The sequence below is a fragment of the Streptomyces sp. NPDC053427 genome (assembly GCF_044544985.1).
GTDB lineage: Bacteria > Actinomycetota > Actinomycetes > Streptomycetales > Streptomycetaceae > Streptomyces.
This window is the reverse complement of the sequence record NZ_JBITYA010000007.1, coordinates 413,334-467,575: the sequence shown is the minus strand read 5'-3', so window position 1 is coordinate 467,575 and position 54,242 is coordinate 413,334. Positions and strand designations below refer to the sequence as shown.

Below are 54,242 nucleotides of genomic sequence, written 5' to 3'. Positions count from 1 at the left end.
CGGCGGGCAGATCGTCCGCGAAATCTTCGACGGCGCCCAGCCCATCGGCCCCATGTACGCCTTCGTCGGCATCAGCGGCATGGCCAAGATGTCCTCCTCCAAGGGCGGCGTCCCCACCCCGGGCGACGCGCTGAAGATCATGGAGGCGCCGCTGCTGCGCTGGCTCTACGCCCGCCGCAAGCCCAACCAGGCCTTCAAGATCGCCTTCGACCAGGAGATCCAGCGGCTCTACGACGAGTGGGACAAGCTGGCCTCCAAGGTCGCCGACGGCTCCGCGCAGCCCGCCGACGCCGCCGCCTACAAGCGCGCCGTCGGCGTTGCCGCCGGCGAGCTGCCCACCACGCCGCGCCCGCTCCCGTACCGCACCCTGGCGTCCGTCATGGACATCACCGCGGGCCACGACGAGCAGACGCTGCGGATCCTGAGCGAGCTGGACCCCGACAACCCGGTCCGCTCCCTGGACGAGGCCCGGCCGCGGCTCGACAAGGCCGAGTACTGGATCACCACCCAGGTCCCGGCCGAAGCGCGCACCGTCGTCCGCGACGAGCCCGACAAGGAGCTGCTGGGCTCGCTGGACGAGCAGGGGCGCACCTCGCTGCGGCTGCTGCTCGACGGCCTGGACGCGCACTGGTCGCTGGACGGTCTGACCACGCTGGTCTACGGCGTGCCGAAGATCCAGGCGGGCCTGGAGCCGGACGCCAAGCCCACGCCGGAGCTCAAGGTCGCCCAGCGTGCGTTCTTCGCACTGCTCTACAACCTGCTGGTCGGCCGGGACACCGGGCCGCGGCTGCCCACCCTGCTGCTGGCGGTCGGCGCGGACCGGGTGCGCAAGCTGCTCGGCGGCTGAGCGACCGCCGCTGAGTCGTAGGCGCCGGTCCGGGCGTGCGACTTCCGGACGAGGACGGGTTCGGCCCCGGGGACGAGGAGCCCCGCGGCCGGACCCGTCACGCTGGAGGCATGAGGGGAATCATCGGCTTCATCGCCATGCTCCAGGGGGCGGTGGGCTTCGTCGGCCAGGTGTTCTTCGACAAGAACTGGGGGATCATGGCCCGCTTTTTCGATCCGCCAGTGGCGGCCCACCTGGGGGTGTTCGCCGCCGGTGCGGCGCTCGCCGTATGGGGCGAACTGGACAAGAAGCGCAAGCAGAAGCGGCTGAAGGGCGGGGCGGCGTAGGGCCGCCGGCCCGCTGCGGGAGCCGTCCGGCTCTCCCCTGCCCCTGCCGCCCCCGTTACGGGAGGTATTCGGTCTCCATCTCCGACCGGAACCGCATCTGGAACTCCCGCACGAAACCGCGCAGATATCCCTCGGTCAGCGGGCCGCCGTTGCGCCCCGTGACCCCGTGGGAGTCCAGCAGATAGCGACCGAACTGCCGGGAGTCGGGGAACGTGTGCTTCTCGGCGACATAGGCCCGGAAGGCCAGGAAGTACGCCTCGTCGCGGGGGACGTCGTCGGGGAGGGTGGCGATCGGGGGGAGCGCTTCGGGGTTCGGCTCCGGCTCCGCTTCGAGGGCACCGGCGGGGCCCAGGGGGCGGCTGCGGCCGGGACCTACGGGGACCGTCAACGGGGGCGTGCCGGCGGGCTGTTCGGGGGCGGCGATCGCGTGGGCGGCCGCCTGGAGGTCCTCGGTGGCGGTCTCGCCGAAAACCTCGTCGACGGTCTCGCGCCGGGGCTCCCACGACGCGGTGTCTGCCTGCGCTGCGTCGTCCGTCCGCGCCGTGTCTGCCGGCGCCAGGACTGCCGGAGCGGTGTCCGTCGGCGCTGTGGCCGTCGGCACCGGGCGTTCCGCCACTCTCTGTGCCGGGACGCCGTACGGCTTCGCCTCGGGGCCCGGCACCGGATCCGTGCCCGCCGGCATCAGCACCGGCGGGGCTATCCCCGCGGCCGTCAGCCCGGCCGGCGCGGTCTTCGCCAGCGGCACCCCGTACCGCGCCAGCCGCAGCGGCATCAGCGACTCGACCGGCGCCCGACGCCGCCACGCCCGCCCGTAGCGGGCCCGCAGCCGCGCCTGGTAGACGAGGCGGTCCTGCTCGAGCTGGATGACCTGGTCGTAACTGCGCAGCTCCCACAGCTTCATCCGGCGCCACAGCCGGAACGTGGACGGGAAGGCGAGCAGCCAGCGGGTGAGCCGGACGCCCTCCATGTGCTTGTCGGCCGTGATGTCGGCGATCCGGCCGATGGCGTGCCGGGCGGCCTCCACGGCCACCACGAACAGCACCGGGATGACCGCATGCATGCCCACGCCCAGCGCGTCCGGCCAGGCGGCCGCGCCGTTGAACGCGATCGTCGCGGCCGTCAGCAGCCACGCCGTCTGGCGCAGCAGCGGGAACGGGATGCGGATCCAGGTCAGCAGGAGATCCAGCGCCAGCAGGACGACGATCCCCGCGTCGATGCCGATCGGGAAGACGGCCGAGAACGCCCCGAAGCCCTTCTTCTCGGCCAGCTCGCGTACCGCCGCGTAGGAACCGGTGAACCCGATGGCCGCGATCAGCGCCGCACCGGCGATGACCACGCCGATCAGGATGCGGTGCGTACGGGTCAACTGCGCCGTCTTCGTCGCGGACACCCGCGGTTCCTCCCCGGCCTCGGCGAAATGGCGCGCCTAGCGTGGCACACCCGGTCAAGCCGGGGCCGGGGAGGGCCCGGGGTCACGGTGATGCGGCGGTGTTGCGGCGCTGTGGTCAGCCGTTCGCCTTGATGGCGGCCTGCACGGCCTCCTTGGCGGCGGCCTGGGCCTTCTTGAGCAGGTCGGCGCCCTTGGGGGTGTCGGCGCCGGCCAGGCCCGAGCCGTTGTAGTTGACCGTGACGACGATGTTGGCGGTGCGGGCGATCACCGTCGTGTTCTTGAAGGAGTTGCCTTCCCTCCTCACGTCGTAGGTGATCGAGGTCGCCTCGTCGCCGGTTCCGGAGGTCTTGACGGCCTCCAGCTTCTTGGCGCCCGTGGTGGCCTTCGCGTCGGAGACCTGCTTGGCGTAGAAGTCCGCGGCGCGCTTCTCGCCGGAGCCGATCTTGGGGTTCGGGTCCGAGCTGTAGCGCTGGAATCCGACGTCCAGCCAGCGGAACTGGGTGCCGTCGACGCCCTGGTCGTCGGAGCTGTCCCACGAGCAGGTGCCGTGCGCGTTGTCGGTGATGCCGCCCTGCTTCCCGGCCTCGCTCTTCGTCTCGGGCACCAGCTTGTCGAGGGTGCCCTTGGAGAACGCCTCACACGGCTTCGGCAGCGCGGCGAACTTCGCGGCCGCAACGGTCGGCGACGGGCTGCTCGACTTGCTGGGCGCTTCGGAGGAATCGTCGGAGCTCTTGGTGTCCGAGCCGGAGCAGCCGGCGACGAGCATCACCGGGACTGCTGCGCAGGCGAGAAGGCTGGCGAGTCGCTTGGCTGAACGGTGCATGGTTCCTTCGCTGTTCGTCGTCGTGGCGGCCGCCCCACCGCGCGTACGGGGGTCGTGCGGACGTTCGCACGGGGGCGGGGCTAGACGGCACGGTACGCGGCGGAGCGGGATCGGTGGCCGATTCGTGTCGTTTGACTGAGCGGATGAATAGGGCGTTCCGCACTCGACGCGACCATTGCCTCAATTCACCCAATCGGGACTATTCACTCAGTCGGTCGGCGAGCTCTCCGGCCAGCGAACGGGCCTTGTCCTGCAGTTCCTGGCTCTCCGGCAGGTTGGCCTTGTCCGTCGACCACTGGTCGTATGTGATCGTCACGATGACGTTCGACGTGCGAAAGACCACAGTGATGTCGCGGTGCACACCGGAGTCCGCGGTGGCCAGTTTGTCGTTCAGGAACGCCGCGTCACCCAGGCCGGCCAGGACGCGCGGCGCGGTGGAGCTGCCGGGGTCCGTGCTCGCCTCGGCGGACGGCGAGGCCGGGCCGCCGGACGGCTTCCCCGTGCCGCCCTTGCCGCCCGTGCCGCCCTTGGCGTCCTTGCCGCCCTTGGCGGTCTTCGCCTCCGGCGTGCTCTTGGGGGTCGAGGGCGGCCGGGTGGGCGTCGCGGAGCCGTCGGACGGTATTTCGGCGGCCAGCTCCTTGCCGGCGTAGATCTCCTGGGCCCGGTCGTCGTCGCCGACGGCGGGGTCGTACGAGACCACCCGCACGATGTCGAGCGCCAAGTGACGGGTGCCCTCGGTCGTCTCGCGCTTCCATCGGCAGCCGACGCGGCGGTCGGTGTCATAGGTGACATCGGCCTGGCCCGCGTAGATCTTCTCCGCGTCCTCGCGGGAAAGCTGCTGGTCGTCGCCGGGCAGCAGGCCGCGTACGGTGCTGCGCGCGGGGAGCCGGCAGGCCTCCGGGAGGGTCTGGTAGCGGCCTGGCTCGACGGCCTGGCTCGACGTGGAGGTGTCGCCGCCCTTGTCGTCGGCGGCCCCGCCGTCGGTGGTGGAGCCGGCGGTGCAGCCGGTGAGGCCGACGGCGAGCGCCGCGGCGGTCACCAGTACGGCACCGGGGGCGAACGACTTCCGTAGCGACTTTCGCTGCGTGGCTCGCTGCGTGACCGGCTGCATGGCTCGCTGCACGGTTCGTTGCATCGTTCGCGGCTCCTTTCCTGTGGAGTCCTCCACGAAATGTGGTTGCCGCCGGGCGGCGGCCGATGGGCACAATGTCTACCGCACGTCTTGCCGCGAACGTCGGCCAACCGTCCAAGATCCGATGAGTTGTCCGCGTTTTGCGTTTTATCTGTTTTCGGGGGAAAGAAGAAGTTATGTCGTACACCGAGGTGCCCGGCGCACAGGTGCCGATCCGCATGTGGACGGACCCGGCCGCGGTCGAGGGCGTCGCGATGCAGCAGCTGCGCAATGTCGCCACCCTGCCGTGGATCAAGGGCCTGGCCGTGATGCCGGATGTGCATTACGGCAAGGGGGCCACCGTCGGCTCGGTGATCGCGATGCGGGGCGCGGTCTGCCCGGCGGCGGTCGGTGTCGACATCGGCTGCGGGATGAGCGCGGTGAAGACCTCGCTCACCGCCAACGATCTTCCCGGTGACCTCTCCCGCCTCCGCTCCAAGATCGAGCAGGCGATCCCGGTCGGGCGCGGGATGCACGGCACCCCCGTCGACCCGGGGCGGATGCACGGCTTCCCGACGGCGGGGTGGGGCGACTTCTGGGCGCGGTTCGACGGAGTCGCCGAGGCGGTCAAGTTCCGTTATGAGCGCGCCACGAAGCAGATGGGTTCGCTCGGAAGTGGCAACCACTTTCACGAGATCTGTCTCGACGCGGACGAGTCCGTGTGGATCATGCTGCACTCCGGATCGCGCAACATCGGCAAGGAACTGGCCGAGTACCACATGGGCGTGGCCCAGAAGCTGCCGCAGAACCAGGGGCTGGTCGACCGCGACCTCGCCGTCTTCATCGCCGACACCCCGCAGATGGCGGCGTACCGGAACGATCTGTTCTGGGCGCAGGAGTACGCCAAGCACAACCGCGACATCATGATGGCCCTGACCCAGGACGTGATCCGCCGTGAGTTCAAGAAGGCGAAGGTCACCTTCGACGAGGTCATCTCCTGTCAGCAGGAAGATGCCGAGGGCGGGATGCAGACCGTCGAGTACCGGCCCGGCGTGATCAGCTGCCACCACAACTACGTCAGTGAAGAGCGCTACGACGGGATGGACCTGCTGGTCACTCGCAAGGGAGCGATCAGCGCCCGAGGCGGGGAGTGGGGGATCATCCCCGGCTCGATGGGTACCGAGTCGTACATCGTCCGCGGTCTGGGCAACCCGAAGTCCTTCAACTCCGCCTCCCACGGGGCCGGCCGGAAGATGAGCCGGAACGCCGCCAAGAAGCGGTTCTCCACGCGGGACCTGGAGGACCAGACCCGGGGCGTCGAGTGCCGTAAGGACACGGGCGTGGTGGACGAGATCCCCGGCGCGTACAAGCCGATCGGCAAGGTGATCGAGCAGCAGCGGGACCTGGTCCAGGTGGTCGCCAAGCTCAAGCAGGTCATCTGCGTGAAGGGCTGAGGACGGCGCCGCCGGTTCTGCCGGTCTTGGTGTCCTGCCTGTCCGGGCGGTCCTGCCGGTCTTGGCGGTCCTGCCGGTTCCGGGGCGTGCGCGCCGCGGGACCGGCTTGCGGTGAGCGCCGGGCCCACTCGTGCGGAGCGTCGTGCGGGGCCCGCGGGTCCGGGCCGTCCCGGACCCGCGAGCCCGGCGCGCGTCGGTCGTCTCCCGCGGCTTCGGGGCCGTCCATGGCCCCGAGCGGCACGCCGAGCTAGCCCGCCACCCGCCGTGGCCTCCGCTTCCCCTGCCGCTGGATCACGTACTCGGCCGCGATCAGGTTGAGGACAAGGGCGGTCCAGGCCGTCCCGCTGGCGATGTCGTGTGAGGCGGCCAGTTGGTCGCCGCCGTAGCCGACCGGGTCGGAGAGCCGGGCGGCCACGAGGTGTTCGAGCAGGGGCTGGATGAGGCGGGAGGTGATGGCGACGAGGGTGAGGGCGAAGTTGCGGATCATCCAGACGCGGTGGTCGGCGTAGCGGCGCCGGAGGGCGGCGCGGTAGCCGGCGAGCGCGGTGCCGATCCAGAGGATGTCGAGGACGGCCAGGGAGAGCTGGTTGCTCAGGCCCGTGGGCGCGAAGTAGACGACGGGGATGCCGACGAGAGCGGACGGGAAGACGCCGGCGAAGAAGTAGCCGCGGCCGGTCCAGCGGTGCACGGCCGGATGGCGGCGGCGCAGCCAGGGCCAGAACTGGGCGATGCCGGTGAGCACCGCGAGGGCGGCGGTGAAGATGTGCGCCAGGAGCAGTGCGTAGTGGAGCTCGCTGCGTGGGGGGACGCGGCTGGTGCCCAGGTCCGGGGGAATGTAGGCGCTCAGGGCGCGGGCGGTGACGAGGACGATCACCGCGGCCAGGGGGATCAGCCACCAGGCGGCGCGGCGGCGTCGGGGGCGGGGCACGGTCGGGCCGGGCGGTCTGGCGCGGGTGGTGGCGGGGTCGTCCGAATGCGTCGCGGAGGTCATGCGTCCACTGTCGCGACGGCGGCGCCGCGGGACACGGGGCCGGGACACCCGGTTGGGGGTGTACCCAGGCCCCGTACGCGAGGGGGCGGCCTCAGGCGGGGAGCGGGGCGGGCGGCGGGCGAGGGGCCCGCCGGCCGCGGGCCGCGGGCCGGTGCGCCGTGCCGGTGTGGCCTCACATGGTGCGGTGGACCTTGGAGTTGGAGGCCTGGGCGCGCGGGCGGACGACCAGGAGGTCGATGTTGACGTGCGCGGGGCGGGTGATCGCCCAGGTGATGGTGTCGGCGACATCGTCCGCGCTCAGCGGCTCGGCCACGCCCTCGTAGACCTTGGCGGCCTTGGCGGTGTCGCCGCGGAAGCGGGTGGTGGCGAACTCTTCGGTCTTGACCATGCCGGGGGCGACCTCGATGACCCGTACGGGCTCGCCGCACAGCTCCAGGCGGAGGGTCTCGGCGATGACATGCGCGCCGTGCTTGGCGGCGACATAGCCCCCGCCGCCCTCGTAGGTGGCGAGGCCGGCGGTGGAGGACAGCACGACGACCGTGCCGTCCCCCGATGCCGTGAGGGCGGGCAGCAGGGCCTGGGACATATGGAGCACGCCGAGCACATTGACCTCGTACATCGCGCGCCAGTCGGCCGGGTCACCCGTGGCGACGGGCTCCGCGCCGTAGGCGCCGCCGGCGTTGTTGACCAGGACGTCACAGCGGTCGAGGGAGGCCGCGAAGGCATCGACGGCGGAACGGTCGGTGACATCGAGGGCGTATGCCTCGGCGTGCGGCAGCTCGGCGGCGAGCTCCTCGATGCGGTCCTTGCGGCGGGCCGTGAGGACGACGCGGTACCCGGCCGAGGCCAGCTGCCGTGCGGTGGCGGCGCCGATGCCGCTGCTCGCTCCGGTGATGACGGCGGTACGGGCACCCGCGGCGGCACCCGGGGTGCGGCCCTCGGCGGTGCGGGCGTCGTTGCGGGCTTCGGCGGTCATGCGCTCTCCTCGTGGCCGGGATGGAGGCCGGGCGGGGGCCGGGGTGTGGCCCGGGTGACCGTGCCCCGCATTCCTCAAGAGCTTGGGGCGGGGGCCGGGCGGCGGACGGTGGTTGATCAGGCGGTACCTGGCCAGGATATGCAGGCGCGGGTCAGCGGCCCCGTGGGGCGTACATGATCACACCCATGCCGGCCAGGCAGATCAGCGCGCCGATGACGTCCCAGCGGTCGGGGCGGTAGCCGTCCGCGACCATGCCCCAGGCCAGCGAACCGGCGACGAAGACCCCGCCGTACGCGGCCAGAATGCGGCCGAACTCGGCATTCGGCTGGAGGGTCGCCACAAAGCCGTACAGGCCCAGGGAGATCACCCCCGCGCCGATCCAGATCCAGCCCTTGTGTTCCCGGACCCCCTGCCAGACCAGCCAGGCGCCGCCGATCTCGAAGAGCGCGGCGACGACGAACAGGGCGAGGGAACGGGAGATCAGCATGACGGCCAGGGTAGGGAGCGGCACGCCGCGGTAGCGGGCGGGCGTCATCGGGAACGCCGATGGCGGTGCCCTGTGAGAGCTTCGAGGGCATGCTCATCGAACGTGCCTACGTGGACCTGCCGGAAGGCGAGGGAACGGCCGACGACGGCTGGCCCTGGACCGTGCCCTGTGTGCGGCAGCTGGTCGAGGAGGGGCTGACCTTCCGGGCCCCGGTGACCTTCCTCGTGGGGGAGAACGGCTCGGGGAAGTCGACCTTGGCGGAGGCGCTGGCGGAGGCCTTCGGGCTGGATTCTTACGGTGGCGCGGCGGGCTACAAGTACGCCGGTCCGCGAGCGCCGTCGGAGCTGGGCGCACTGCTGCGGTTCGATCCCACGCACGCCGGCCGACGGATGCTCCGGGGTCCGCGCACCCGACGCCGCGGCTTCTTTCTCCGGGCCGAGACCGCGCTCGATGCGCTGAGCCGCGCGCGGCTGACGCAGGACCCGGACGAGATGAGCCACGGCGAGGGCTTCCTGCTGGCCTTCCGGGAGAAGTTCGCGCAGCCGGGGCTGTATGTGATGGACGAGCCGGAGGCGGCACTGTCGTTCTCCTCCTGTCTTCAACTGGTCGGCTTGATGGACGAGTTGGCCGCCATGGGCGCGCAGGTCGTCTGTGCCACGCACTCGCCGGTACTGACGGCGCTGCCCGGCGCCGAGATCATCGAGGTCGGTGAGCACGGACTCCGGGCCGCCGAGTGGGCGGAGCTGGGCCTCGTCGATCACTGGCGCCGATATCTGACCGATCCCGGGGCCTATCTGCGGCATGTGCTCACCTGACCTCGCGCTCCGCGGTCATGAGGCGACGGCGACGTGGTCGGCCGGACCGGCCGGGCCCGCCCCGGCGGGGGCTATCGCCGCGCCCGTCCAGTGGACGAGAGCGGTACGGAGCGCGGTGGTGCGCTCGGCCGGTGCGGTGGCATCGGTGGCCCAGGCGACATAGCCATCGGGGCGGACGAGCAGGGCGGTGCGGCGGTCGCTCTCCCAGGAAGCCGTGGCGATGCGGTCGGCGGCCGGGCGGAGGGAACCGGTCTCGTCGGCGGGGGCGATGAGGACGAACTTCCCTTGCCGGAGGAGTTCGTACAGGCGGCTGCCGTCGGCCAGGCGGATGTCGGGGGCGCGGCGGCCGGCGAGGGGGTGGGCACCGCGGGCGGCCGGATAGGCGACGTCGATGGCGGAGACGGCGCCGATCGCGCGGCGGGACAGCGGGCTCATGCGGTTGATGAGCCGGGCGGCGAGCCCCCGGGCGGCGCGGCCCGGCGTCGAGCGCAGCAGCGCGAGCCGGATGATGGCGCCGCTGCTGCGGAGCACCTGCTTGCCCACCGGGTGCCGTTCGGCCTGATAGCTGTCCAGCAGGCTGTCGGGGGAGTGGCCCTTGAGCACCGCCGCCAGCTTCCAGCTGAGGTTGGCCGCGTCCTGGAGCCCGACGTTCATGCCCTGGCCGCCGGCGGGGGAGTGGACATGTGCGGCATCGCCCGCGAGGAAGACGCGGCCGACGCGGTACGCGGGGGCCTGGCGTTCGTCGCTGTGGAAGCGGGAGATCCAGCGGGCGTCGTGCATGCCGTAGTCCGTGCCGAGGGCGAGCCTGGCGACCTCCCGGACCTCGTCGAAATCGGCCGGGGCGTCGTCGTCGGCCTGGGCGTGGCGGTTCCAGCCGATGACGCGGTACCAGCCGTCGCCGAACGAGCCGATCAGGGCGAAGGCATCGCGGCCGGCGTTGACGGTGAAGGGGGAGGGGGGCTCCTGGGCCAGTCGGACATCGGCGAGAACCACGGAGCGGATGACGGACTTGCCGGGGAAGGGCAGGCCGACGGCTTCACGGACCGCGCTGCGGGCGCCGTCGGTGCCGACGACATAGGCGGAGCGGGCGCTGCCGGTGCCCCCGGGCCGACGGAGGCGCACCGTCACGCCCTCCGCGTCCTGCTCGACGCCCAGCACCTCGGACTCGTACCGGAAGGTGACGCCGGCCTGCCGGGCCCGCCGCTCCAGCAGGCGCTCGACCTCGTACTGGGGGGTGATCAGTACGAAGGGGAAGCGGGACGGGAGCCGGGACGGGGCGAGGGCGACCTTGCCGAACAGGGTGAGGGAGCCGAGCCGGTGGCCGCCGGCGATGAGCTCGTCGGCCAGGCCGCGGGCATCCAGCTGCTCCAGCGAACGGGCATGCACCGCGAGGGCGCGGGTGAGATTGCTGAGGGTCGCGGGGCGGCGCTCCAGAAGCGTGACGCGCAGCCCGGCCTCGGCGAGGTCGCCGGCGAGGAGCAGGCCGGTCGGGCCGGCGCCGACGACGATGACGTCGCTGTGCGGGGTCTCGGGGGGCGTCGTCGGATCGGTGGTGCTGGGCTCGTGGTTCGTCGCCGTCATGGCCGCCTCCAGTGCCAACAGTGCCAACGTTGCCAACATGTGTTGGTCAACGCTTGTTGGCAACAACGGTAGGACGCCCGGGAGTAGCATGTCAACACTTGTTGGCCTACATTTGTTGGCATGGCCGACAGCAGACCCCCCACCAGCCCTTCCCGCGCCCCCGACGTGGACCTCGACGCACCCCCCGTCGCCGCCGAGGCCCCCCACGCCGGCGCCCATCCCCGCCCCCGCCGCTCCGCAGCCACCCGCGCCGCGATCCTCGCCGCCGCCCGGGACCGCTTCGCCGCAGACGGCTACGAACGCGCCACGATCCGCGCCATCGCACGGGACGCGGGCATCGATCCGTCGATGGTGATGCGCTACTACGGCAACAAGGAGGGCCTCTTCGCGGCCGCCTCGGAGATCGACCTGCGCGCCCCCGACCTCACCCAGGTGCCGCCCGACGAGGTCGGCGCCCGGCTCGTCCGCCACTTCATCGAGCGCTGGGAGGGCGACGAGACGCTGACCGGCATGATGCGCGTCGGCGTCACCAACGCCGCGGGCGCGGAACGGATGCGCGGGATCTTCGCCGAGCAGATCGGGCCGGTGCTCGACGCCGTCTGCCCGGTGCCCGAGGAGTCGGCCACCCGCGCCGCGCTGATCGCCTCGCAGATCCTGGGCATGGCGCTGTGCCGCTATGTCCTGCACGTGCCGCCCGCCGTCGCCCTCACCCACGACGAACTCGTCGCCTGGCTGGCCCCCACCGTCCAGCGCTATCTGACGGCCGAACGGCCCTGAGGACCCGCCCCGCGGCTCAGCGCCCGTACGCCGTCGGGGACACCCCCACGGTCGCCGTGACATCGCGGATCAGATGCGCCTGATCGCTGTAGCCCAACTCGGCGGCGACCGCTGCCCAGTCGGCCGCGGCCCCGGAGGCGGCACGCTCCAGGGCCTCATGGACGCGATGGCGCAGCAGCACCCACTTGGGGCTGACCCCGACGTACCCGGCGAACAGCCGCTGCAGCGCCCGTACGGACATCCCCTCGTCCCGCGCGAAGTCCGCGACCCGCCGGATCGTACGGTCCCGGCGGATCCGGTCGGCCAGGCGCATGGCGAGCCCGGTCTGCTCCAGGACCCGCGGCCCGCCCCGTAGCAGCGGGGCCAGAAAAGCGTCGAGCGCCGCCACCCGGGCGTCCTCGTCGTCCGGCTCCAGCACACCGGGCGCGGCGGCCGCACCGGAACCGGAACGCTCCGCACCGCCGAACACCACATCGAGCGGCAGTCGCCGCCCCGTCCAGTCCGTGACCGACCGCCCCGGCGCGAACGGCCGGAAGCCACCTGGCCGGAACTGCACCCCGCACACCCGCCCCCGCCCCACCAGCTTCTGCGAGAACAGCTCCAGCCCGACACCCGCGACCTCGCCGAAGCCCGGCCGGTCCGCGTACCGCTGGAAGACGATGTTCACGGACGGGTGCGGGACGACATGTGTGGCGTACGGCTCGGCCAGATCCCAGTCGATCAGCCAGTAGTGCTCGACGTACGGGCGCAGCGGCACGGCGGGGACGCGGCGGCGGAACTGCACCCGGGTGAGGAGTTCCCGGGCATCGACGATGCCCCGGGTATCGCGCCGTGGAGCGGTCATGCCAACGAGCCTACGGCGCGTCATGACGCGCACGAAGGCTTCCGACTGTCGCGTTTTTTCAAGCCACCGGCGAGGGGGGCTCGTAGCGTCGGGCACATGACGGAAGAACCCCTCGGCGAACCTCTCAGCCATGCCCTCGGCGAACCCCTCGGCGAACCCCTCGGCGAACTGCTCGACGCGGCCGCCGCAGCCGCGCTCCCCGTGCTGCGCGGCGTGCGCGACGACCAGCTGGACCGGCGGACGCCGTGCGCCGAATACGACGTACGGGCCCTGCTCAACCACCTCTTCCAGGTGATCGTCGAGTTCCAGGCGCTGGCCGCCAAGAAGGACGCGGACTTCAGCCGTACGCCCGACCGGATCGCCGAGTACGGCGCGCAGTGGCCGGACCGGCTCTCCGAGGAGACGGCGCGGCTGGTCGAGGCCTGGGCGGCGCCGGGCGCGGAGGAAGGGCTGAGCGGGGGGATGCAGCTGCCGGCCCGGATCGTCGGCGGGATGGTGCTGCTGGACCTGACGGTGCACGCATGGGACGTGGCGCGGGCGACGGGCCAGACCTACGCGCCGGCCGCGGGGTGCCTGGCCGAGCTGCGCTCGCTGGTCGCCCAGATGTCCCCGACGGCCCGGAAGATGAACGTCTTCGCCGCACCGGTCCCCGTACCGCCGGGCGCGTCCGACATCGAGGGGCTGCTGGCGGAGACGGGCCGCGATCCCCACTGGACGGCGGGCTGACCGGCCCTCACGAGGCAGGGGGCGGGCCTGAGGGGGGAGCCGACCGGCCCGGAGCGGACGCCGCCCGCTCCGCCACCCGCCCCAGATGCCCGTCGAACACCCGCCGCGCCTCCGGGGTCAGCGTCCGCAGGGCCACCATCGCCGTCACGATCACATCGCACAGCTCGCTCTGTACGTCGTCCCAGGTGTGGGTATGGCCCTTGCGCGGGTTCTGGCCGGTGGCCCCGATGACGGCCTGCGCGACCTCGCCCGACTCCTCCGAGAGTTTGAGGATCCGCAGCAGCCGCACCTGTTCGGGCGGCAGCACGCACTCCCGGTCCAGCCAGCGCACCAGCTCCTCGACGGTCTCCCACACGGCCGTCCCCGCCAACGCACCGTCGGCTCCCGACCCGGTAGCGGATCCCGCCTCGGACACGGTCACGGCGTCGGTCACGACATCGGGCACGGCGTCAGGCATGCCGTCGGGCGTGACTTCTGACACGGCATCAGGCATGGCATCAGGCATGGCCCAATTGTGCCCGCGCCCCGCCCGCCCCCTGCCTAGGGTGTGGGGCAAAACCAGGAGTACGGGAGGCCGTAATGCACCAGCCGACGCCCGAGGCCCTGATCGACTTCTACGGACTGGTCCCGCTGCCCCGTGAGGGCGGGCGGTTCCGGCGTACCTGGGCCGGGCCCGAGCGGGCGGACGGGCGTCCGGAGGGGTCGGCGATCGTCATGCTGCTGACCGCGGAGCCCGGTGACTTCTCCGCGCTGCACCGGTTGCCGACGGACGAGATCTGGCACTTCTACCGGGGCGATCCGCTCACCCTGTTGCTGCTGCACACGGACGGCACCGCCCGTACGGTCGTCCTCGGCCCGGACATCCTGGGCGGGCAGCACGTCCAGTTCACCGTTCCGGCCGGTACGTGGATGGCCGCCGCGGTCGCCGACGGCGGTTCCTGGGCGCTCTTCGGCTGCACCATGGCGCCGGGCTTCACCTTCGAGGACTACGAGCACGGGGACGCCGCCGAACTGACGGCGCGGTTCCCCCAGGAGGCGGCGCGGATCGCGGCGCTGAGCCGGCCATGACAGGGGAGACGCCCCCCTGTGGGGCCCACAACGCGGTCGGGGGGTCGGCTACTCCCGAGGGGGCCGACGGTTCCGGAAGTACACCCGAACGTGTGAGCGACACGCCCGGCCACCAGGACGGACGCGGTCGGCCAGGCGAGCCCCGGCGCTCCCCGGCCGCCGGAACGCGGCCGAGCCTGCCCGACCTCACCGGCCAAGTCGCCCTGGTCACCGGCGCGGGCGGCACCCTCGGCCGCGGGATCGCGCTGCGGTTCGCCGCGGCCGGCGCCGCCGTGGTGGCGCACTACCGTACGGCTGCCGATGCCGCCCAGGACCTGGTCCGGCGGATCGAGGCGGACGGCGGGAGCGCCCTGGCACTGGCCGCCGATCTGGCCGTCGAAGAGGAGTGCCACCGGCTCGTGTCGGAGGCGGCCGCATGGCGCGGGCGGCTGACCGCGCTGGTGAACAACGCGGGGGTGCAGCCGACGCAGGAGCTGGCGGGCATGTCGCTCGCCGACTGGCGGGCGGTGGCGGACCCGAACGTCCACAGCGTCTTCGCCTGCACACAGGCCGCGGTGGACGTGATGCGGGCGGGCGACGGGGGATCGGTGACCCATATCGCCTCCATCGAGGCGGCCCGGCCGGCGCCGCTGCACGCCCACTACAGCGCGGCCAAGGCGGCGGTGGTGATGCACGCACGGTCCGCGGCGCTCGAGTACGGGGCGTACGGCATCCGCGTCAACAGCGTCTCACCAGGGCTGATCGCACGTCCCGGCCTGGAGGACGACTGGCCGGAGGGAGTGCACCGCTGGCAACGGGCGGCGCCCGCCGGACGGTTGGGGCGGCCCGAGGACGTCGGCGATGCCTGTGTCTTCCTCGCCTCGCCGATGGCCTCCTGGATCACCGGTCACGATCTCGTCGTGGACGGCGGGGTCTCGGCCCGCCCTACGTGGTGACGCGCCCACGACGGTGCCGCGGCGCCGTCGCACCACCGCCCGACAGGCATCTGCGACGGCATTGCACCTGGTCATGAGCCTTATCTCGGCAGTGGCTGCAAGGGAGTTGCGGTGCCACGATGAAGTGTATGGAGGGACGCTCGCACCACCACCACCACCACCACGATCACCCTCACCGGCCCGGCAGGGCTCGCTGGACGGCGGCATCGGCCGTGTCAGCCGTACGCCACCGGGCCGCGCACCTGCTGAAGCCGCACGGCCACGAGGCGGCGGACAAGCTCGACCCCGCGATGGAGGCCTCCGGCGAAGGGATGCGCACGCTGTGGATCTCGCTGGCCGTCCTGGGGCTGACCACGGCGGTGCAGGCCGCGGTCGTCGTCCGGTCGGGGTCGGTGGCGCTGCTGGGCGACACCGTTCACAACGCCGCCGACGCGCTGACCGCCGTTCCACTGGGCATCGCGTTCGTGCTGGGCCGGCGCGCGGCCGATCGCCGCTACACCTACGGATACGGGCGGGCCGAGGATCTGGCCGGTATCGCCATCGTGCTGACGGTCGCCGCGTCGGCGGTGGTCGCCGCCTGGGAGGCCGTCGACCGGTTGCTGCACCCCAGGGACGTCTCCCACCTCGGGGCGGTGGCGCTGGCCGCGGTGGTCGGGTGCGTCGGCAACGAGTGGGTGGCCCGCTACCGGATCCGTACCGGCCGGAAGATCGGCTCGGCGGCGCTGGTCGCCGACGGACTGCACGCTCGGGCCGACGGATTCACCTCGCTCGCGGTGCTGCTGGGGGCGGGCGGCGCGGCGCTCGGTTGGCGCGCGGCCGACCCGGTGGTCGGCCTGCTGATCACCGCCGCCATCGCGCTGGTGCTGCGGGACACGGGCCGGGAGGTCTGCCGGCGGCTGATGGACGCCGTCGATCCGGAGCTGGTCGAGCGGGCCGAGTCCGCGCTGCGCGGCGTGCCGGGGGTGCGGGACATCGGGCCGGTGCGGATGCGGTGGATCGGGCACACGCTCCGGGCCGAGGCGGACATCGTGGTCGACCCGCGGCTGCCGGTGCTGGCGGCGCACGAGCTGGCGGTGGCGGCCGAGCACGCCCTGATCCATGCCGTACCGCGGCTGACCGGGGCCACCGTCCACACGGACCCCGCCCCCGCCCTCCTCGACGGCGCCGCCGCCGATCCGCATGCCGCGCTGGCGCATCATCACCCTCACCGCCACGATCGGCGTCAGCAGCACGCAGCCGTCTGACGCTTCACGGCGATCACCCGGCGCGTCGCCGGGTATCCGAGGTGCGCACGGCGCGGGAGGGGCCGCCGGACGGCCCCCGCCGAGGCCTCGGCGGGGTGGTCAGGGCCACACCAGGCAGTACGCCTGATGCCCCGCCTCGTGCAGCCGGTGGCTGAAGTCCTGCCACTCGTGCAGGAGCTGGTAGACGGTGTAGGCGTCGCGCGGGCCGCCGCGGTCGGGGACGGTGGACCAGATGAAGGCGGCCGCGCCGACCGATTCCTCGCCGACGCCGCGCAGCGGGTCGACGACCGTCATGGGGAGTTTGACGACGGCGTAGTCGGGGTGGAGGACCACCAGCTCGAGCGGGGGAACCTTATGGAGGGGTATGCCCTCTATACCGGTGAGGACCATGGCGGCCATCGTCTCCGGCTTGATCTTGGTGAACATGCCGCCCATGCCGAGCTCGTCGCCGCCGAGTTCCTCGGGGCGCATGGAGATCGGGACCCGGGCCGCCGTCGCGCCGTTCGGCGCACCGAAGTATTTGTACGTCACCCCCATGCGGCCGCCCCTGTTGTCCCCGCCCGTGATGCCCTCGACGTCCTCACGCCGGTGACGGCCGCGCTGGGCGCGCTCGGGACCCCGGTCATCGGTCCCCTCACCCAGTTCGCCACCGCGATGCATATCTCCACCCGACCACTCGCAGCTCCAGCCGCGCAACCCGATCATCGTCCCAGAGACCTCCCCCGTCACCGGCGCATGAAACGCCCGGCCACGCGCCCCGGTGTGCCTCTGAGACCATTGCTTGCGTGACTTACTCGTACGTCGCCCCAGTTTTGCAGACGCACGGGGGCTGACGCCCGGTCGAGAGCGAGAGGAATCAAAAAGGGACCGAGATGGAACCGCGCGGCGCCCCAAGAGGTCCGCGAGGGGATTCCGCACCGTTGTCAGCCGGGCCGTGTCCGTGTGCCACCGCCCTCCCTCCGTTTACGCAGGTCAGGATCACAGTGTCTTTTCCGTATGAAGCCCCTGTTTCGCAGTCGCTGTTCGACCGGGCGTCCGTGGTGACCCCGGGCGGCGTCAATTCCCCGGTGCGGGCGTTCCGGGCCGTGGGCGGTACGCCCCGGTTCATGGTGTCTGGTACGGGTCCGTACCTCACCGACGCCGATGGCCGGGAGTATGTCGATCTGGTGTGTTCGTGGGGGCCGATGATCCTCGGCCACTCGCACCCCGAGGTGATCGCCGCCGTCCAGGAGGCGGTCGCCCGCGGTACGTCGTTCGGCACGCCCGGCGCCGGTGAGGTCGAGCTGGCCGAGGAGATCGTGGCCCGCGTCGAGCCGGTCGAGCAGGTGCGGCTGGTCTCGTCGGGCACCGAGGCGACGATGTCGGCGATCCGGCTGGCGCGCGGGTTCACCGGACGGGCGAAGGTGGTCAAGTTCGCGGGCTGCTACCACGGGCATGTCGACGCGCTGCTCGCCGCGGCCGGTTCGGGCGTGGCGACCTTCGGTCTGCCCGACACGCCGGGGGTGACCGGCGCGCAGGCCGGCGACACCATCGTGCTGCCCTACAACGACCTCGAGGCGGTCCGGGCCGCGTTCGCCGCGCACGAGGGCGAGATCGCGTGCGTCATCACGGAGGCGTCGCCGGGGAACATGGGCGTGGTGCCGCCGCTGCCCGGCTTCAACAAGGGCCTCAAGGACCTCTGCTCCGCCAACGGCGCGCTCTACATCTCCGACGAGGTCATGACCGGCTTCCGGGTCAGCAAGGCCGGCTGGTACGGCATCGACGGCGTCCGTCCGGACCTGATGACCTTCGGGAAGGTCATGGGCGGCGGCTTCCCGGCCGCGGCCTTCGGCGGTCGCGCCGACGTCATGGCGCACCTCGCCCCTGCCGGACCGGTCTATCAGGCGGGCACCCTGTCGGGGAACCCGATCGCCACCGCCGCGGGCGTCACTCAGCTGCGGCTGCTGGACGACGCGGCGTACGAGAAGGTCGACGCGGTCTCGGCCGAGCTGCGGGCGCTGGTCGGCGAGGCGCTGACCAAGGCGGGCGTGGCGCACCGGCTCCAGGTGGCGGGCAACATGTTCTCGGTCTTCTTCACCGACCAGGACGTGCGGGATTACGAGACGGCGAAGACGCAGGAGTCGTTCCGCTTCACCGCCTTCTTCCACTCGATGCTGGAGCAGGGCGTCTACCTCCCGCCGTCCGCCTTCGAATCGTGGTTCGTCTCCACCGCGCACGATGCGGCGGCCGTCGAGCGGATCGCCGCCGCGCTGCCGGCCGCGGCGCAGGCCGCCGCCGAGGCGACCGCGTGAGCGCGACGGACCGGACGACGGCGGACCGGAAGAAGGGCGACGGCGACATGAGCGGCGACGACATCACCGTGGTGCATGTGATGCGGCACGGTGAGGTGCACAACCCGGAGGGCGTTCTCTACGGGCGCCGCCCCGGCTATCACCTCTCCGACCTGGGCCGGAAGATGGCCGACCGGGTCGCGGAGCATCTGGCGGAGCGGGACATCACCCATGTCGTCGCCTCCCCGCTGGAGCGCGCGCAGGAGACCGCGCTGCCGATCGCGGGCGCGCACGGACTGGATCTGGCCACCGACGAGCGGCTGATCGAGGCGGGCAATGTCTTCGAAGGGAAGACCTTCGGGGTCGGCGACGGCGCGCTGAAGAAGCCGGGGAACTGGAAGTACCTGACGAATCCGTTCCGGCCGTCGTGGGGCGAGCCGTACATCGAGCAGGTCGTACGGATGATGGCGGCGCTCGGCGCGGCGCGGGACGCCGCACGCGGGCACGAGGCGGTGGCGGTCAGCCATCAGCTGCCGATCTGGATCGTGCGCAGCTTCGCCGAGCGGCGGCGGCTGTGGCACGACCCGCGGAAGCGGCAGTGCACGCTCGCCTCGCTGACGTCGTTCACCTTCCACGGCGACAAGATCATCTCGGTCGGCTACAGCGAGCCGGCACGCGACCTGGTTCCCTCCCATCTTCTGGCGGGCGCCAAACCCGTCAAGGGAAATTCCAAGGCTTTCGGGGCCTGATGCTGCCTCAATTGGCGGAATGTCAAACGCCAGGAAAACAAGAGATTTGAGCGCATAAACCGGAACCCCACCGTTCGACATGCCCTCTGCGCGGTTGTCCGTTTATATGGATATCGAGTACGGCGAGTACGGATGGGGTCACGGTATGCGTGCGATCAGTCGGCGGGACCTGCTGGGTATGGGAGTTGGCGCGGCGGCGGCCTTCGGCATAGCAGGCTGCTCCTCGTCCGGTTCGGGCGAGGAGGCGGACAAGCAGCGGGTGCAGAACTCGGTGCAGGCCCGTTCGAAACTCATCGGCGACGGCTCGACGGCCAATTCCGGCGCGCAGCCCCATCAGCCCGGAAAACCCGAACGGCTGGAGCCCGGTCAGACCCCGCCGCAGTTCGTGGTGTTCTCCTGGGACGGCGCGGGAGAGGTCGGCAACGGCCTCTTCCCGCGCTTTCTCAAGCTCGCCAAGGACCACGGCGCGGCCATGACGTTCTTCCTCTCCGGCCTCTATCTCCTCCCGGAATCCCAGCGCCATCGCTACGAACCGCCGAACAACCGCCGCGGCGCCTCCGACATCGGGTATCTCGCCGACGACCACATCAAGGCGACGCTGAGATACGTGCGCGAGGCCTGGCTGGACGGCCATGAGGTCGGCACCCACTTCAACGGCCACTTCTGCTCCGGCTCGGGCAGCGTCAGGAACTGGACGCCGCAGCAATGGCAGTCCGAGATAGACCAGGCGATGGAATTCGTCACCAAGTGGCGTACGCATACGGGGTTCACGGACATAGAACCGCTGCCGTTCGACTACCGCAAGGAATTGGTCGGCGGCCGCACCCCCTGTCTGCTCGGCCAGGGAAACCTGCTGCCGACCGTCAAGGAGCTCGGCTGGCGCTATGACGCCAGCTCGCCCGGCGGTCTCCAGATGTGGCCCAGGAAGAAGTCCGATATCTGGGACTTCCCGCTCCAGCAGGTTCCCTTCCCGGGTCACTCCTTCGAGGTCCTCTCGATGGACTACAACATCCTCGCCAATCAGTCGCGGAACTCCACCAAGGCGCCGCCGGCCAATTACCCCGGATGGCGGCAGCAGGCCACCGGGGCTTATATCTCCGGATTCGAGCGGGCCTACGAGACCAACCGCGCGCCGTTCTTCATCGGCAACCACTTCGAGCAGTGGAACGGCGGCATCTACATGGACGCCGTCGAGGAAGCGCTCAAGCACATCGCCGACGACAAGAACCGGGATGTGCATCTCGTCTCCTTCCGGCAGTTCACCGACTGGATCGACGCCCAGGACCCGGAGGTGCTGGCCAAGCTCCAGCGGATGGGCGTGGGCGAGCGGCCGGCCGGCGGCTGGAACGCGTACCTCTCGGCGGCCTGAGACACCGGGCGCGCCCCGGTTCCGTACGTCCTGACATGCCCCTTTGGGTCGGGCGGTGCCGTGTGAGGGGGGTGCGGAAGATCCGGAATCGGCCCATGCGAAACTTTTCACATGAGTGCCTGCCGTCCACGCCGCACCAGTCGCCGCCGTCTTGCCCTGTTCGCCGCGGGGGCCGCGGCGGCCTCGCTGACGCTGAGCGCCTGTGGTGACGGCGCCGCCTCCGGAGGCTCCGCCCAGACCAAGTTCGTCCAGGGCAAGGGCGGAATCGCCACCGTGCCGAAGGCCGACCGGCAGCCGGCGCCCGACCTGTCCGCCCCGACCACCACCGGCACGAAGAAGCTGGACGTCGGCGATTACAAGGGCAAGGTCGTCGTCCTCAACGTCTGGGGGTCGTATTGCGGCCCCTGCATCGCCGAGGCGCCCAATTTCGCCAAGGTCGCGCAGGAGACCAAGGCCAAGGGCGTCCAGTTCATCGGGGTCAACACCCGCGACGAGAAGGCGCAGGCCGTCAACTTCGAAGAACAGCACAAGGTGCCCTACCCGAGCCTGTTCGACCCCACGGGCAAGCTGCTGCTCCGCTTCCCCAAGGGCAGCCTCAACCCACAGGCCATCCCCTCGACGATCGCCATCGACCGGCACGGGCGGATCGCGGCCCGGTCGCTCGGACCGCTCACCGCGAGCGATCTGCGCACGATGATCGACCCGCTGATCGCCGAGAAGTGATCGCGTGATCGCGCTCGCCGCCTACGCCGCGGAGAACCAGACCGTCGTGTCCGGCGCCCTGCTCGCCGCCGTACCCGTCGCGCTGCTCGCCGGACTCGTCTCCTTCTTCTCCCCCTGCGTGCTGCCGCTGGTCCCCGGCTACATGTCGTACGTGACCGGCGTCACCGGCACCGACCTCGGAGAGGCCAAGCGCGGCCGGATGCTGGCCGGCGCCTCGCTCTTCGTCCTCGGCTTCACCGCCGTCTTCGTCTCCGGCGGCGCCCTCTTCGGATACTTCGGGCAGAGCCTCCAGGGCTACAAGGAAACCGTCTCGCGCGTCCTCGGCGTGCTGATGATCCTCCTCGGGCTGGCGTTCGCGGGCATCCTCAAGCGCTTCGGCCAGCGCGAGCTGCGCTTCCACAAGAAGCCCGCCATGGGGCTGGCCGGCGCGCCGCTGCTCGGGGCGCTCTTCGGCATCGGCTGGACGCCCTGCATGGGCCCCACCTTCGCCGCCGTCAGCACCCTCTCGCTCGACGGGGCCAGCGCCGGCCGGGGCGCCCTGCTCACCGTGGCCTACTGTCTGGGCCTGGGCCTGCCGTTCATCGCCGTGGCGCTGGCCTTCCGCCGGGTGCTCGGCGCGTTCGGCTGGGTCAAGCGGCACTACCAATGGGTGATGCGGATCGGCGGCGGCATGATGGTCGCGCTCGGCATTCTCCTCGTCACCGGCGTATGGGACGGCCTGATGCAGGAACTGCAGAGCTGGACGCAAAGCTTCAATGTTGGGATCTGATTGATGGCCACGAAGACCGGCCCCCGCGAGCCGGACACCGGCGCACCGGCCGCCCCCGATACGAGCGGCGACCTCGGCGCCGCCGGATCCCAGCTCTCCACCGCCCCCAAGGAAGACATCAGCTTCCCCTCGCTCGGCCCCGTCGGCTGGGCCCGCTGGTTCTGGCGGCAGCTGACCTCCATGCGGGTGGCGCTGCTGCTGCTCTTCCTGCTCTCCATCGGCGCCATCCCCGGGTCGCTGATCCCGCAGACCAGCATCGACCCGGTCAAGGTCGAGCAGTTCAGGACCGAGCACGACACCCTCGGCGCGATCTACGACAAGCTGGGGATGTTCCACGTCTACAGCTCGGTGTGGTTCTCGGCGATCTATCTGCTGCTGTTCATCTCGCTGATCGGCTGCATCGTGCCGCGCACCTGGCAGTTCGTCGGCCAGCTCCGCGGCCTCCCGCCGGCCGCCCCCCGGCGGCTGACCCGGCTGCCCGCGTACACCACCTGGCGCACGGACGCCGAGCCCGAGGCGGTCCTCGAGGCCGCGCAGCGGATGCTGAAGAAGCGCCGGTTCCGCGCGCACCGGACCGGCACCGCGGTCGCCGCCGAGAAGGGCTATCTGCGGGAGGTCGGCAACCTCGTCTTCCACGTCGCGCTGATCGTGATGCTGGTGGCGTTCGCCGTGGGCAGCCTGTGGAAGTCCGAGGGCGGCAAGCTGGTCACCGAGGGCGACGGCTTCGCCAACAGCCTCGTCCAGTACGACGACTTCACGTCCGGCCCGTTCTTCGACACCGACACCATGGAGCCCTTCGGCTTCACGCTGAAGAAGTTCGAGGCGACCTACGAGCGGACCGGGCCGCAGAAGGGCACCCCTCGCGTCTTCCGTGCCGACGTCACGTACTTCACCGGTGCGGACGGCAAGGAGCACAGGACCGCGATCGAGGTGAACACCCCGCTCGACATCGCGGGCAACAAGGTCTACCTGCTCTCGCACGGCTACTCGCCGGTGGTCACCGTCAAGGACGGCCGCGGCAAGGTCGTCTACCACGGCGCGGTGCCCTTCCTGCCGCAGGACCCGAAGAACTTCACCTCGACCGGTGTGGTCAAGGTGCCGGGCGCGCAGACCAAGGACGGCAAGCGCAATCAGCTGGGGTTCAACGGGCTGTTCGTGCCGACCTTCGGCGGCAAGAACTCCGGGTCGATGTTCTCGCAGTTCCCCGCGCTGGACTTCCCCGTGCTGGCGGTGAACGCCTGGCACGGCGATCTGGGCGTCGACTCCGGTCTGCCGCAGAACGTCTACCAGCTCGACACCAAGCGGATGAAGCAGTACAAGGACGCCAAGGGCAACATCTTCAAGAAGATGCTGATGCCCAAGGACCGGCTGACGCGCCAGGCGCAGCAGCACACCGGCATCAAGGGCGGCCTGACGAAGAAGGACGTCGAGGCCGACAGCACGATGCAGCTGCCCGACGGCCAGGGCTCGCTCACCTTCGAGGGCGTCAAGAGCTGGGCCAGCTTCAAGATCACCCACCAGTCCGGCAACGACCTCGCGCTGATCGGCGCGGTGTGCGCCCTGGTGGGCCTGGCCGGGTCGCTGTTCATCCAGCGCCGCCGGGTGTGGATCCGGGCCGAGCAGGGGGCCGACGGGGTCACCGTCGTCGAGATGGCGAGCCTGGGCCGTAGCGAGTCGCCCCGGCTGCCGGACGAACTCGCCGACCTCGCCGTGACGCTCGGACCCGACGCCCCGCTCGCCCCGGACGCCGAGCCGGAGCCCGGTACGGAACCCACGGCCGAGGCCGCCGACCAAGACCCGACGGAGCCCACCGACTCTGCCGATCCTGCTGACCCCTCCGAAGGAGCGCGCGCGTGAATCTCGCTGCCGCAGCCAACGAGACACTGGCTCACAACAGCAATCTGCTGGTGTATTCGGCGATGGCCGTCTACACCCTGGCCTTCCTCGCGCACATGGCCGAGTGGGTGTTCGGCAGCCGCAGCAAGGTCGGCCGCACCGCCGCCGCGCTCACCACCGAGGCCAAGGCGGCGGCGCGTGTCTCCGTCACGGCGGCCCAGAAGGGCGGGGGCACCGCCGTACTGGAGCGGCCGAAGATCATCACCAAGGCCGCGGCCGGCAGCCGTGACGTCCCCGACGGCCCCGGCGCCCACGGCGGCACCGAAAAGGGCGACCTCTACGGCCGGATCGCGATCTCGCTGACCGTCCTGGCCTGGGCGCTGCACCTGGGCGGCGTCGTCACCCGCGCCCTGTCCGTGGAGCGTGCCCCCTGGGGCAACATGTACGAGTTCTCCACGACGCTCGCGGCCGTCGCGGTGGGCTTCTACCTGCTCCTCCTCGTACTGAAGAAGAACGTCCGCTGGGTCGGCCTGCCGCTGGTCACCACCGTCCTGCTCGACCTCGGGCTCGCCGTCTCGGTGCTCTACACGGCCAGCGACCAGCTGGTGCCCGCGCTGCACTCGTACTGGCTGTGGATCCACGTCAGCTGCGCGATCATCTCCGGCGCGGCGCTCTACCTCGGCGCGATCGCCACGCTGCTCTTCCTCTTCCGCGACCCCTACGAGGCCAAGCTCGCCGACCCGTCGGGCAAGCAGCCCGGCGCGTTCGCCACCTCCGTGCTGGAGCGGCTGCCCTCGGCTGCCTCGCTGGACAAGTTCGCCTACCGCATCAACGCCACCGTCTTCCCGCTGTGGACGTTCACCATCATCGCGGGCGCCATCTGGGCCGAGGCCGCCTGGGGCCGCTACTGGGGCTGGGACCCCAAGGAGGTCTGGGCCTTCATCACCTGGGTCGCCTACGCGTGCTACCTGCACGCCCGCGCCACGGCCGGCTGGAAGGGCCGCAAGGCCGCCGTGGTGGGCCTGATCGGGTTCGCCTGCTACCTGTTCAACTACTTCGGCGTGAACATCTTCGTGACCGGCCTGCACTCCTACGCCGGAGTCTGAGCGGCCCGACCGGGTCACACCCGCGGTGCCGTACGGGGCCGGGCTCGCCATGAGCCCGGCCCCGTACGGCACCGTCGTCCGTGCGGCCTCCCTCAGCGCCGCCTGCGCCGCCCGCGCTCCTGGTGGGGCAGATGCTGGCCCGCCCCCGGCAGCGTCGGCTTCGGCAGATGTGCCACCTCCCACTGCGCGTCGGCCAGCTGGTCGGCGGTGTCGTCCGGCAGCCGCGGCGGGCGGTGCGCCGCCTGCCGGAAGCCGAACGCGGAGGTCAGATCGCCGAATGCCGAGCGCCGCCAGTCGCTGATGTTGGGCTCCTCGATGCCGGTGAAGCGCTCCAGGAACTGCAGCACCGAGGTGTGGTCGAAGGCATCGCCCGCGGCCCAGCCGCCGACCGTCCAGGGGGAGACGATCAGGCACGGGACGCGGAAGCCGCCGCCGATCGGCAGGCCCTGGACGAACTCGTCCTTCGTCCCGGCGGGCGGCACCGGCGGCGGCACATGGTCGAAGAGGCCGTCGTTCTCGTCGTAGTTCAGGATGAAGACGGTCTTGCGCCACACCTTCGGGTTCGACGCGATGGCCTCGATCTTCTTCGCCACGTAGTCGGCGCCGGCGGCCGGCAGATAGTCCGGGTGCTCGGACTGGGCGCTGGTGGGGATCAGCCACGAGACGGCCGGCAGCCGGTCGTTGCGGGCGTCGTCCTCGAAGGTCCCGGCCGGCTGCGGCCGCACCCCGCGCTCGTACAGCGACTCGCCCGGCTTGGCGTCCCGGAACGTCTGGAACTGCTCCAGCAGATTGCAGCCGTAGTCGTCCTCCTCCTGGTACACCTTCCAGCTGATGCCGGCGGCCTCCAGCCGCTCCGCGTACGTCGTCCAGCGGTACGGCTTGGGCGCGGTGTTGTTGAGGACCGGGCCGCCCCGGGTGCCGCCGGGGTCGAGGGTGCCGGTCATCCAGTAGAGGCGGTTGGGCCAGGTGGGGCCGAGGACCGAGCAGAAGTAGTTGTCGCAGAGGGTGAACGCCTCGGCGAGGGCGAACTGGAAGGGGATGTCGTCGCGGGTGTGGTAGCCCATCACGTACGGACCGTTGATCCCGTCGGCCTTGCGGTGCGCGGGCAGCCAGCGGTCCATCCTGCCGCCGTTCCACGCCTCGTGCTGGACGGACCAGGCGTGGCTGGTGGACGGGATGGCCTGCGCGCTGGAGGTGTGCGTATCGAGGTGGAACGGCAGCAGATAGCCGTCCGGGTTCTCCGCGTCCGGCTGGTGGAAGACGGACCGGCCGCCGGGCAGGGACAGGGCGTCCGGGTCGGCGAAGCCGCGGACGCCGCGCAGGGTGCCGAAGTAGTGGTCGAACGAACGGTTCTCCTGCATGAGCATGACGACGTGCTCGATGTCCTGGAGTGAGCCGTGACGTGGGGGTCCGGCGGCGACGGCCTTTTGGACACTGGGCGGCAGCAGCGACAGCGCGGCTCCGCCGCCGATCGCGCCGGCGGCGGAGCCGAGGAGTCTGCGTCGGGTCATGTCGGGCATATGTGCCACTCTCCCTGAGTCGCGTGCGGCCTCGGTGGGCCGACCCGACTGTGGCGGTGGCCCGGTTTCCCGGGCAGGGGGAGGTGGCTGAACGCTGTATCAATTGGCCGTGAACAGCCGCGAGTTGGCGTGTTGCCGCTACGTCTCGTACGCCACACGAAGCAGCCCGCAGCGGACCGTTCGTGGCGCAAACTACGCGTTTATGACGCCGTGTCAGGACACGCGGGTCAGGCCCGGAGTTCCCCCAGGTGCCGGGTAGGGGCGCTCCTCGGGCAGCAGCGCGGCGGCCGCCGCGCTCTCGCCGGCGCGCATCAGCGCATGGATCTCATGGGCCAGCGGCGTGACATCCGTGATCGCCACCGTCCACTCGTCCGCGTACCGCCGCGAGGCCTCACCGCTCAGCCCGAGCTGCAGCGACCGGTACGGCAGCGCCGTCAGGTGCAGATCGCGCTCCGGGTCCCACTGCACCCGGGCCGGCGAGGCCTTCAACCGGCGCTTCCAGGCCGCCCGGTCGCCGTGCTCATCGGCGTCGTGGTGCGACAGGCAGGCGTTGCCCAGCGCCCAGTCGAAGCCGGCCCGGTCGATCTCGACGGCCAGCACGGTCTCCTGGCCGTCCTTGGCGCCCCAGCCGCAGCGGTACATCATCCACAGGAACGACGGCTTGATCCACGTCATCCGCTCGCGCTTCCAGGCCGCGGGGAACCGGCCGTCCCGGGCGGCCGGGACGCCGAGCGCCGGGGAGTACGCCTGATAGACGGTGACGGTCCGTTCGGTGTGCAGCGCCCGGATCCGGCGCAGGGGTTCGGGTGCAGGGGGTGCGGTGCTCATCGCGGCTCATCCTGGCGGACGGCCCGCCCGCGGGCCACCGAATTCCGTCGCGGCCCCGGCCGCCTACTCGTCCCCGATGTCCTCGTGCCACAGCGCCGGGTGCGCCCCGATGAACTCCCGCATCATCGCCGCGCACTCCGGGTCGTCCAGCAGCACGATCCGCACGCCGTGCCGCGCCAGCCAGTCGTGCCCGCCGTGGAAGGTACGGGCCTCGCCGATCACCACCCGGGAGATCCCGAACTGGCGGACCAGGCCGCTGCAGTACCAGCAGGGGGAGAGGGTGGTGACCATCGTCGTGCCGCGGTAGCTGCGCTGCCGCCCCGCCGCGCGGAAGGCCGCGGTCTCGGCGTGCATCGACGGGTCGTCGTCCTGGACGCGGCGGTTGCGGCCCCGCCCGAGCAGCGCCCCGTCCGGGCCGTACAGCGCCGCCCCGATCGGAATCCCGCCCTCGGCCAGCCCGGCCCGCGCCTCGGCCACCGCCGTCGCCAGCATCGCGCGGGCCTGTTCCTGGATGTGGTCGGGGTGCCCGTAGGGGTCGCTGGGGCCATCGGGGTTCCCGTGCCGCCGGATCGCGTCGCGGTCGGCGGCCCAGTCCTGGGTACGGCGCTGATCGGATGCCTCGTCCATGAGGTCACCGTACGCCGCGCGGGCCCCAGGGGCGCTTCTGCCGGATCTCCGCGGCGTCGCGTCAGAAGCGCCCTAACCTTTGGCGGCCGGCGGAGTGTCCTCCGGCCCGTTCTTCGCCTCGCCCTCCTTGCGCCGCAGCTCCTCCTCGCGGCGGCGCAGATCGGCCTCCCAGTCCTTGAGCAGCGCCTCGTCCTTCTTGTTCTCTTCCTTCAGGGACCTGAGGAACTCGGGGTTGTCGTCCGGCGCGATCCACTTCGCACTGCTGTGATTGCGGTGCCACTCCGAAGGCGTGCTGCCGCCGCCGGTCCCCGGCTGCCGCTGCTTGCCCGCCACCAGCCAGGCGATCGGGCCGATCAGCACCTCGCCGAAGAGCAGGATGACGATCACCCACACCACCTTGGGCAGGCCGCGCACCTTCGACTCGGGGGTGTTGAGGCAGTCGATGAAGGCGTAGATCCACAGCGCCAGGACCAGAAGGAACGGCAGATATCTGAGCACGGCGAACATGGTGGAACGGCCCCCTACGCGCGACGGCGGGCCCTTCGGCGGGGCCCGGTGACCCGTACAGGGTAGGGCGTGCCGGATACTGGAGCGCATGGCTTACGACGATCTTCGCTCCCTGCTGCGGGCCCTGGAGCGCGAGGGCGACCTCAAGCGCATCAAGGCCGAGGTCGACCCGTATCTGGAAGTCGGCGAGATCGTGGACCGGGTGCAGAAGGCCGGCGGCCCGGCGCTGCTCTTCGAGAACGTCAAGGGCTCGTCGATGCCGCTGGCCATGAATGTCTACGGCACGGACCGCCGTCTGCTGAAGGCGCTCGGCCTGAAGTCGTACGGCGACATCAGCGACAAGATCGGCGGACTGCTCAAGCCGGAGCTGCCGCAGGGCTTCGTCGGGGTGCGGGAGGCGTTCGGCAAGCTCGCCGGGATGACGCATGTCCCGCCGAAGAAGGTCAAGGGCGAGAGCGCGCCGGTCCAGGAGGTCGTGCTCCAGGGCGACGAGGTCGACCTCGACCGGCTCCCGGCCCTGTTCACCTGGCCCGAGGACGGCGGCTCCTTCTTCAACCTGGGCCTGACGCACACCAAGCACCCGGAGACGGGCGTGCGCAATCTGGGCCTCTACCGCCTCCAGCGCCACGACAAGCGCACCATCGGCATGCACTGGCAGATCCACAAGGACAGCCGCAACCACTACCAGGTCGCCGCCAAGCGCGGCGAGAAGCTGCCGGTCGCGATCGCCTTCGGCTGCCCGCCGGCCGTCACGTACGCCTCGACCGCGCCGCTGCCCGGCGACATCGACGAGTACCTCTTTGCGGGCTTCGTCCAGGGCAAGCGGATCGAGATGGTCGACTGCAAGACCGTCCCGCTCCAGGTCCCGGCGAACGCCGAGGTCGTCATCGAGGGCTGGCTGGAGCCCGGCGAGATGCTGCCCGAGGGCCCGTTCGGCGACCACACCGGCTTCTACACGCCGCAGGAGCCGTTCCCCGCGCTGAAGATCGACTGTGTGACGATGCGGAAGCGGCCGCTCCTCCAGTCGATCGTGGTGGGGCGCCCGCCGACCGAGGACGGCCCGCTGGGCCGCGCGACGGAGCGTTTCTTCCTCCCCCTGCTCAAGATCATCGTCCCGGACATCGTGGACTACCACCTCCCCGAGTCCGGCGGCTTCCACAACTGCGCGATCGTCGCGATCGACAAGAAGTACCCCAAGCACGCGCAGAAGGTCATGCACGCCATCTGGGGCGCGCACATGATGTCGCTGACCAAGCTGATCGTGGTGGTGGACGCCGACTGCGACGTCCACAACCTGCACGAGGTCTCCTGGCGGGCGCTCGGCAACACGGACTACGCCCGCGACCTGACCGTCGTCGAGGGCCCCGTCGACCATCTCGACCACGCCTCCTACCAGCAGTTCTGGGGCGGCAAGGCGGGCATCGACGCGACGAAGAAGTGGCCCGAGGAGGGCTATACGCGCGACGGGGGGTGGCCGAACATGGTCGAGTCCGACCCGCCGACCGCCGCCCTGGTCGACCGCCGCTGGAAGGAGTACGGACTGTGACCGCCTCCGCCGCCGCAGCGGTCCCGCAGCCCGGCCGCACCAAGGCTTTCCTCCGCCTGGTGATGATCGAGCACTCGGTCTTCGCGCTGCCCTTCGCCTATATCGCCTCGCTGACCGCGATGTTCCAGTGGGACAGGACCATCCACTGGGGCAAGCTGCTGCTGGTCACCGTCGCCATGGTCGGACTGCGTACCTTCGCGATGGCCTGCAACCGCATCATCGACCGCGAGATCGACGCCCGGAACCCGCGCACTGCGCACCGCGAACTGGTCACCGGCGCGGTCACGGTGAAGTCCGCCTGGACCGGTGCGCTGATCGCCGTGGTGATCTTCCTGGGCGCGGCCGCGCTGCTCAACCCGCTGTGCCTGGCCCTCGCCCCCATCGCCGTGATCCCGATGGTGGTCTATCCCTACGGCAAGCGCTTCACCGACTTCCCGCACGCGATCCTGGGCCTCGCCCAGGCGATGGGGCCGGTCGGCGCCTGGATCGCGATCAGCGGCACCTGGTCGTGGGACGCGGTCGTCCTCGGCCTCGCGGTCGGCGTCTGGATCGGCGGCTTCGACCTGATCTTCGGCTGCCAGGACGTCCAGGCCGACCGGGCGCACGGCGTGAAGTCCGTGCCGGCCCGCTTCGGCATCCCGGCGGCGCTGCACGGCGCCCGCGCCAGTCACGCCGTCACCACGGCCCTGCTGGTCTGGTACGCGCTGGCCACCGGCGCCGGGATCTTCTTCTGGGCCGGCCTGGTGATCGTGGTCGCGGCCTTCCTCTACGAGCACACCCTCGTCCGCCCGCACGACCTGTCCCGGCTCAACCGGGCCTTCTTCACCGTCAACGGCTTCATCGGCATGGCGCTGTTCGTCTGCGCGCTGCTGGATCTGCTGGTGCGGGGCCTGACGGTCTGACGGGCCGACGGCCGTCGGGAGCCCGACGGCCGTCCGGGGATCAGACCTTGGCCATCGGCCAGGCGATCAGCCGCGGGTAGGTCCACAGCTCGCCGCTGTTCGCCTTGACCGTGCCGATGATGGCGCAGACCATGCCGGCCACGGCGTACGCGGCCATGATGCCCATCACGGTCAGCACCGGGATCGCCAGGCCGGGCCCGTCGCGGTGCGCCTCGTCGGCGGCCGCCGCGAAGATGAAGGCGCTGCCGAAGTACAGCAGCACGCCGAGGGTCGCCACGATCGCCTGGGTGAAGCCGAAGTTCATTGCCTGGGTGGCGTGGTGGCGGACGTACGGGTTGTGCTGGTGGCGGGCGCTGTTGCGGATCGACAGCGGGGCGACCCAGCCGAGGAAGCCGCCCAGGCCGCAGCAGACCCCCGAGCCCACGGTGACGGTCAGCAGCGCGCCGAGGTGGGCCCACATCGCGGGGCTCGTCGAGGGCGCGGGCGGCTGGGGGGCGTAACCGGGGACGGGCTGCTGATAGCCGGGGCCGCTCGGGTAGCCGTAACCCGGCTGCTGGCCGTACGGCTGCTGCGGTCCGCCGGCCTGCGGCCCGTAACCGGACTGGTAGTAGTCGGACATGTTCTGCTCACCCCGTGGTTGCTGCGATTGCCGCCCGTCGCTGCCGTGGCGTCAACTGGCCCCGGCGGCGCGCGCGGTCCCGTCGGTCCGAGACTACGGGACGGGTCGGACGGGCGCTCCGGCGGTCAGGGACCGGGGGCGCTCGCGCAGGACAAAGGCCGCAACCACCCCGCCTATCAGCCCGAACAGATGCCCCTGCCAGCTGATCTGGCTGTCCGTCGGCAGCACGCCCCAGACGATGGAGCCGTACACCGCGCCGACCAGCACCCCGATGCCGATGTCGAGGAGCTTGCGCTCGATGAAGCCGCGCAGCAGGAGATAGCCGAAGAGCCCGAAGATGACGCCGGAGGCGCCCGCGGTGTTGCTGCCGGGCGCGGCGGTCAGCCAGACGCCGATGCCGCTGGTGAGGATCACCAGCAGGACGACGGCCAGGAAGCGGCGTATCCCCGTACGCAGCGCCGCGACGAAGCCGAGCAGCAGCAGCGGCAGGGTGTTGGCCGCCAGATGGCCGAAGCCGAAGTGGAGGAAGGCGGCGGGCACCACATCGACCAGCTCGGCGGGGTCGCGCGGCTGGATGCCGAAGGAGTCCAGGGCGTTCCCGGTGACGAGGTCGACGCCCTCGAGCACCCAGAGCAGGGCGACCCAGCCCAGCATCAGGCAGATCGCGGGCTTCGCGCGTGCTGTCATCGTTCCGGCCGTCCTTTCCCGTCCCGGGGCCCGTTCCCCGGCCGCGTCCCCGGCGGGCGCCCCTCGGCGGGGCCGCGCGACGGGCGCACAGGTAAGAACGGCCGTGACGGGGTCGGTGGTTCCGCCGGATAGGCTCGATGGTGTGGAGCCGCCGCACAACAACATCAGCAAGCAGGATCCCGGCCGCCGCCGTCCGTGGGTCGTGGGGATCTCCGGCGCGTCCGGAACGCCGTATGCCGCATCCGTGCTGCGCGGGCTGCTCGCCGCGGGGGAGGCGGTGGATCTCGTCGTCAGCCGGGCGTCGCGGCTGACGCTGCTGGACGAGACCGGCATCGCCTTCCGGGACGCGCATTGGCGCACCGACCTGCGGGAATGGCTGGCGCTCGGGGCGGACGGCAAGCCGGAGACGTTCCCGGTGACCGAGCAGACGCTGGCGGATGTGCGGTACTGGCCGGCCGGTGATCTGGCGGCCGGCCCGTCCTCCGGTTCGTATCCCGTCAAGGGGATGCTGATCGTCCCGGCGAGCACGGCCTGTGTCGCCGGGGTGGCGCTCGGACTCTCGAAGGATCTGCTCCAGCGGGTGGCGAGCGTGACGCTCAAGGAGCGGCGCCGGCTGGTGGTCACGGTGCGGGAGACTCCGCTGAACGGACCTACGCTGAAGCATCTGGTGGCGCTGGACGAGGCGGGCGCCGTGGTGCTGCCCGCCTCTCCGGCGTTCTATGCGGGGGCGACGCACATCCAGGATCTGGTGGACTTCGTCGCGGGCCGGGTGCTCGATGCGGCAGAGGTGCCGCACGGGCTGTACCGGCGCTGGGAGGGGGAGCTGCGGGGAGGCTCCAAGGAGGAGGCCCCGGACCCGTCCTAGCTGTGTCTAGCGCTTCTTGGCTGCGGCGGCGCGGCCGAAGAGTCGCCGGGCCCGGGGGGCCGCTTCCTTGTGGGCACGTGAACGATTGGCCTGGTCCTGCAGCTCGCGCATGCGGGCGTAGGCCATCTCGATCGAGTACACGGTGACAACTCCTGTGAAGATCGTCGTTGATCGTCGGAAGATTCGAATGAATCACAGGGCGTGAGGCCCTGTATGCCTTAGATTCTACATGCAGAACCCGAAAATGCGTAAAGATTGGAAGGCTTGAGGGCATGGACGCGGTGGATAGGCAGCTCATCCAGGCACTTCGCGAGAACGGCAGGGCCTCGTACGCCGAGCTCGGCCGGCTCGTGGGCCTCTCCGGGCCCAGCGTCACGGACCGGATCAACCGTCTCGAAGCGGCCGGCGTGATCACCGGCTACCGCGCCACGGTCGATGCCGCCTCCCTCGGGCTCGGTGTCACCGCACTGGTCGGCATCTCCCTGTCGGACGCCGCCGACCACGAGGACGTGGCACGCCGGCTCAAGGACCTCGCCGAGATCGAGGACTGCTGGTTCATCGCCGGCGACGACTCGTACATGCTCAAGGTGCGGGTGGGCGATGTGGACGGCCTGGAGCGCACCATCCGGCGGCTGTCCGGCACCCGGGGCGTCTCCCGTACGCGGACCACGATCGTGCTCTCCACCAAGTGGGAGAACCGCGTCGGCGAACTGCCCGAAGAGGCCGAGTAGGCGCGCGGACCGGGGTACGCGAGCGCGGGCGGACGGGGCGCGCCAAGGGGCCTCCGTCCGCCCGGAAAACGGGGGAGTAGGCTCGTCGGAGCCGAATTTTCGGCACCGAAAGGGCACCGAAGCGGCACGGATACGGCAGAGATACTGGGAGGCGACGGATGGCTGCATCTATGGATGCGGGCCTCAAGCGCGAGCTGGAGGCGAAGGTCCACGCCGGAGAGCGGCTGACCCGCGAGGACGGTATCGCCCTCTACGAGTCCGACGACCTGGCATGGCTGGGCGGCCTCGCCCACGAGGTGCGGACGCGCAAGAACGGCGACGTCGTGCACTTCAACGTCAACCGTCACCTCAACATGACGAACGTGTGCACCGCGTCGTGCGCCTACTGCTCCTTCCAGCGCAAGCCGGGCGAGAAGGACGCGTACACGATGCGCATCGAGGAGGCCGTCCGCCTCGCCAAGGCGATGGAGGGCGAGAACCTCACCGAGCTGCACATCGTCAACGGTCTGCACCCGACGCTGCCCTGGCGCTACTACCCGCGCTCCCTCAAGGCCCTCAAGGAAGCCCTCCCGCAGGTCTCCCTCAAGGCCTTCACCGCCACCGAGATCCACCACTTCGAGACGATTTCCGGCCTGACCGCCTCCGAGATCCTCGACGAGCTGATCGAGGCGGGCCTGGAGTCGCTGACCGGCGGCGGCGCCGAGATCTTCGACTGGGAGGTCCGGCAGCACATCGTCGACCACCGCACCCACTGGGAAGACTGGTCGCGCATCCACCGCCTCGCCCACGAGAAGGGCCTCAAGACCCCCTCGACCATGCTCTACGGGCACATCGAGGAACCCCGCCACCGCGTCGACCACGTCCTGCGCCTGCGTGAGCTCCAGGACGAGACCGGCGGTTTCCAGGTCTTCATCCCGCTGCGCTACCAGCACGACTTCGTCGACATGCAGGACGGCAAGGTCCGCAACAAGCTCCAGGCCCGTACGACCATGGCCAGCGGCGCCGAGGCCCTCAAGACCTTCGCGGTCTCCCGCCTCCTGTTCGACAACGTCCAGCACGTCAAGTGCTTCTGGGTGATGCACGGTCTGCAGACCACCCAGCTCGCGCTCCAGCACGGCGCGGACGACATGGACGGCTCGGTCGTCGAGTACAAGATCACGCACGACGCGGACAACTACGGCACGCCGAACAAGCTCACCCGCGACGACCTGCTCGACCTGATCCGCGACGCCGGCTTCCGCCCCGTCGAGCGCAACACCCGCTACGAGGCCATCCGCGAGTACCCGGGCCCGGACCCGGACCGTCGCGAGGCCCCCCAGGCGATGCGCATCTGACCTGGTCACGGCCGGTTGTCAGAGGCGGAGGTTAGGGTCCAGGTCATGAGCGTTCGCTTCGACCTGGACCCGGCCGTCACTCCCGAACTCCGCGACGGGATCTGCGCGTTGTGGGCCGATGTCACCAACGCCGGCGGCGCCGTCGGCTTCGTGCCGCCGGTGACCCGCGAGGACATCCGCCCGGACCTGCTGAGGCATCTGACGGCCATGGCCGAGGGCCGCGAACGCCTCGTCGTCGGCCGCGATGCCGAGGGCCGCGTCCTGGCCACGGCCTTCCTCACCCTCAACACCCACCGCCTGATGCGGCACTGGCTCTGGGTCTACACCGTCATGGTCCACCCCACCCTCCAGGGCCGGGGCGCGGGCCGCGCCCTGATGGCCGCGGTGGCCGACGCCGCCCGCACGGTCGACGGCGTCCGGGGCATACGCCTCACCTGCCGCGGCGGTACGGGCATCTCCCGCTTCTACGGCTCATGCGGCTACAAGGAAGTGGGCCGGGTGCCGGGCGCGATCAAGGTGGCGGAGGGGGATTTCCGGGATGACGTCACGATGTGGCTTGAGCTGGCATGAGGTTCGAGCCGGCTTGAGCGGGGAGCGGGAGGGGGAGCGGGAGCGGGGAGAGGGGCCGGCGGTTGCGGGCGGCGGCGAGCGCTGCGCGTGAGGGCGGCGGGGGCGCGGGGGCGCGGAAGATCGCCTCGGCCGCTGTGCTTCACTGGCAGGAGACCCTTTCGGTTGCCGTTGAGAAGAAGGTCCCGTCCGTGAGTAGCCCCCAGTTCGCCACGCTCCGCTACACCGCCCTTCGCATCGGCCTCTTCGTCGCCTCGTTCGCCGTGGTGTGGGTGCTGGCCTACTTCCGGATCATTCCGCTCGGCGTCGGCAGCTCCAACTTCGTCTGGCTGCTGCTGCTGGCCATCGTGATCTCCGCGCCGCTCAGCTTTGTGCTGCTGCGTAAGCAGCGGGACGCCATGTCCGAGCAGATCGTCTCCAAGGTCGACCGCCAGCGCGAGCGCCTCGCGGCCAACCGCAGCCAGGAAGACGGCGTGTAAGACGCCTCACACGAAGCCCTGCGCGGCAGGTGCCGGGCGGTTGGGAACCCTCCAACTGCCCGGCGCCTGCCGCTTTTTGTTTCCTTCCGGCCGTGTGCCGCGCGCCGCCTCGTCGTCTCCCCGTCCCAAAGATTTTCTTTGGGTTCCTCAAAGTTCAAGTGTTAACGTGTTTTTCATGAAGACAGCAGCCGCGCCCCCGTTCCCCATGAGCGTTCCGCTCGTGGCGCGCCTGCACGTCGATCTTTGCCGCTGTATGTCCGCGGCCTGTTGCCGCCGCTGACCACCACGTCATCCAGCGGCCGGAGATCCACGTACGGACCTCCTGGCGCTTTCTGCACGCCGTCCCCGAAGCCTTTCCCGCCCTCATCGGAGTGTGTCCGTTGTCCTCGTCCCCGTCTGCCCCGGCAGCACCCAAGTCCTCCCGAATACCCAAGATCCCCTTCTGGGTCCAGATCCTGGCCGGTCTCGCCCTCGGCGTGCTGCTCGGCTGGGTCGCCAAGAGCGGTGACGTCGGCTGGCTCACGTCCACGCTGCAGCACATCGGCGATCTCTTCGTCCAGCTGCTCAAGCTGGCCGTCGCCCCGCTCGTCTTCTTCGCGATCCTGGTGTCGATCACCAACCTGCGGCAGGTCAACAACGCCGCCCGGCTCGCCACCCGCACCCTGCTGTGGTTCATGGCCACCTCGCTGATCGCCGTGGCGATCGGCCTGGCCATCGGCCTGCTCACCAACCCCGGCGCGGGCACCGGCCTGACCCCCAAGGACGGCAAGCTCCCCGAGCACGCCGGCTCCTGGATCGACTTCCTGACGGGCATCGTTCCCACCGACATCATCACGCCGTTCACCGAGCTGAACGTCCTGCAGATCGTCTTCATGGCGGCCGTCGCCGGTATCGCGGCCCTCCAGCTCGGCGAGAAGGCCGAGCCGGTCCTGAACATCAGCCGCTCGGTCCTCGAACTGCTCCAGAAGGCCCTGTGGTGGGTCATCCGCCTCGCCCCGATCGGCACCGTCGGCCTCATCGGCAACGCCATCGCCACCTACGGCTGGAACCTGATCGGCAAGTACGCGACCTTCACCGTCGACATCTACATCGGCTGCGCGCTCGTTCTCTTCGGCGTCTACCCGCTGCTGCTCTCGACCGTCGCCAAGGTCAACCCGCTCCAGTTCTTCCGCGGCGCCTGGCCCGCCATCCAGCTGGCCTTCGTCTCCCGCTCCTCGGTCGGCACCATGCCGGTCACCCAGAAGGTCACCGAGCGCCTCGGCGTCCCGCGCGAGTACGCCTCCTTCGCGGTGCCGTTCGGCTCGACGACCAAGATGGACGGCTGCGCCTCCATCTACCCGGCGATCGCCGCGATCTTCATCGCCCAGATCTTCGACGTCCAGCTGAGCATCGGCGACTACATCCTCATCGCCTTCGTCTCCGTCATCGGCTCCGCCGCCACCGCCGGCCTCACCGGCGCGACGGTCATGCTGACGCTGACCCTCTCCACGCTGGGCCTGCCCCTGGAGGGTGTCGGCCTGCTGATGGCCATCGACCCGATCCTCGACATGATGCGTACGGCGACCAACGTCGCCGGCCAGTCGGTCATCCCGATCCTGGTCTCCGCCAAGGAGAAGATCCTGGACCGCGAGGCCTTCGCCACCGCGACCAGCATCCGCATCGGCGAGGCCGAGGCCAAGGCCGAGACCGGCGCCGACGCCGGTGCGGCCACCGAGGCGGAGGCCGCGCCGGTGCCCGCCACGGCGGCCGCCGCGAGCTGACGCCCGCCGAGAACGCGACGGCGCCCCCGCAGCCAGTACGTCCGGTACTGATGGCTGCGGGGGCGCCGTCGTATCGGCGCGTGCCGGGTGCTTGCCGGTCGGCGTCAGAACTGCCCGTCGTCGGCGCTTTCCGCCAGGGCGGCCATGCGGGCCTTGTACTCGGCCTGCGGGATCTGCCCGAGGGCCGCGAGGCGTTCCAGTTCGGTGGCTTCGGTTTCATGGGCGATCCGGCGGCTTTGTTCGGCTAACTCTCTGCTGTACTTGACGGCTTTGGCGCGCTCCAGGGAGCGCCTTCGCTGGAGCTCCTCGGCGATGGCCTGTCCGGCTTGTTCGAAGTAATCGTTGTGCCTGCCTGACCACATCGCGTCCCCTTGGTGTCCGTTGGCGGCATCAAAGCGGATTCAGGGTATTCCTCGGTCCTGACCGGGACCGGGGCGGCGCTGTGAGCGCGGCGCGGTGCGGGCTCGGCGCGGTGCGGGTCCGCGGCGGGTGCGGCGGCTCACTCGCCGGGCGGTATCGCTCCCGTATGCGCCAGGATCGCGGCGGTCAGTGGGGCGTGGACGGCCGGCGGAAGGGCGTGGCCCATGCCCGGGATCTCGATGAGGCGGGCGTTGCCGACGGCCTGGGCGAGGTGCTGCGGGTGCGGGGGAGGGAAGATCGGCTCGGCGAGGGCGGCGACGACGAGGGTGGGAACCCGGTTCTTGGCGAGCTCGTCGGTACGGAGCATGCCCTCGTGCTCGGCGCTGCCGTGCGCGGTGCCGGCGCGGTAGTGGCCGGTGTGCTCGATGACGCGGTGCTCGAACGCGCGGAAGTAGTCCTCGTCGAAGGGGAGCTGGTCACCGGCGAGTACCCGCCAGTGTGCGATACGGCGTTCCACTTCGGCCTCCCTCCCGTGGTCCTCGACGGGGCGGGCCCACATCTCCAGGACCTCGGGTGCGATGCCGGGGAGCTCGTCGACCGGGACCGTGCTGCCGTCGGGGCGGGTGTAGGGGGTGATGCTGAGGGCGTTGGTGCCCATGAGGGTGGCGCTGATCCACCGGTCGGGGTGGTCGGCGAGGGCCATCTGGGCAAGCATGCCGCCGAGAGAGAGCCCGGCGAGGTGCGCCCGCTCGATGCCGAGCCCGTCCAGGACGGCGATCACGTCCGCGGCGAGGTCGGCGATGCGATACGGCTGCTCCTCGAACGGCCAGCTGGAGCGGCCGGTGTCGCGGTGGTCGTAGCGGATGACCCGGTGGTGCGCGGCAAGCGCGTCCACCAGCGGATCGGGCCAGCCGACACCGGCCGCCTGGGCGCCCATGACCAGCAGTAGAGGGGGTGCGTCGGCGGGCCCGCGCTGTTCGGTCCACAGGCGGATGCCGGGGGTGGAGGCTTCGACGAATTGCTGCACGTCAGGTCCTGTTCGTAGGGGGTGGTGGGATCCGTGGGAGGGGAGGGATCCGTGGAGGTCCATGGCGATCCGTAGAGATTCGTAGAGATCCGTAAGGAGGCGGGGAGGGGCGGAGAAGAGCCGAGGGGAGCGCGCGGAAACGGATCGCGGTACGAGACGTATCGTCTCGTCATGGCGGGATCGTGTCAAGCGACAGAGGGCGCAGGGTGAAGATCGTAAACTTACTTTGCAGTAAAGGGGCGGGATGGAAGGGCATTCAGCGTGGGCGCTGTGAAGAGCAAGCGGGTTCCGCGGGCGGTCCGGGAGCAGCAGATGCTGGATGCGGCGGTACGGACGTTCGCCCGGCGCGGCTACCGGGCGGCTTCGATGGACGAGATCGCGGAGGCCGCCGGGGTCTCCAAACCGCTGGTCTATCTCTATCTGCATTCCAAGGACGAGCTGTTCACCGCGGTCATCCGGCGGGAGTCGGCTGCGCTGGTGGAGGCCGTCACGGCGGCCGTCGAGCCGGAGGCGTCGGCCGACCGGCAGCTGTGGAGCGGGCTGAAGGGGTTCTTCGCCCACACCGCCGCGCATCCCGAGGGATGGGCGGTGCTGCACCAGCAGGCCCGTACGCACGGTGAGCCGTTCGCGTGCGAAGTGGCCGCGATGCGGGCCGAGATCGTGGAGTTCGTCACGGGGCTGATCGGCGCGGCCGCCAAGGAGGCGGGCTGCGTCGGGGAACTGGCCGACCGCGAGGTGGCCGGCCTCGCGCATGCGCTGGTCGGCGCGGCCGAGTCGCTCGCCGAGTGGGGCAACGTCCGAACGGATGAGGGTGCGCCGGGAGAGTGGGAGCGCCCGCCGGCGAAGGACACGGCGGCCACACTGATGAACTTCGCATGGGCGGGGCTGAGCCGCATGATGAGCGGCGACCGCTGGGCGCCGGGCGACTGACGCAGGCGCCCGCCCCCGAGGCCCACCACCGACGCCCCTCTCCGAGGCCCGCCGCCGACGCGCGGCGCCGCTGGGCGGACCCCCGACCCAGGGTCCGCCCAGCGCTGCCGAGCCGGCGCTCCGTCCGGCGGTGTCACACGGCCTTGGCCGTGGCCCGTACGCCGAAGTGGACGTACCGGGCGCCGTCCGGCAGGGCGTAGAAGACCACCGGTATCCAGCTGTCCTTCTCGTTACGGCGTCCGGCGAACACCGTCTTCGACGGGCTGTCCGACACCGGGACCAGGTTCCAGAAGAGCGGCTCGAAGCTGTCCTTCAGGCCGTCGGCACCCTCGTATTTCAGCTGCAGTACGCCCTCGCCGACGGGCCGGTCGCTGATGGTCATCAGGAATCCTTCGCGCCGGTAGTTGCCCACGAACGGCGCCGGGTCCACGGCCGGTTGCTCTGCCGCCGGGCCGAATGCCGGCATGGTCACCCCGGCGAGCTCGGCGGTCAGTTCGCGGCAGAGCGTCTCGAAGATCTTCGGTGCGGCGCCCCCGCCGTTGGTCAGCAGGGCGATCGCTATGCCCTTCTCCGGGATGGCGCGCAGGTAGGCGAGCTGGCCGAACGTGCTGCCGTCGTGGCCGAATCCGCGTACCCCGTCCCATTCGAAGAGCCCCCAGCCCAGTCCCCAGTGGGCGCCCAGGAACCACTGGTCGGGCATCTCGACCTCGCGCGTCAGCATGGCCTCGACGGTCTCGGCCGACATCACACGGCTGCCGTCCGGAGCCGTACCGCCGTCGACGAACAGCCGGGCGAAACGGGCCACATCGGCGGCGGTGGCGCAGATCCCGCCGTACGGACCCGCCGAGCGCGGCATCATGTTCCAGACCGGGGTGGGGACCGGGGTCTCGCCCGGATCGCCCATGTGCCCCATCGCGGCCCGGAAGCGCAGCACCTCCTCGGGCAGGGTCATGGTGTGCCCGAGCCCGAGCGGGGCGTAGATCAGCTCCTTGAGCGCCTCGTCCCACGTCGTGCCGGTGAGTACTTCCACGATGCGGCCGAGGACGTTGTAGGCGGTGCTGGAGTAGGACATCGTGGCCCCGGGCGGGTTGGTCATCCCCACGTGCCTGGCGCCGTCGACATAGCGGGCGAGGCAGTCGTCGCCCCGTCCGGTGTCGTTGACGTAGTCGCCCTCGATGCCGCTGGTGTGGTTGAGCAGCTGTCGCGTGGTGATCGTCCTGCTGGCCGCCGCGTCGGCCACGGCGAAGTCCGGCAGTACGTCCACGACCGGCGCGTCCAGATCCAGCTTGCCCGCCTCCGCGAGCAGCATCACGAGCGCGGCGGTGTACCCCTTGCTGACCGATCCGATCTGGAACACCGAGTCGGTGGTCACCTCGACGCCGGTCCCGGTGTGCAGCACGCCGCCTGCCAGCTCGTGAATCTCCCCGTCGACGAGCACGGCCAGGGCGGCGCCCGGCACGCGGTGGGTGGACAGCAGCTCATCCAGGCGGGACTTCCAGCGGGCGCCGTCGAACGCCGTGGTCGTGGCGTTGCCGGTCGTCTCGTGCTTCTGCATGGCATCTCCCCGTAGTGGTCGGCAGCTTGTGCTGTCGGCGTGGCAGTTGGTTTCGACTCGCGCCCATCGAGCGATGTGCGCTTCGCCGAACACCGTTCGGTCTGATGTCGAACACTGTACGGCCTCCGAACAGTGTTCGCAAGTACGCACGTTGTACGAGTCGGCGTTACTCTGATCGCCGAACCGAAAAGGCGCAGGCGAACGCGGACGAACGCCGAAGAACCGCCGAAGAACCGTCGAAGAAACGTCGAAGAGCGTCGAAAAGAGGGGGACCGTATGCCGGTCGAGAAGAGGCAACCGATCCCGTCGGTGTGGACGCGCCCGCAGCGCCGCAAGCGCGAGCAGCCCGCGCTGAGCCGGGATCAGATCGTGACGGAGGCGGTCCGGCTGCTCGATGAGGAGGGGATCGGCGCGCTGAGCCTGCGGCGTCTCGGGACCCGTCTGAACGCCGGGGCCACGTCGTTCTATTCGCATGTGGCCAACAAGGACGAGCTGATCGAGCTGGTCGTGGACGAGGTCTATGGCGAGATCGACGTGCCGGAGGCCGGAGATCCGACGGACTGGCGCCCGCTCGCCGTCCGCTGCGCCCAGAGCCTGCGGGCGACGATACTGACGCACCCGTGGATGGCCTCGGTGCTCGGCGAGGTCGGGATGTCCCAGCTGGGGCCGAACCTGATGCGGGTCTCCGAAGGCATGCTCGCGATCTTCAAAAAGAAGGGCCTTGCGACGCGCGAGGCCGATCTCGCGGTGTCCACGCTCACCGCGTACGTCATCGGCATGACGATCAGTGAGGCTTCCTGGCTGACCACGCTCTCCCGCAGCGGTCAGAGCGAGCAGGAGTGGGTGGAGCAGCTGTGGCCGGCCGCCGAAGACGCCGCGCAGGGGCACCCGCAGCTCCAGGAGCAGTACGCCGCGCTGCGCAGCAAGGACCCGCGCGAGATCCGCGACGAGAAGTTCGACTACGGGCTCCAGCGGGTCCTCGACGGCCTGGCGGGATCGACCCGCAACGGGTAGGTCTGCGGGTAGGTCTGCAGCGGGTGGTTCCGCAACAGGCTTGAGCTACGGGTGGATCCACGGCAGGCAGGCAGGCAGGCGCCAGCCGGTCGGGCGTCCGTCAGGTGGTCACCTTCCCCGAGAGATGGACCCGCCCCGCCGTCCCGCCCCCGCCCCGCAGCTGAAAGGTGCAGCCCGCGCCGTCCCCCGCGTCCTCCTGGGCGTACGAGACGGTGGCGGGCAGCAGCACCGGGGCGCGGAACGTGGCCGTGAAGCGTACGGATGCGGCCCCGGGCGGCACGGCCTCCGCGGCGCACCGGGCCGCCGTCCACATGCCGTGCGCGAGGGCGCGGGAAAAGCCGAGCGGGCGGGCGGTCAGGGGGTGGAGGTGGATCGGGTTGAAGTCCCCGGAGACGGCGGCGTGGCGGCGGCCGAGGTCGGCGGGGAGCGGCCAGTCGGCCCGTATGGCTCGCATGGAGAGGGCGTTGTCGGGTTCGGCTTCCGGTTCGGCCTCAGGATCGGGTGCAGGTGCGGACGGGTCGCGGCGTCCGTCCGCCACCCGGTGCCGCGCCAGATAGCCGCTGCGGTCCACCCATACCAGCCGCTCCGCGCGCCGTACCTCCGTCGTCATCAGGACCTCGGTGCCGCGTCGATGGGCGCGCAGCCCCGCGGCGTACACGGTCAGTTCGAGCCGGTCGTCGGTGTTCAACGCCGCGTACTGCTCGATCTCAAGGGTCGTGTGCACCAGCCCGAGCAGCGGCAGCGGGAAGGCGCGGGCGCTCATCAGGCGGGTGGCCAGCGGGAAACCGAGGATGTGCGGGTAGGTGAGCGGCAGCGGTCCGGTGGAGGGAAAGCCGCAGACCCGGGCGTACGCGGCCACCTTGGCCGGGTCGATCCGGGCGGCGGGCAGGACCAGGCGGGTCGACGGCAGCGCGGCGTCCGGGTGCGGGCGCTTGCCGATGCCGGTCAGTACGCCCTTGCCGAGGGCCGGCAGCAGACGGGGCCGACGGCGCAGCACCACGGTCGGGTCGTTCACCGGGCCCCCAGCGGGCGCTGCCCGCAGACGCGGGCCGTCCGGCCGTTGCCGCCGGAGGCCGAGGAGGCGGGCCTCGCCGGCCACAGGCCGAGGCGGCGGGCGAGGAGGCGGCCGGGACCGGAATCGGTGCGACGAAGGTAGCGATCGGGCATTGGCCAACTCCTGGTCCTCGCGTAAATTTACTTCTAAGTAAGGTTACTGACGGGTCAGGGGCTGGTCGAGGATGAGCGCTGCCATCTGGTCGACGGCGGGACCGGCAAAGGGCCCGGTACCAGGTCCGGACAAGGGGCCGATACCGGGTTCGATGGAGGGCCCGGCGCCAGACAGTCCAACTTGCACCCGTATATGGCACGTTGCGGTCCTCCGCGGCCGCCGCCTCCCCCTCGCCCGCTCCGACGGCCGTACGCAACCGTCCCCCCTCAGGTCCCGACGGCCGCCCGCCGCTCCCCGACGACGGCCACCAGGGTCCGCGCGCCCGCCCGCATCCGGCCGCGCCATCTGATACCCGGCATCGCCCGCAACACCCCACCCCCCGCGCCCCCCTCAGCAAGAACGCGCCGCCAACTCGCCCCGATTTCGCGGAAGATTTGAGGAGCCGCCCGTGTTCAGCCAGGAAAGCGCCGCCCCCGAAACCACCGCCCCCACCCTCCTAGCGCCGCAGAAGACCGTCCTCGACGGCACCGTCCGCGAGGTCTTCGTCCCCGCGCTCGCCCCGCCCGTCCGCACCGGCTCCTTGGGCGACCTGCCCTTCATCAATGCCGCCGAGGCCCCCGCCGATGTCGTCCTGGCCCGAAAGCAGCCGAGCGGCGCTTGGCGCGACATCACCGCCGCGGAATTCGCCGCCGAGGTAAAAGCGGTGGCCAAGGGCCTGATAGCGCACGGCCTCCGCCCCGGCGAGCGACTCGCGATCATGGCCCGTACGACCTACGAGTGGACCCTGATCGACTTCGCCGCCTGGGCCGCCGGCCTGGTGACCGTCCCCATCTACCCGACCTCGTCCGCCCACCAGGCCCAGTGGATCCTGCACGATTCGGGAGCGCGCGCCTGTGTGGTGGAAAACGTCGAGGAAACCCGCCTGATCAGCGGCATTCGCACCGAGCTCGCCGCCCTCGACCACCTCTGGCAGTTCAACACCGGTGCCGTCTCCCAGCTCGTCTCCGCCGGGCGCGACCTCCCGGACGAGGTCGTCGACGAGCGCCGCGCCACCGTCGGCCCCGCCTCCCTCGCCACCCTCATCTACACCTCCGGCACCACCGGCCGCCCCAAAGGCTGCGCGCTCACCCACGCCAACTTCTTCGCCGAGGTCGACAACTCCGTCGAGCTCCTCCACCCGGTCTTCAAGTCCGTCAGCGCCGAACCCGCCGCCACCCTCCTCTTCCTCCCCCTCTCCCACGTCTTCGGCCGGATGGTCGCCATCGGCTGCCTCCGCGCCCGCGTCCGCCTCGGCCACGCCCCCAGCATCCAGACCGAGGACCTGCTGGCCGACCTGGCGACCTTCCAGCCGACCTTCCTCCTGGCCATCCCCTACGTCCTGGAGAAGGTCTTCAACACCGGCCGCGCCACCGCCGAGAAGATGGGCCGCGCCGCCTCCTTCGACCGCGCGGCCCGTGTCGCCCGCTCCTACGGCGAGGCCGTCGAGGCCCAGGAACACGGCACCGGACACGGCCCCGGCGTCGCCCTCAAGGCCGCCCGCAAGCTTTACGACCCCCTCGTCTACCGCCGCATCCGCGCCGCCCTCGGCGGCAAGGTCCGCTACGCCATCTGCGGCGGCTCGCCATTGGGCCACCGCCTCGCCGCCTTCTATACCGGCGCCGGCATCGAGATCTTCGAGGGATACGGCCTGACGGAGACCACCGCCGCCGCAACCGTCACCCCGCCCCTGCGCCCCCGTATCGGCACGGTCGGCTGGCCGCTCCCCGGGGGCGCGGTCCGGATCGCCGACGACGGCGAGATCCTCCTCCGGGGCGGCCATGTCTTCACCGGCTACTGGGACGCGACCCGCGGCGTCGCCATCCCGATGACCGACCAGGACGGCTGGCTGCCCACCGGCGACCTGGGCGCCCTCGACGCCGACGGCTACCTCACCATCACCGGCCGCAAGAAGGAGATCATCGTGACGACGGGCGGCAAGAACGTCGCCCCCGCCCCTCTGGAGGACCGCCTCCGCGCCCACCCTCTGGTCGGGCAGTGCGTGGTCGTCGGCGACAACCGCCCGTACATCACCGCCCTGATCACTCTCGACCCCGACGGCCTCTCCCACTGGCGCCAGATGACCAAGACGCGGGACGTGCCCCTCCCGGCCCTCATCCAGGACGACCGCCTCCTGGCCGACCTCCAGCACGCCGTGGACGACGCCAACAGCCTGGTCTCCCGCGCCGAGTCCATCCGCCGCTTCGCCGTGCTCCCGGTCGAGTTCACGGAGCAGACCGGCCATCTCACACCGTCGCTGAAGCTGCGGCGGGCGGCGGTCGCCCGCGACTTCGCGCAGGAGATCGACGGGTTGTACAGGGTGGGGTGACCGCTGGCTCCGGTCGTCCGAGCGGTGGACCGAGCGGTGGACCGACCGGTGGATCGGCTCAGCCATCCGGTCGGTCCGCAGGTTCAGCCCCGCCCCCAGATGATCGGTCGATGCGCGGGCCGCGGTGCCGTTGCGACGCTGGAGGCCGTCCAGACAGGAGAAGGCCCACCATGAACACCACCAGGTCGCGGCCCGCCGTGATACCCGACGAAGCCCTGCACCATCCGCGCAGCCTGACGGCGTTTCACACCGTGAAGTTCCTCGTCGGCGGCTACGTCGCCCTCAGCGTGTGCACTCTCGTGGCCGCCTACCTGCTCCGCCGCGATCCCGAGCTGGTGAACGACACGGTCTGGGCGCGGGGCGGGATCGTCGCCGTCACCTCCCTCCTGATGTTCACCTTCGCCCTAAGCGCCTCCCGCGGCCGCCGCAAGGCGTATCTGCGCTTGCGGATCGCCTCGGGCGTCATGCTGGCGGCCATCGTGGTCATCGCCTCGCTCCGCGGATTCCTGCCGTTGTGGATGAGGATCGAGCAGGGCGCTTGCGGCCTGCTCCTCGTGGGTGTCGTCCTGGTTGCGAACGGCAGGCACCTCCGCTCGTTGTTCGCCACCGGCTAGCCCCGGGGCCCGCGGCTAGATTGTCCGGCGAGAGCAACAGCGTGGGAGGGGGCGCGGATGAGCAGTCCGGTGCCACGCCGGTCCGGGTCGGCCGCCGCTGTGCCGGTCGCCGTCGTGCCGGTCACCGCTGTGCCGTACGTATTGCTGGCGATCCTGGCCGTCGTCACGGTGGTCGAGAAGCGCTCGGCGGGCGAGTCCGGGTCCCTGCTCGTCGACCTCGCCCTCTGCGCGCTGGCCGCGGCATGGATGGCGTGGTGCCACACGCTGCATCCCGCCTGGCGCGAGCGCGTGCCGGTGATGGCGGTGTTCTTCACGGTGCTCATCGGGATCACGGCGGTCCTGGTGGTCAGGGACCCGTGGTTCGGGTTCTTCACACCCGCGGGGTACCTCTACGCGTTCAGAGTTCTGCCCTGGCCGTGGCAGCCGGCCGGTGTCGCCGCGGTGGCGATGACGGCCGGTACGGCGCAGGCGTACGCCCTGGACAAGAGCACGCTGTGGGGCGTGGCCGCGTACGTCGCTGTCATGGCCGCAAATGCCATCCCCATGTGCGGCTTCGCCTGGTTCGCCCGGCGTGGCGCCCGGCAGAACGATGAGCGCGAGCGGGCGCTCGAAGAGGTACGCGAGGCGAACCGCAGGCTGGCGGCGACGCTGGCGGAGAACGGGGCCCTGCACGAGCAGCTGCTGGCGCAGGCGAGGGAGGCAGGCGTGCACGACGAACGGCAGCGGATGGCACGGGAGATCCACGACACCTTGGCACAGGGGCTCACCGGCATCATCACCCAACTGCACGCGGCCGAGCACTCCGGCGACGATCCGGTCGAGAGGCACAGGCACGTCACGGCCGCGACCCGGCTGGCCAAGGAGAGCCTGTCCGAGGCGCGGCGATCGGTGCACGCGCTGCGTCCCGAACCGCTGCAAACGGCGCGGCTGAGCGAGGCGTTGGGGGGTGTGGCCGGGCGGTGGTCGGCGCTGCACGAGATCCCGGCTCAGGTCACGACGACCGGCACGCCGCGGCCGATGCTGCCGGAGGCGGAGGTGGCGTTGCTGAGGGCCGCCCAGGAGGCGCTGGCCAACGTGGCCCGTCACGCGCGAGCGACCAGGGTGGGAGTGACGCTGTCCTATCTGGAACACGAGGTGGCCCTGGACGTGCGCGACGACGGCAAGGGCTTCGACCCGTCCCGGCTCGGTGCGGGCGTCGTGGGTGCTGCGGGTGTTGTGGGTGCCGCGGGCGCTCCGGGTGTGGATCGCGGCGGGTTCGGCCTGGTCGCGATGCGGCAGCGGATCGAGAGCCTGTCGGGCACGCTGCAGGTCGAGTCGGAGCCGGGTGCCGGCACGGGCATCTCGGCCCGCCTCCCCGCCGAACAGGCGGAGGCTGGCGCATGAGCCGCCCCGGCACCGCGATCACGCTGCTGATCGTCGACGATCATCCGGTGGTCAGGGACGGCCTGAGCAGTATGTTCGCGCGCGACCCGGAGTTCGAGGTGCTCGGGGAGGCCGCCGACGGGGCCCAGGCGGTCGGGCTGGCCGAAGCCCTGCGGCCGGACGTGATCCTGATGGACCTGCGGATGCCTGGGACGGATGGGGTGAGCGCGACAAAGGAGCTGGTTGAGCGGGGGAGTGGCGCGCGTGTGCTGGTGCTGACCACGTACGACACCGACAGTCATGTGCTGCCCGCGATCGAGGCGGGCGCCACCGGCTACCTGCTCAAGGACGCGCCACGCGACGAGTTGCTGCGGGCGGTCCGGGCAACGGCCCGCGGCGATGCGGTGCTCGCTCCCTCGGTGGCGACGCGGTTGATGAACCGGGTACGTACCGCCGCCCCGGCAGGACTGCTCAGCCAACGGGAGCTGGAAGTCCTCCGGCTGGTGGCGGCCGGGGCCACGAACCGGGAGGCGGCGGCCGGACTGTTCATCACCGAGGCCACGATCAAGTCCCATCTGCTGAACATCTACGCCAAGCTCGGCGTGGGTGATCGCGCCGCCGCCGTTGCCGAGGCGTTCAACCGGGGGCTGCTCGTCCCGCAACCGCCGGAACCGCGATGACCGCTCGCCGCACTCACGCCGGCCCTCTTCCTCCATCACCTAGGTGCAAACCCTGAGTCGTGCACCGCAGTTGGCCCCTTTCGCTTCCGGGACACCTCAGGGGCGAACGTCCGCCCTTGTGGTGATCCGCGGCGCGGTTGCGCGCGGCAGCATAAAAGCCGCACGAACCGGCCGTTCACACCACGGAGCTCCCATGCACTTCCGCAGCCGCCGCAGACCCGTCCGTACGGCCCTCGCCGCCGCCCTCGTACTCGCGCTGTCCGCCGGTGCGTCGGCCCCTGCCCTCGCCGACGCACCCGGCACGGGTACGACGACGGCTGATGCGCAGGCCACTCACCCCTCGACCCCGTCGACCGGCCCGAACGTACCGGCCCTGGAAAAGGCCCTCCATGGCCTCCCCGACAAGGACACCACCGCCGCCCTCGTGCGCGTCGGCGGCGACGGCAGCTGGCACGGGAGCGCCGGAGTCCATGACCTCCGCACGCACCGCAAGGCCTTGGAGAACGCCCGCTTCCGCGCGGGCTCCACCACCAAGGTGGTCACCTCGGCCCTCGTGCTCCAGCTCGCCGCCGAGGGGAAGATCGACCTCGACGGGACGGTGCAGCGCTATCTGCCCGGCCTGCTGACCGATGCCTTCCGGCCCATCACCGTCCGGCAGTTGCTCACCTTCACCAGCGGACTTCAGCCCGGCGCGACCCTCGGCCCGGAGAACGGCGAAGGCTACGAGAACCGCTTCAGGACCCTGACTCCGGAAGCCGTTGTCGCGTCCTCCGTCGCCAAGGGTCCCTACCGCGGCCCCGGGGAAGGACCGGGCAGGAAGCAGCGCTACGACAACATCGACTACACCGTCCTCGGCATGCTGATCGAGAAGATCACCGGCGACTCGTACGAGCACCAGGCCGCGGTGCGCATCTTCCGTCCGACCGGCATGCGGCACACCTCGTTCCCCAGTGGTCCCGACCCGCGGATCCACGGCCCGCACAACCGCGGCTACCAGAAGCTGGCGGACGGCCGGGTCGTGGACGCGACGGAGTGGAACATGTCCGACCGCCGGGCGGCCGGCGACCTGATATCCACCACCGGCGACCTGGAGAAGTTCCTCTTCGCGCTCTTCCGCGGAAAGATCGTCCCGCAGCCGCTCCTGGAGCGGGAGATGCTCACGGTCCCGGACATCAAGGGCGCCTCGATGAGCGCCGGACTCCAGCGCTTCGACGCCGGCGGAGGAAAGATCATCTGGGGGAAGACCGGTGGCCGGCCCGGCTACAACACGCTCATCGCCGCGACCAAGGACCTGTCCCGGACCCTGGTCTACTCGGTCAACGCCACCGACGCCAAGAGCGAGGAGATGAACCCCGTCGCCCAGCGCATAGTGCAGGCAGCGTTCGCGCTGCCCACGCGCCAGCCGTAGCCGTAGCCGTAGCCGTAGCCGTAGCCGTAGTCGGTGTCGGTGGCGGTGTCGTACGCCGACGGGCACGGCATCGGCGCCCCTCGCCCGACCGCCCCTCGCCTCACCGCCGCCCGCCTCCGCCGGACGACCACCGGTTCAGCCGGCGCAGGCTCTCCTCCAACGCCGCGCGCCGCCCGTCACCATCCGGCTCCTGCGGTTCCCGGGGCCTTTTCTCCGGCGCCTTCTCGCTCACCGGGTCGGCACCTCCACCCCGTGGACCCACCGCGGCCCGATGTCGACACCCTCGACGGCGAACCAGAGATCCCGCCGCCCCCGTTGTGCCCGCCGCTGCCGCCACTCCTCGCCGGTCAGCAGATACGGCCTGACCAGGCAGCTGTCCTCGCCGCGCAGCGGGATCTCGGCGGGGCGGCGGAACCTGCGCACCGGTGGCACCGAGGGGGCGGCGTGGCGCGGCCCGGTGTGCGGGGTGCCTCGGCTCGCCGTCCGGCGCTGTCCGCGTGCCGGAAGTAACCAAGTCAGTACCATCAGCAACATCATTCGGATAAGGTCAGGCATGCTTGTCGGCCTCCAGCGGGTTGATGGCCATGCCCCCGGACCGGTCGCACGGTCGCGGGGGTGATTTCCGGATGTCGCGCGAAAGAAGCGGCCCCTGCTCTGGAGCCGGGGCGCTCGGCGCGTCAGACTGGAACCCCCGTGTCACCTCTGTGGGGGAGGTGGCACGGGGCCTTTCATTGCGCGGCCGCCTTACGGAGCGCAGCCGTCAGCTTGCGGGCCGTGGCGGTGTTGCAGTTCCCGAGCGCGATGAGCGAGAGCCGGTAGTTGCCCGCGTAGGCCGGCAAATCGGTCCCGAGTGACGGCAGAGTGATGCCGTTCGCCGCGAGGGCGGCGCGGAGCGCCTCGGCGCAATCGTCCACGTCGTCGTGGTGGCGGTCGTTGCCGGTGTGGCGGTGGTCGGGCATGGGTTCTGACTCCCTGTGCGCATTGTGACGAACTGCTCACAGAGTGACGCGGCGCGGCGTAGCGTGGAAAGGGATTCAAGGCGACTGCGCGACCTGTGAAACGGTGAAAAATGCCTGCACGCAAAGAAGTTGATGGATCCACCAGCGTCCCGGCCTTCTATGGCTCCGAGCTGCGCTGGAAGCGGGAGAACGCAGGCCTCACCCTCCAGGCGATCGTCGACGGCATCTACTACTCACCGAGCTACCTCAGCGAGATCGAACGCGGGCAGCGGCGCATGCCGTTGGACATGGCTGTCCATGTGGACCGTGTGCTGAAGACCGACGGGTTCTTCGAGCGGCGCTGCGAGGATGTGCGCAAGGCGCGGATGGCCGGCCACGCCAAGTACTTCGAAAAGGTCCTGGAGGCGGAGAAGCACGCGGAGGCCATTGAGGAGTGGTGCCCCACCGTCATCCCAGGACTGCTGCAGACTGCGGTGTACGCGCGGGTGATGGTTCTAGCGGCACATCCGAATGCCTCCGACGCGGAGGTGGAGGAGAGGGTCAACGCCCGGCTGGCGCGGGCGCGCCTCTTCGAGGATGACCACAAGAGGCCAGAGTACTGGGTCATCCTGCACGAGTCGCTGTTGCGCAACCCCATCCTTCCGCCGGAAGAAATGGCCGAACAGCTGGAGCGCGTTGCGGCGTTGGCGAGGCGGCGCCGGATTGTTACGCAGGTCGTCCCGTGGAATAGCGGGCCGTATCCCCTGATGCTCGGCACGGTCATGACCATGGCCTTCCCTGACGCCCCGCCCCTGGTCTACACGGAGTCCGCGTACAGCGGCGCCACCATCGACGATCCGGCGCTCGTGAAGAAGTACCGCAAGGCATACGATCGGCTCAGGGCCGCCGCACTGCCGCCTGAGGCGTCCCTGGCCGTGATCGAGGCAGCGGCAGAGGACTTTCGAAATGGCAAGCAGGCAGATTGACTTGAGTGCCGCCCGCTGGTGCAAGAGCACATACAGCAATGGCGACGGCGGGAACTGCATCGAAGTCGCCAAGGACTTCCCCGGCGCCGCCCGCTGGTGCAAGAGCAGCTACAGCAACGGCTCCGGCGGTAACTGCATCGAAGTCGCAAAGGACTTCCCCGGCGCCGCCATCTGGCGAAAGAGCAGCCACAGCAACGGCGACGCTGGCCTCTGCCTCGAGGTGGCTGACGACATCCCCGGCCTCGTCCCCGTACGCGACACCAAGACCGCCCCCCACGGCCCGACCGTCATCATCCCGGCCGCTGCCTGGCGCCGCTTTGTCACGGCCGTCAAGGACGAGACCTTCACCGCCACCGCCTAGCCTCGCAGCATGTCGTACGAGGGTGGTCGGCTGTCCCGAGGTCGACGTCGACCGCCTGCATGCCGAAGCGAGGGCCCTCTCCGCGGTGCTGGACGCCGGCACCTGACCCTGCCGCTTGAGGTGCCGGATGGCACGGAATTCCGGAGGGGGAGCGATGGGCGGGGCCTGGACAGGGGTGCGCGAGCGCGTGCTCGCGCTGCGGAAGGCGCCGCGATGGTGGGCGGTGTTCGGCGCCGAATGGGGCAGCAGTGGCCATGAGTTCGAGCTGCTGCCCGTCCTCACCGAGGAGCAATTGCGGGCGGCCGAGCGGCAGCTCGGGACCGAACTGCCGGAGGAATACCGCATGTTCCTCCTGGAGGTGGGGGCGGGCGGCGCGGGCCCCGGTTACGGGCTCTTCCCGATGCAGCCGCCCGGCCCCGACGCCCCGCCCACCACTGGCCACTGCACGCTGCCCTTCCGTCCCGAGCTCACCGCCGAGCACGACGAGCACCAGTGCGCGGAGCCCCGGCGGACCGACTACCCGGACGACGATGCCTTCTCCGCCGCATACGCCGCCTGGGACGCCCGCGACGACGAGCTGCGCGCCGCCCTGACCGAGGGCACCCTGTGCCTGAGCCACCAGGGCTGCTCGTACTTCTACGTCCTGGTGGTCGCAGGCCCCCATCGCGGCACCGTGTGGGAAGACGTAACGGCCGTCGGCGAGGGCGTGGTCCCGGTCGGGCTACGCGGCAAAACGGGACCCCCGCCGTTCGCGGAGTGGTACCTGAACTGGCTCGACCACGCGGAGCGGAAAGCCTGGGACGAGACAACCGAACCCCCACCACGCCAACGGTTCACCAGCGACGGCTGACTGCCGATGGATCATGAGCTGAGCCAGAGGCCCACGGCTGTCATGGCCACGGCCCCGTGGGCTCAGCTCATGGACGCCGTCGGCCGAGCCCCGACGTTCACGCCCCAGCAGCTTCGTGACCGCAGCTGGTGGGCGGGGCCCCGGTTCTTCTTCGACTTCGACGACTACGATCCGATCGCCTCGTCGGCCGGCGATCCGCTCTCCGTCCTCACCGACCGTCTCCCGTTCTCCCGCTCTCCCGGGATGCCGGATTCCACTTCCCCATCGCCCGCACCACCGCCGGGGTTTCCCGGGCGCTGTTCGCGCCATTCCTCCAGCGGATCGAGGAACTCGGGGCTCAGGGGCTGATTCTCTCCGGCGACCCTCGTGAAGGCGACATTCTCGGGACCACCCGTGATTCTCGGGACCACCCGCGCCCAGCCCATGGCCCCGGGC

58 protein-coding genes and 1 pseudogene (2 of these 59 cut by a window edge) are annotated in these 54,242 nt (G+C 70.8%); 35 read left to right on the top strand and 24 right to left on the bottom strand.

What is annotated here, in order from left to right; all coding sequences use genetic code 11:
- Positions 1 to 847: the end of a lysine--tRNA ligase gene (gene lysS, locus ACIGWZ_RS22395; RefSeq protein ID WP_400067194.1), read on the top strand. The gene continues 878 nt to the left of window position 1, outside the view; the window shows 847 of its 1,725 coding nt (coding positions 879-1,725); its start codon lies off the left edge, out of view; it ends in the stop codon at positions 845 to 847.
- 110 nt (positions 848 to 957) lie between these two features.
- Positions 958 to 1,173: a hypothetical protein gene (locus ACIGWZ_RS22390; protein ID WP_400067192.1), complete on the top strand. Its 216-nt coding sequence runs from the start codon at positions 958 to 960 to the stop codon at positions 1,171 to 1,173.
- Between the two features lie 55 nt (positions 1,174 to 1,228).
- Here the strand turns inward: ACIGWZ_RS22390 and ACIGWZ_RS22385 are convergent, their stop codons facing one another.
- The 3 genes from ACIGWZ_RS22385 to ACIGWZ_RS22375 form a co-directional block, all read right to left on the bottom strand.
- Positions 1,229 to 2,563, bottom strand: a complete 1,335-nt coding sequence (locus ACIGWZ_RS22385; protein ID WP_400067190.1) for a DUF2637 domain-containing protein — start codon at positions 2,561 to 2,563, stop codon at positions 1,229 to 1,231.
- Positions 2,564 to 2,678: 115 nt separating this feature from the next.
- A complete protein-coding gene (locus ACIGWZ_RS22380) occupies positions 2,679 to 3,386 on the bottom strand; it encodes a DUF3558 domain-containing protein (RefSeq protein ID WP_400067188.1) in 708 nt (235 codons plus the stop codon).
- Positions 3,387 to 3,585: 199 nt separating this feature from the next.
- The gene (locus tag ACIGWZ_RS22375; RefSeq protein WP_400067186.1) at positions 3,586 to 4,521 is read right to left on the bottom strand and encodes a hypothetical protein; all 936 of its coding nucleotides are present in this window, start codon (positions 4,519 to 4,521) and stop codon (positions 3,586 to 3,588) included.
- A 173-nt stretch (positions 4,522 to 4,694) separates the two neighbouring features.
- Here ACIGWZ_RS22375 and ACIGWZ_RS22370 point away from each other — a divergent pair, with 173 nt between their 5' ends.
- The gene (locus tag ACIGWZ_RS22370; protein ID WP_400067184.1) at positions 4,695 to 5,951 is read left to right on the top strand and encodes an RtcB family protein; all 1,257 of its coding nucleotides are present in this window, start codon (positions 4,695 to 4,697) and stop codon (positions 5,949 to 5,951) included.
- A gap of 247 nt (positions 5,952 to 6,198) precedes the next feature.
- Here the strand turns inward: ACIGWZ_RS22370 and ACIGWZ_RS22365 are convergent, their stop codons facing one another.
- The 3 genes from ACIGWZ_RS22365 to ACIGWZ_RS22355 form a co-directional block, all read right to left on the bottom strand.
- Complete coding sequence (locus ACIGWZ_RS22365) at positions 6,199 to 6,942, bottom strand: DUF2306 domain-containing protein (RefSeq protein WP_400067183.1); 744 nt, start codon at positions 6,940 to 6,942, stop codon at positions 6,199 to 6,201.
- Positions 6,943 to 7,114: 172 nt separating this feature from the next.
- Positions 7,115 to 7,918: an SDR family NAD(P)-dependent oxidoreductase gene (locus ACIGWZ_RS22360; RefSeq protein WP_400067181.1), complete on the bottom strand. Its 804-nt coding sequence runs from the start codon at positions 7,916 to 7,918 to the stop codon at positions 7,115 to 7,117.
- Positions 7,919 to 8,069: 151 nt separating this feature from the next.
- On the bottom strand, positions 8,070 to 8,405 hold the full coding sequence (locus ACIGWZ_RS22355; RefSeq protein WP_400067179.1) for a YnfA family protein: 336 nt from the start codon (positions 8,403 to 8,405) through the stop codon (positions 8,070 to 8,072).
- Positions 8,406 to 8,494: 89 nt separating this feature from the next.
- Between ACIGWZ_RS22355 and ACIGWZ_RS22350 the strand changes: the two genes are divergently transcribed.
- Complete coding sequence (locus ACIGWZ_RS22350; protein ID WP_400067177.1) at positions 8,495 to 9,220, top strand: ATP-binding cassette domain-containing protein; 726 nt, start codon at positions 8,495 to 8,497, stop codon at positions 9,218 to 9,220.
- A gap of 15 nt (positions 9,221 to 9,235) precedes the next feature.
- Here the strand turns inward: ACIGWZ_RS22350 and ACIGWZ_RS22345 are convergent, their stop codons facing one another.
- The gene (locus tag ACIGWZ_RS22345; protein ID WP_400067175.1) at positions 9,236 to 10,801 is read right to left on the bottom strand and encodes an FAD-dependent monooxygenase; all 1,566 of its coding nucleotides are present in this window, start codon (positions 10,799 to 10,801) and stop codon (positions 9,236 to 9,238) included.
- 120 nt (positions 10,802 to 10,921) lie between these two features.
- Here ACIGWZ_RS22345 and ACIGWZ_RS22340 point away from each other — a divergent pair, with 120 nt between their 5' ends.
- Positions 10,922 to 11,578 (top strand): TetR family transcriptional regulator, encoded by a 657-nt coding sequence (locus tag ACIGWZ_RS22340; protein ID WP_400067173.1) that lies wholly within the window; start codon positions 10,922 to 10,924, stop codon positions 11,576 to 11,578.
- A gap of 16 nt (positions 11,579 to 11,594) precedes the next feature.
- Here ACIGWZ_RS22340 and ACIGWZ_RS22335 read toward each other — a convergent pair whose 3' ends face one another.
- Complete coding sequence (locus ACIGWZ_RS22335) at positions 11,595 to 12,422, bottom strand: DUF6597 domain-containing transcriptional factor (RefSeq protein ID WP_400067172.1); 828 nt, start codon at positions 12,420 to 12,422, stop codon at positions 11,595 to 11,597.
- A 96-nt stretch (positions 12,423 to 12,518) separates the two neighbouring features.
- On the opposite strand from ACIGWZ_RS22335, the gene ACIGWZ_RS22330 reads away from it, so the two are divergent.
- Positions 12,519 to 13,148, top strand: a complete 630-nt coding sequence (locus ACIGWZ_RS22330) for a TIGR03086 family metal-binding protein (RefSeq protein WP_400067170.1) — start codon at positions 12,519 to 12,521, stop codon at positions 13,146 to 13,148.
- A 7-nt stretch (positions 13,149 to 13,155) separates the two neighbouring features.
- On the opposite strand, the gene ACIGWZ_RS22325 is transcribed toward ACIGWZ_RS22330, so the two are convergent.
- On the bottom strand, positions 13,156 to 13,605 hold the full coding sequence (locus ACIGWZ_RS22325; RefSeq protein WP_400067168.1) for a MazG-like family protein: 450 nt from the start codon (positions 13,603 to 13,605) through the stop codon (positions 13,156 to 13,158).
- A gap of 122 nt (positions 13,606 to 13,727) precedes the next feature.
- Between ACIGWZ_RS22325 and ACIGWZ_RS22320 the strand changes: the two genes are divergently transcribed.
- From ACIGWZ_RS22320 to ACIGWZ_RS22310, 3 genes are all read left to right on the top strand, one after another.
- Positions 13,728 to 14,216, top strand: coding sequence for a cupin domain-containing protein (locus ACIGWZ_RS22320; RefSeq protein WP_400067166.1), 489 nt, complete (start codon positions 13,728 to 13,730; stop codon positions 14,214 to 14,216).
- A 176-nt stretch (positions 14,217 to 14,392) separates the two neighbouring features.
- Entirely contained in the window at positions 14,393 to 15,151 is a 759-nt protein-coding gene (locus ACIGWZ_RS22315; RefSeq protein WP_400067287.1) for an SDR family NAD(P)-dependent oxidoreductase, read from the top strand.
- A 128-nt stretch (positions 15,152 to 15,279) separates the two neighbouring features.
- On the top strand, positions 15,280 to 16,395 hold the full coding sequence (locus ACIGWZ_RS22310; protein WP_400067164.1) for a cation diffusion facilitator family transporter: 1,116 nt from the start codon (positions 15,280 to 15,282) through the stop codon (positions 16,393 to 16,395).
- 99 nt (positions 16,396 to 16,494) lie between these two features.
- Here the strand turns inward: ACIGWZ_RS22310 and ACIGWZ_RS22305 are convergent, their stop codons facing one another.
- On the bottom strand, positions 16,495 to 17,055 hold the full coding sequence (locus ACIGWZ_RS22305; protein ID WP_400067162.1) for a hypothetical protein: 561 nt from the start codon (positions 17,053 to 17,055) through the stop codon (positions 16,495 to 16,497).
- Between the two features lie 323 nt (positions 17,056 to 17,378).
- Here ACIGWZ_RS22305 and hemL point away from each other — a divergent pair, with 323 nt between their 5' ends.
- The 7 genes from hemL to ccsB all read left to right on the top strand — a co-directional run bounded on the left by hemL (position 17,379) and on the right by ccsB (position 25,217).
- The gene (hemL, locus tag ACIGWZ_RS22300) at positions 17,379 to 18,686 is read left to right on the top strand and encodes a glutamate-1-semialdehyde 2,1-aminomutase (RefSeq protein WP_400067160.1); all 1,308 of its coding nucleotides are present in this window, start codon (positions 17,379 to 17,381) and stop codon (positions 18,684 to 18,686) included.
- Between the two features lie 47 nt (positions 18,687 to 18,733).
- Positions 18,734 to 19,414: a histidine phosphatase family protein gene (locus tag ACIGWZ_RS22295; RefSeq protein ID WP_400067285.1), complete on the top strand. Its 681-nt coding sequence runs from the start codon at positions 18,734 to 18,736 to the stop codon at positions 19,412 to 19,414.
- A gap of 145 nt (positions 19,415 to 19,559) precedes the next feature.
- The gene (locus ACIGWZ_RS22290; protein ID WP_400067159.1) at positions 19,560 to 20,783 is read left to right on the top strand and encodes a hypothetical protein; all 1,224 of its coding nucleotides are present in this window, start codon (positions 19,560 to 19,562) and stop codon (positions 20,781 to 20,783) included.
- A gap of 111 nt (positions 20,784 to 20,894) precedes the next feature.
- Positions 20,895 to 21,506, top strand: a complete 612-nt coding sequence (locus tag ACIGWZ_RS22285) for a TlpA family protein disulfide reductase (RefSeq protein ID WP_400067157.1) — start codon at positions 20,895 to 20,897, stop codon at positions 21,504 to 21,506.
- A 7-nt stretch (positions 21,507 to 21,513) separates the two neighbouring features.
- Entirely contained in the window at positions 21,514 to 22,275 is a 762-nt protein-coding gene (locus ACIGWZ_RS22280; protein ID WP_400067283.1) for a cytochrome c biogenesis CcdA family protein, read from the top strand.
- Positions 22,276 to 22,278: 3 nt separating this feature from the next.
- Positions 22,279 to 24,132, top strand: a complete 1,854-nt coding sequence (locus tag ACIGWZ_RS22275; RefSeq protein ID WP_400067155.1) for a cytochrome c biogenesis protein ResB — start codon at positions 22,279 to 22,281, stop codon at positions 24,130 to 24,132.
- Entirely contained in the window at positions 24,129 to 25,217 is a 1,089-nt protein-coding gene (gene ccsB, locus ACIGWZ_RS22270) for a c-type cytochrome biogenesis protein CcsB (protein ID WP_400067153.1), read from the top strand. Before ACIGWZ_RS22275 ends, ccsB begins: the two co-directional genes overlap by 4 nt.
- Positions 25,218 to 25,309: 92 nt before the next feature.
- Here the strand turns inward: ccsB and ACIGWZ_RS22265 are convergent, their stop codons facing one another.
- The 4 genes from ACIGWZ_RS22265 to ACIGWZ_RS22250 all read right to left on the bottom strand — a co-directional run bounded on the left by ACIGWZ_RS22265 (position 25,310) and on the right by ACIGWZ_RS22250 (position 28,690).
- Positions 25,310 to 26,737 (bottom strand): alkaline phosphatase family protein, encoded by a 1,428-nt coding sequence (locus ACIGWZ_RS22265; protein WP_400067151.1) that lies wholly within the window; start codon positions 26,735 to 26,737, stop codon positions 25,310 to 25,312.
- A 213-nt stretch (positions 26,738 to 26,950) separates the two neighbouring features.
- A complete protein-coding gene (locus tag ACIGWZ_RS22260; RefSeq protein WP_400067149.1) occupies positions 26,951 to 27,565 on the bottom strand; it encodes a DUF4291 domain-containing protein in 615 nt (204 codons plus the stop codon).
- Positions 27,566 to 27,628: 63 nt separating this feature from the next.
- A complete protein-coding gene (locus ACIGWZ_RS22255; protein ID WP_400067147.1) occupies positions 27,629 to 28,192 on the bottom strand; it encodes a nucleoside deaminase in 564 nt (187 codons plus the stop codon).
- Positions 28,193 to 28,264: 72 nt separating this feature from the next.
- The gene (locus ACIGWZ_RS22250) at positions 28,265 to 28,690 is read right to left on the bottom strand and encodes a PLD nuclease N-terminal domain-containing protein (protein WP_400067145.1); all 426 of its coding nucleotides are present in this window, start codon (positions 28,688 to 28,690) and stop codon (positions 28,265 to 28,267) included.
- Between the two features lie 97 nt (positions 28,691 to 28,787).
- Between ACIGWZ_RS22250 and ACIGWZ_RS22245 the strand changes: the two genes are divergently transcribed.
- Positions 28,788 to 30,245, top strand: coding sequence for a menaquinone biosynthesis decarboxylase (locus tag ACIGWZ_RS22245; RefSeq protein ID WP_400067144.1), 1,458 nt, complete (start codon positions 28,788 to 28,790; stop codon positions 30,243 to 30,245).
- Positions 30,242 to 31,147 (top strand): menaquinone biosynthesis prenyltransferase MqnP, encoded by a 906-nt coding sequence (gene mqnP, locus ACIGWZ_RS22240; protein WP_400067142.1) that lies wholly within the window; start codon positions 30,242 to 30,244, stop codon positions 31,145 to 31,147. The genes ACIGWZ_RS22245 and mqnP overlap by 4 nt, the downstream gene beginning before the upstream one ends.
- A 40-nt stretch (positions 31,148 to 31,187) precedes the next feature.
- Here mqnP and ACIGWZ_RS22235 read toward each other — a convergent pair whose 3' ends face one another.
- Positions 31,188 to 31,766 carry a DUF4870 domain-containing protein gene (locus tag ACIGWZ_RS22235; protein ID WP_400067140.1) on the bottom strand — a complete coding sequence of 193 codons (579 nt, stop codon included), beginning with the start codon at positions 31,764 to 31,766 and terminating at the stop codon, positions 31,188 to 31,190.
- Between the two features lie 93 nt (positions 31,767 to 31,859).
- On the bottom strand, positions 31,860 to 32,453 hold the full coding sequence (locus ACIGWZ_RS22230) for a rhomboid family intramembrane serine protease (RefSeq protein WP_400067138.1): 594 nt from the start codon (positions 32,451 to 32,453) through the stop codon (positions 31,860 to 31,862).
- A gap of 142 nt (positions 32,454 to 32,595) precedes the next feature.
- Between ACIGWZ_RS22230 and ACIGWZ_RS22225 the strand changes: the two genes are divergently transcribed.
- Entirely contained in the window at positions 32,596 to 33,318 is a 723-nt protein-coding gene (locus ACIGWZ_RS22225) for a UbiX family flavin prenyltransferase (protein ID WP_400067136.1), read from the top strand.
- 6 nt (positions 33,319 to 33,324) lie between these two features.
- On the opposite strand, the gene ACIGWZ_RS22220 is transcribed toward ACIGWZ_RS22225, so the two are convergent.
- Entirely contained in the window at positions 33,325 to 33,459 is a 135-nt protein-coding gene (locus ACIGWZ_RS22220; RefSeq protein WP_362700977.1) for a hypothetical protein, read from the bottom strand.
- Positions 33,460 to 33,590: 131 nt separating this feature from the next.
- On the opposite strand from ACIGWZ_RS22220, the gene ACIGWZ_RS22215 reads away from it, so the two are divergent.
- From ACIGWZ_RS22215 to ACIGWZ_RS22195, 5 genes are all read left to right on the top strand, one after another.
- Entirely contained in the window at positions 33,591 to 34,049 is a 459-nt protein-coding gene (locus ACIGWZ_RS22215; protein WP_362700980.1) for an Lrp/AsnC family transcriptional regulator, read from the top strand.
- Between the two features lie 170 nt (positions 34,050 to 34,219).
- Positions 34,220 to 35,383, top strand: coding sequence for an aminofutalosine synthase MqnE (gene mqnE / locus ACIGWZ_RS22210; protein WP_400067281.1), 1,164 nt, complete (start codon positions 34,220 to 34,222; stop codon positions 35,381 to 35,383).
- A gap of 45 nt (positions 35,384 to 35,428) precedes the next feature.
- Positions 35,429 to 35,953 carry a GNAT family N-acetyltransferase gene (locus tag ACIGWZ_RS22205; protein WP_400067134.1) on the top strand — a complete coding sequence of 175 codons (525 nt, stop codon included), beginning with the start codon at positions 35,429 to 35,431 and terminating at the stop codon, positions 35,951 to 35,953.
- 188 nt (positions 35,954 to 36,141) lie between these two features.
- Positions 36,142 to 36,429 (top strand): DUF4229 domain-containing protein, encoded by a 288-nt coding sequence (locus tag ACIGWZ_RS22200; RefSeq protein ID WP_400067132.1) that lies wholly within the window; start codon positions 36,142 to 36,144, stop codon positions 36,427 to 36,429.
- Between the two features lie 371 nt (positions 36,430 to 36,800).
- Complete coding sequence (locus ACIGWZ_RS22195) at positions 36,801 to 38,189, top strand: dicarboxylate/amino acid:cation symporter (RefSeq protein ID WP_400067131.1); 1,389 nt, start codon at positions 36,801 to 36,803, stop codon at positions 38,187 to 38,189.
- A gap of 104 nt (positions 38,190 to 38,293) precedes the next feature.
- On the opposite strand, the gene ACIGWZ_RS22190 is transcribed toward ACIGWZ_RS22195, so the two are convergent.
- Positions 38,294 to 38,551 (bottom strand): hypothetical protein, encoded by a 258-nt coding sequence (locus ACIGWZ_RS22190; protein ID WP_400067129.1) that lies wholly within the window; start codon positions 38,549 to 38,551, stop codon positions 38,294 to 38,296.
- A gap of 137 nt (positions 38,552 to 38,688) precedes the next feature.
- Entirely contained in the window at positions 38,689 to 39,576 is an 888-nt protein-coding gene (locus ACIGWZ_RS22185) for an alpha/beta fold hydrolase (RefSeq protein ID WP_400067128.1), read from the bottom strand.
- A gap of 261 nt (positions 39,577 to 39,837) precedes the next feature.
- Here ACIGWZ_RS22185 and ACIGWZ_RS22180 point away from each other — a divergent pair, with 261 nt between their 5' ends.
- Positions 39,838 to 40,506, top strand: coding sequence for a TetR/AcrR family transcriptional regulator (locus ACIGWZ_RS22180; RefSeq protein WP_400067126.1), 669 nt, complete (start codon positions 39,838 to 39,840; stop codon positions 40,504 to 40,506).
- Positions 40,507 to 40,639: 133 nt separating this feature from the next.
- On the opposite strand, the gene ACIGWZ_RS22175 is transcribed toward ACIGWZ_RS22180, so the two are convergent.
- The gene (locus ACIGWZ_RS22175; RefSeq protein ID WP_400067124.1) at positions 40,640 to 42,061 is read right to left on the bottom strand and encodes a serine hydrolase domain-containing protein; all 1,422 of its coding nucleotides are present in this window, start codon (positions 42,059 to 42,061) and stop codon (positions 40,640 to 40,642) included.
- 276 nt (positions 42,062 to 42,337) lie between these two features.
- Here ACIGWZ_RS22175 and ACIGWZ_RS22170 point away from each other — a divergent pair, with 276 nt between their 5' ends.
- Positions 42,338 to 43,075, top strand: a complete 738-nt coding sequence (locus tag ACIGWZ_RS22170) for a TetR/AcrR family transcriptional regulator (protein WP_400067121.1) — start codon at positions 42,338 to 42,340, stop codon at positions 43,073 to 43,075.
- A 100-nt stretch (positions 43,076 to 43,175) separates the two neighbouring features.
- Here ACIGWZ_RS22170 and ACIGWZ_RS22165 read toward each other — a convergent pair whose 3' ends face one another.
- Both ACIGWZ_RS22165 and ACIGWZ_RS22160 read right to left on the bottom strand, forming a co-directional pair.
- Entirely contained in the window at positions 43,176 to 44,090 is a 915-nt protein-coding gene (locus tag ACIGWZ_RS22165) for a MaoC/PaaZ C-terminal domain-containing protein (RefSeq protein ID WP_400067119.1), read from the bottom strand.
- Positions 44,087 to 44,242, bottom strand: coding sequence for a hypothetical protein (locus ACIGWZ_RS22160; RefSeq protein WP_400067118.1), 156 nt, complete (start codon positions 44,240 to 44,242; stop codon positions 44,087 to 44,089). The genes ACIGWZ_RS22165 and ACIGWZ_RS22160 overlap by 4 nt, the downstream gene beginning before the upstream one ends.
- Positions 44,243 to 44,691: 449 nt before the next feature.
- On the opposite strand from ACIGWZ_RS22160, the gene ACIGWZ_RS22155 reads away from it, so the two are divergent.
- The 5 genes from ACIGWZ_RS22155 (at position 44,692) to ACIGWZ_RS22135 (ending at position 50,672) form a co-directional block, all read left to right on the top strand.
- Positions 44,692 to 46,608 (top strand): AMP-dependent synthetase/ligase, encoded by a 1,917-nt coding sequence (locus tag ACIGWZ_RS22155; RefSeq protein WP_400067116.1) that lies wholly within the window; start codon positions 44,692 to 44,694, stop codon positions 46,606 to 46,608.
- Between the two features lie 170 nt (positions 46,609 to 46,778).
- On the top strand, positions 46,779 to 47,222 hold the full coding sequence (locus tag ACIGWZ_RS22150; protein ID WP_400067114.1) for a hypothetical protein: 444 nt from the start codon (positions 46,779 to 46,781) through the stop codon (positions 47,220 to 47,222).
- A gap of 57 nt (positions 47,223 to 47,279) precedes the next feature.
- Positions 47,280 to 48,605: a sensor histidine kinase gene (locus tag ACIGWZ_RS22145; protein ID WP_400067112.1), complete on the top strand. Its 1,326-nt coding sequence runs from the start codon at positions 47,280 to 47,282 to the stop codon at positions 48,603 to 48,605.
- Complete coding sequence (locus tag ACIGWZ_RS22140; protein ID WP_400067110.1) at positions 48,602 to 49,264, top strand: response regulator; 663 nt, start codon at positions 48,602 to 48,604, stop codon at positions 49,262 to 49,264. Before ACIGWZ_RS22145 ends, ACIGWZ_RS22140 begins: the two co-directional genes overlap by 4 nt.
- Before the next feature lie 193 nt (positions 49,265 to 49,457).
- Positions 49,458 to 50,672, top strand: a complete 1,215-nt coding sequence (locus ACIGWZ_RS22135; RefSeq protein ID WP_400067108.1) for a serine hydrolase domain-containing protein — start codon at positions 49,458 to 49,460, stop codon at positions 50,670 to 50,672.
- 228 nt (positions 50,673 to 50,900) lie between these two features.
- Here the strand turns inward: ACIGWZ_RS22135 and ACIGWZ_RS22130 are convergent, their stop codons facing one another.
- Together ACIGWZ_RS22130 and ACIGWZ_RS22125 are read right to left on the bottom strand one after the other, a co-directional pair.
- Positions 50,901 to 51,095 carry a hypothetical protein gene (locus tag ACIGWZ_RS22130; RefSeq protein ID WP_400067106.1) on the bottom strand — a complete coding sequence of 65 codons (195 nt, stop codon included), beginning with the start codon at positions 51,093 to 51,095 and terminating at the stop codon, positions 50,901 to 50,903.
- 305 nt (positions 51,096 to 51,400) lie between these two features.
- A complete protein-coding gene (locus tag ACIGWZ_RS22125) occupies positions 51,401 to 51,631 on the bottom strand; it encodes a hypothetical protein (protein WP_400067105.1) in 231 nt (76 codons plus the stop codon).
- A 110-nt stretch (positions 51,632 to 51,741) separates the two neighbouring features.
- Between ACIGWZ_RS22125 and ACIGWZ_RS22120 the strand changes: the two genes are divergently transcribed.
- The 4 genes and pseudogenes from ACIGWZ_RS22120 to ACIGWZ_RS22105 form a co-directional block, all read left to right on the top strand.
- A complete protein-coding gene (locus ACIGWZ_RS22120; RefSeq protein ID WP_400067103.1) occupies positions 51,742 to 52,596 on the top strand; it encodes a helix-turn-helix transcriptional regulator in 855 nt (284 codons plus the stop codon).
- Positions 52,577 to 52,957 (top strand): DUF397 domain-containing protein, encoded by a 381-nt coding sequence (locus ACIGWZ_RS22115; RefSeq protein ID WP_400067101.1) that lies wholly within the window; start codon positions 52,577 to 52,579, stop codon positions 52,955 to 52,957. Before ACIGWZ_RS22120 ends, ACIGWZ_RS22115 begins: the two co-directional genes overlap by 20 nt.
- A 127-nt stretch (positions 52,958 to 53,084) precedes the next feature.
- Positions 53,085 to 53,807: an SMI1/KNR4 family protein gene (locus ACIGWZ_RS22110; protein WP_400067100.1), complete on the top strand. Its 723-nt coding sequence runs from the start codon at positions 53,085 to 53,087 to the stop codon at positions 53,805 to 53,807.
- A gap of 74 nt (positions 53,808 to 53,881) precedes the next feature.
- A pseudogene (locus ACIGWZ_RS22105) lies at positions 53,882 to 54,242 on the top strand (type VII secretion protein EccC) (its annotated part continues 63 nt past the right edge of the window); the annotation flags it as partial.

Coding starts and splice junctions, on each gene's coding strand:
- ACIGWZ_RS22120 (WP_400067103.1), top strand. CDS start 51,742: ATGCCTGCACGCAAAGAAGTTGATGGATCCACCAGCGTCCCGGCCTTC.
- ACIGWZ_RS22320 (WP_400067166.1), top strand. CDS start 13,728: ATGCACCAGCCGACGCCCGAGGCCCTGATCGACTTCTACGGACTGGTC.
- ACIGWZ_RS22275 (WP_400067155.1), top strand. CDS start 22,279: ATGGCCACGAAGACCGGCCCCCGCGAGCCGGACACCGGCGCACCGGCC.
- ACIGWZ_RS22335 (WP_400067172.1), bottom strand. CDS start 12,422: ATGACCGCTCCACGGCGCGATACCCGGGGCATCGTCGATGCCCGGGAA.
- ACIGWZ_RS22145 (WP_400067112.1), top strand. CDS start 47,280: ATGAGCAGTCCGGTGCCACGCCGGTCCGGGTCGGCCGCCGCTGTGCCG.
- ACIGWZ_RS22350 (WP_400067177.1), top strand. CDS start 8,495: ATGCTCATCGAACGTGCCTACGTGGACCTGCCGGAAGGCGAGGGAACG.
- ACIGWZ_RS22150 (WP_400067114.1), top strand. CDS start 46,779: ATGAACACCACCAGGTCGCGGCCCGCCGTGATACCCGACGAAGCCCTG.
- mqnE (WP_400067281.1), top strand. CDS start 34,220: ATGGATGCGGGCCTCAAGCGCGAGCTGGAGGCGAAGGTCCACGCCGGA.
- ACIGWZ_RS22110 (WP_400067100.1), top strand. CDS start 53,085: ATGGCACGGAATTCCGGAGGGGGAGCGATGGGCGGGGCCTGGACAGGG.
- ACIGWZ_RS22370 (WP_400067184.1), top strand. CDS start 4,695: ATGTCGTACACCGAGGTGCCCGGCGCACAGGTGCCGATCCGCATGTGG.
- ACIGWZ_RS22375 (WP_400067186.1), bottom strand. CDS start 4,521: ATGCAACGAACCGTGCAGCGAGCCATGCAGCCGGTCACGCAGCGAGCC.
- ACIGWZ_RS22265 (WP_400067151.1), bottom strand. CDS start 26,737: ATGCCCGACATGACCCGACGCAGACTCCTCGGCTCCGCCGCCGGCGCG.
- ACIGWZ_RS22295 (WP_400067285.1), top strand. CDS start 18,734: ATGAGCGGCGACGACATCACCGTGGTGCATGTGATGCGGCACGGTGAG.
- ACIGWZ_RS22230 (WP_400067138.1), bottom strand. CDS start 32,453: ATGACAGCACGCGCGAAGCCCGCGATCTGCCTGATGCTGGGCTGGGTC.
- ACIGWZ_RS22115 (WP_400067101.1), top strand. CDS start 52,577: ATGGCAAGCAGGCAGATTGACTTGAGTGCCGCCCGCTGGTGCAAGAGC.
- ACIGWZ_RS22290 (WP_400067159.1), top strand. CDS start 19,560: ATGCGTGCGATCAGTCGGCGGGACCTGCTGGGTATGGGAGTTGGCGCG.
- ACIGWZ_RS22365 (WP_400067183.1), bottom strand. CDS start 6,942: ATGACCTCCGCGACGCATTCGGACGACCCCGCCACCACCCGCGCCAGA.
- ACIGWZ_RS22340 (WP_400067173.1), top strand. CDS start 10,922: ATGGCCGACAGCAGACCCCCCACCAGCCCTTCCCGCGCCCCCGACGTG.
- ACIGWZ_RS22170 (WP_400067121.1), top strand. CDS start 42,338: ATGCCGGTCGAGAAGAGGCAACCGATCCCGTCGGTGTGGACGCGCCCG.
- ACIGWZ_RS22245 (WP_400067144.1), top strand. CDS start 28,788: ATGGCTTACGACGATCTTCGCTCCCTGCTGCGGGCCCTGGAGCGCGAG.
- ACIGWZ_RS22325 (WP_400067168.1), bottom strand. CDS start 13,605: ATGCCTGACGCCGTGCCCGATGTCGTGACCGACGCCGTGACCGTGTCC.
- ACIGWZ_RS22285 (WP_400067157.1), top strand. CDS start 20,895: ATGAGTGCCTGCCGTCCACGCCGCACCAGTCGCCGCCGTCTTGCCCTG.
- ACIGWZ_RS22135 (WP_400067108.1), top strand. CDS start 49,458: ATGCACTTCCGCAGCCGCCGCAGACCCGTCCGTACGGCCCTCGCCGCC.
- ACIGWZ_RS22255 (WP_400067147.1), bottom strand. CDS start 28,192: ATGGACGAGGCATCCGATCAGCGCCGTACCCAGGACTGGGCCGCCGAC.
- ACIGWZ_RS22390 (WP_400067192.1), top strand. CDS start 958: ATGAGGGGAATCATCGGCTTCATCGCCATGCTCCAGGGGGCGGTGGGC.
- ACIGWZ_RS22190 (WP_400067129.1), bottom strand. CDS start 38,551: ATGTGGTCAGGCAGGCACAACGATTACTTCGAACAAGCCGGACAGGCC.
- ACIGWZ_RS22380 (WP_400067188.1), bottom strand. CDS start 3,386: ATGCACCGTTCAGCCAAGCGACTCGCCAGCCTTCTCGCCTGCGCAGCA.
- ACIGWZ_RS22205 (WP_400067134.1), top strand. CDS start 35,429: ATGAGCGTTCGCTTCGACCTGGACCCGGCCGTCACTCCCGAACTCCGC.
- ACIGWZ_RS22360 (WP_400067181.1), bottom strand. CDS start 7,918: ATGACCGCCGAAGCCCGCAACGACGCCCGCACCGCCGAGGGCCGCACC.
- ACIGWZ_RS22175 (WP_400067124.1), bottom strand. CDS start 42,061: ATGCAGAAGCACGAGACGACCGGCAACGCCACGACCACGGCGTTCGAC.
- ACIGWZ_RS22160 (WP_400067118.1), bottom strand. CDS start 44,242: ATGCCCGATCGCTACCTTCGTCGCACCGATTCCGGTCCCGGCCGCCTC.
- ACIGWZ_RS22140 (WP_400067110.1), top strand. CDS start 48,602: ATGAGCCGCCCCGGCACCGCGATCACGCTGCTGATCGTCGACGATCAT.
- ACIGWZ_RS22330 (WP_400067170.1), top strand. CDS start 12,519: ATGACGGAAGAACCCCTCGGCGAACCTCTCAGCCATGCCCTCGGCGAA.
- ACIGWZ_RS22235 (WP_400067140.1), bottom strand. CDS start 31,766: ATGTCCGACTACTACCAGTCCGGTTACGGGCCGCAGGCCGGCGGACCG.
- ACIGWZ_RS22125 (WP_400067105.1), bottom strand. CDS start 51,631: ATGCCCGACCACCGCCACACCGGCAACGACCGCCACCACGACGACGTG.
- ACIGWZ_RS22260 (WP_400067149.1), bottom strand. CDS start 27,565: ATGAGCACCGCACCCCCTGCACCCGAACCCCTGCGCCGGATCCGGGCG.
- ACIGWZ_RS22310 (WP_400067164.1), top strand. CDS start 15,280: ATGGAGGGACGCTCGCACCACCACCACCACCACCACGATCACCCTCAC.
- ACIGWZ_RS22355 (WP_400067179.1), bottom strand. CDS start 8,405: ATGCTGATCTCCCGTTCCCTCGCCCTGTTCGTCGTCGCCGCGCTCTTC.
- ACIGWZ_RS22215 (WP_362700980.1), top strand. CDS start 33,591: ATGGACGCGGTGGATAGGCAGCTCATCCAGGCACTTCGCGAGAACGGC.
- ACIGWZ_RS22345 (WP_400067175.1), bottom strand. CDS start 10,801: ATGACGGCGACGAACCACGAGCCCAGCACCACCGATCCGACGACGCCC.
- ACIGWZ_RS22305 (WP_400067162.1), bottom strand. CDS start 17,055: ATGCATCGCGGTGGCGAACTGGGTGAGGGGACCGATGACCGGGGTCCC.